A 55,491-nucleotide genomic window follows, 5' to 3' on the forward strand; every position below is an offset into this window, starting at 1 on the left:
GAATAACCGCCACACGTGTCACTTGAGTACCACCAGTAACTCCGTAGGTTCGCCTTCAGACGTTCAAGCAACTGATTGGGAGAACCATGATCTTCACCTGGAAAGCACTTTCCACCAGCATGATCGCGGCCGCCGGCGCGGTCCCGGTCGCGTTGGCCCTCAGTGCCGCAGCGAACGCCGAGCCGGTGGCCCCGGCCCCGGCGATCCCCGGCGCGCCGAACCTGCCGATCGTCAACCAGCTCGCCGGCGTGCCGGCCGCCGCGCCGCAACTGCTGCAAGGCGTGAGCTCCGCGTTGACCGGCGCCCCCGCCGCCGCGCCCGCACCCGCCCCTGGTGCCACCGCATCGGTGACCCTGCCCCAGATGCCGACATCGGCCACACCGGCTGCCGCCAATGCACCCCTGGGATCGCTGGTGCCGGGCCTGCCCGCCGCGCCGGCTGCCGCCCCGGCCGCAACGGCTCCGGCGGCTCCGGTCACCGGCCCCGCATCCCTGATCCCCTCAGCCGAGCTGACGATCCCGCAGGTGCCCGGGATGCCGATCCCGCTGCCCCAGAAGGTGAACATCCCGGGCGACCTGGCCTCACTGGCCCCGGTCGCGGCTCAAACGGCACTGCCCGCCACCGCCGCCGCGGCCCCGTTGGCCCCGGCAGCGGCAGCGGCTCCGGCCCTGGCAGCTCCCGCGGCTGCGGCTCCCGGCATCAGCAACCCGGGTGTCGCAGCACTGGCACCGCTGCTGACCGCCGGCCTGCCCTGATCCCCGAACTGGTCTGACCGCCCGAAACGATTGGGAAAGCCATGTCACCCCGCAAGTCACCGAAAATGTTGTTCGCCAGCGCCATCGCAGTCGGTACGTCGGCTGCGTTGCTGTTCGGCTCCGGAGTAGCCAACGCCGACCCGGCGCCGGCAGCACCATTGCCGATCGACAACGTGCAGGCTCCCGGCCTGTCGGCGGTGGAAGGGCTCAGCCCGATCATCCAGCAGGCTGCGGCCGATCCGGGAGGCGCGGTGCAGTTGCTGATGGCAGCCGCGCAGGCTTTCGCCGCCAACAAATCGGAATCGGCTGAATCCCGCAACGTCGCGACGGCGGTCAACCACTTCGCGGCCCAGCCCGTCGCCGCACCCGAGCATGTTCCTGCTCTGGGTGCCGGCGGCGACGCTCACCTGCCGATGGGTGTCGACCCGGCCCATGCGGCCGGGCCGGCCCCCGAGGCACTGCCCGCTCCGGCGCCTGCCCCGGCACCGGCCCCCGAAGCCGCACCGGCTCCTGCCCCCGGGGCTGTTCCGGCAGCGGCCACGATCCCGGCGCCGGCTCCTGCGCCGGAAGCTGTACCGGCTCCGGCTCCGGCCCCGGCACCTGAAGCCGCACCGGCGGGCGCCGCAGCCCCTGGCTTCGGCCCCAACACGCCGACCAAGCAGGACTTCATGTACCCGTCGATCAGCAACGGGTGCCTCAAGGACGGCGGAAACGTTCTGGCGACGGCAATCTCAGTGGCCGGGCCCGCTACGATCCCGCTGCCCGGCCCGCAGCCAGGCCAGACCGCCTACGTGTTCACCGCGATCGGTACCCCCGGCCCGGCCGCCGAGCAGAAGCTTCCGCTCAACGCCACGTGGGTGAACCTGACGACGGGCAAGTCCGGCAGTGTGACACTGCAGCCGCGCTCGGACCTCAACCCCGAGGGCCCGACCACGCTGACCGCGATCGCCGACACCGGATCGGGCAGCATCATGACGACGATCTTCGGACAGGTCACGACGACCGAGATGCAGTGCCAGTTCATGCCCACCATCGGATCCACGGTGGTGCCCTGACCACACCATATGAATGGGGAAACGAAATTCCCGGTCGCTTGCCTCATGGCTGGCGACCGGGAATTTTGTCAGGGGCTGTAAGTCTGGGGGCCTGGTAGGCCGTGAATCAGTAAGCCATGAAGAGGATCATTTCCCGGTCGTACTCACGCCCGGGGTGCTGCTGAGCCAGATGCGTCTGGGCCTTCTCGACCAGGTCGTCCTCGTCGGTCCCGCTGATCGCTTCGCCGCACGGGCAATTCAGGTGTGTCTTCGCCATATATTCACCTTTGCATAGGTCGTCTTCCTACAAAAGGATCTAGTCATGGACTTGTACGACGTCATGCGCACGACCGGGGCCACCCGCGAGTTCACCGACGAACCCCTGCCCGACGACGTGCTGGAACGGATCCTCGACAACGCCCGGTTCGCGCCCACCGGCGGTAACCGCCAGGGCACGCGCGTCGTGGTGATTCGCGATCGCCAGACCCGCGAGTCCCTTGCCGACCTCAGTGTCACCGGCGCGCGCCGCTACATCGCCCAACAGCGAAACGGTGAGAGCCCATGGAACCCGGTGCATCCCATGGGTGTATCGGCCGACGAAGTGGCCGCCGTACAGGTTCCGCGGGCCGCCATGCTCCTCGATGCCGCCGTGGTTCTCGTGGTCTGCGTCGACCTCGGTGTCGTCGCGGCGATCGACCAGGATCTCGACCGCATCGGCGTGGTTTCCGGCGCCTCGGTGTATCCGTTCGTGTGGAACATCCTGCTGGCAGCGCGCAACGAAGGGTACGGCGGCGTGCTGACCACCATGGCCGTTGCGGAGGAGCCCAAGGTCAAGGCATTGCTCGGGATACCGGAGCCGTTCGCCATCGCCGCGGTCGTGCCGCTCGGCAAGCCCGTACGCCAGTTCACGAAACTCAAGCGCATGCCGGTTGCCGACATCGCCAGTCGCGAACGCTTCGACGGGCCGCCGTTCTAGGTCGACCCGCAGCGTCGCCCCGTCGAGTCTGCGCACAGATCGCGATTTCGCGCCGAAACACGATCTCACCGCAGAGTCGGCGATCTGCGAGCAAGCTCGAGGCCAGTCAGGCCTTGGCGGCCTTGGCTTCTTTGGCGGCGGCCTTCATCTGCTTCTTGTAGGTGCGCACCTTCTGCAACGACCCGGGGTCAACCACGTCGGCCACCGACATGAAGCTGCCGGCCGTGCCGTAATCCCCCGCGGCCTCACGCCAACCCGCGGGTGTCACACCGTACTGCTTGCCCAACAGCGCCAAGAAGATTCGCGCCTTCTGATCGCCGAATCCGGGCAGTCGCTTGAGCCGGCGGAGTACCTCTTTGCCGTCGGGGTCACCGTCAGTCCACAGGGCCGTGACGTCACCGTCGTACTCGTCGACGATGGCCCGCGCCAGATCCTGCACCCGCTTGCCCATCGATCCCGGGAACCGGTGGATGGCGGGCGTTTGCGAAACCACTGCGATGAAGTCGTCGGGGTTGTAATCGGCGATCGTGCGGGCGTCGACGTCACCGAGACGGTCGGCGATCTTCTTGGGCCCGGCGAACGCTGTCTCCATCGGGATCTGCTGGTCCAACAGCATCCCCACCAAGAGCGCGAACGGGTTGGACTCCAGCAGAGCGTCGGCCTCCGGGTCTTGGACCAGCTGCAGTTTTCCCACGGCGTCAGTCTAGGACCAGACACATTTTTGACGCCTGTGTCGGCCCAGTGTGCGAATGTGTACGCGATAACCGGTGGATATGCCCATAGGAGATGGACATGAGACGTGTGATTGCGCCTCTTTTCGCAGCGGTGGCTACCGCGCTCGCCTTGGCCGCCACGGCCAACGCGATCCCAGACCAGGGCACGCCGGAATTCGACAACTACATGCAGGGCCTGGACCGCAACGGCTTCCACCTGAATCCCGATACCGCGTGGCGCGTCGCCCACCAGGCTTGCCAGGGCGGCATACCCGGATACATCAGTTGGGAACTGGCTGCGCAGGGCGTTTTCGGCCCCGGTTCGGAGCAGCGGGTGTACGACGTGGCCAGAAAGTACGCCTGCCCCGTTCAATAGCCGGTTTAGAGTTGGCCGCACGATGTCCGGCGAGGTTGCAGTCGCGCTGGCCCTGGCGCTGATCCTGGCGGCGGTCGCCGCTGTCGTGGTGGTGCGCACCCGAAAGGTGGTGGCTACCCCCACCGAGCGTGCCGTGCACGCCGCGCTGCACACCGCGGCCCAGGCGGCCCGCGCCCTGCGCCAAGGCCTGGACACCGAATCCGCGCAGACCGCCGCGCCCTACCTGCGTGAGTTGACCGGCACCGCGGGGCTGGCGCTGTTCGACGACGACGCCGCCCTGCTGGCCCGCGACCAGGAGGACGACGCGATCTGGCAGTCCGACACCGTCGACGTCTGCGCCGACACCGCACGGGAGTCGATCAGCGCCGGGCGCCGCGTACTGCGAACGGCACGCTCGACGGCTGTCGTGGCCCAGCCGCTGCTGACCGAGGGCGGTGAGGTGCTCGGTGCGCTCGTCGTGCTGGCCCCGGCCAGCCCCGGCCCGGGCATGCTGGGGGCGGTCGGCGAAGTGGCGCGCTATGCGGCCAGCCAGATCGAGTTGGCCGAGCTCGACGCGTCGCGCGCCCGGCTGGACCGGGCCGAGGTGCTGGCGCTGCGCGCCCAGATCAGCCCGCACTTCATCTACAACGCGCTCAACACCATTGCGTCGTTCGTCCGCACCGACCCCGACCGGGCCCGTGAACTGATCCTGGAATTCGCCGACTTCACCCGCTATTCGTTCCGCGCGGCCGGGCAGTACACCACGCTGGCCGACGAACTGCGCAACATCGACCGCTATCTCACCCTGGAACGGGCCCGGTTCGGCGCCAACCTTCGGGTGCGGCTGCAGGTGGCCCCCGAGGTACTCAACGTCGTGGTGCCGTTTCTCGCACTACAACCGTTGGTGGAGAACGCGGTGCGGCACGGGCTGGCCGGCAGCGGCGGCGGATCCGTGGAGATCGTCGCGCGCGACGCGGGCGCCGAATGCGTCATCACCGTCGAGGACGACGGCGCGGGCATGGATCCCGAGAGGCTGCGTGCCGGGCCGGGCGACGCACTGGCCGACCGCACCGGCGAATCCGCCCACGTCGGGCTGACCAATGTGGACCATCGGCTGCGCGCGGCATTCGGCAACGACTACGGTCTTGTGGTCGAGACAGCGGTCGGCGCGGGCACGAAAGTGGTGATGCGCGTGCCGAAGTTCCGCTCAGGAGTCCGAGCCGGCGGAGGTGCTTTCAGGTGAGTGCCAACCTGACAGTGCTCGCCGTCGACGACGAGGCACCCGCACTCGACGAGCTGGCCTACCTGCTGGGCCGGCACCCCGACATCGGCGAGGTGCACACCGCGTCCGACGCCACCTCGGCGCTGCGCGAACTCAACCAGCACACCATCGACGCGGTGTTCCTCGACATCAACATGCCCGGACTGTCCGGTATCGAATTGGCCGGTGTCCTCACCAATTACACCAACCGGCCCGCCGTGGTGTTCGTGACTGCCCACGAGGACAAGGCGGTGGCCGCGTTCGACGTCGGCGCCGTCGATTATCTGCTCAAACCCATCCGGCAGGACCGCCTGGACGAGGCCGTGCGCCGGGTCGCGGCGGGCATTCCGAAAGCCTCGACCGAAACGGCCGGGCCCGCCCAGCCCGAGGACCAGGACTGGGACGTGGTCCCCGCCGAATTGGGCGGCATCACCCACCTGGTGCCGCGCGACAGCATCGGCTGGGTCGAGGCCGAGGGTGACTACGCCCGGCTGCACTCCGCCACCGGAGCACACCTGGTGCGAATACCCTTGAGCACCTTGGAGACCCGCTGGCGCGACCACGGATTCCAGCGCATCCACCGCTCCTATCTGGTGTCGCTGCGGCAGGTCACCGGACTCCGCACGGCCGACGGTGCGGTGCTGGTTCGGTTGCGCGCCAACGGGACTTCGCCCGCGGTCGAGCTGCCCGTCAGCCGGCGCCAAGCCCGTGAACTGCGAGACCGGCTGGTCCGGGATCCGATGCGGTCCCTCAAACCCGCGGGCAACGATGAGTGACCGGCCCGCTCCACAACGTGAGCGCGTGGTCCTCGCCCACCGCCGCGGCACCCGCATGGTGCGCACCCGCATCGAGGTGCAGGAACAGACCCAGGTGGGCGACGCGCTGGTGCGCGGCCTGGTGCGGACCCAGCTCGGCCTCGCCCTGCGCCTGGCCCTCGTCGTCGTCACTGTGGTGGTGGCACTGGTTTTGCTCAATTCCGCCGTGCCGGATCTGGCCGCGCTCACCGTGTTCGGCATCCGGCTCAACTGGCTGATCCTGGCCGGGGTGCTCTACCCGCTGCTGTACGGCGTGGGACGGCTGTATGTGCGGCTGGCCGAACAGGGCGAGCGGGACTTCGTCCGGGTCGTCGACAGCGAACCATGACCGGCGCACCGCTGACCGCCGCCGCCCTGCTGGCCTCCGTGGTCGCCACCATCGCGATCGGGGCCTACGGAGTCCGGTTGTCGCGCACCACCTCCGACTTCCTGGTGGCCTCACGCAGCGTCGGACCGCAGTGGAATGCCGCCGCGATCTCGGGTGAATACCTGTCCGCTGCTTCCTTTCTCGGGGTAGCCGGGCTGATCGCGAAGTACGGGGCCGACGCACTGTGGTACCCGGTCGGTTTCACCGCGGGTTATCTGGGCGTGCTGTTGTTCGTGGCAGCACCCCTGCGCCGCTCGGGGGCCTACACCGTTCCCGACTTCGCCGAATTCCGGCTCGGCTCGGCGCGGCTGCGCAAGGTGGCGATGCTCGTCGTCGTGATGATCTGCCTCTTCTATCTGGCCCCGCAGTATCAGGGGGCCGGGCTCGCCCTGAAAACACTTCTGGGCGTTCCGGTCTGGGTCGGGCCGCTGCTGGTCGCCGCGATCGTCATCACCAATGTGGTGGCCGGCGGCATGCGGTCGATCACGTTCGTGCAGGCGTTTCAGTACTGGCTCAAACTCACGGCCGTCGCGGTCCCCGCGCTGGCGCTGCTCGGGTTGTTCGTCGGCGACCGCGGCGAACTGGGCGGCCCGCTGCCGCCGACCGTGCAGCAGCAGACCACCGTGCAGATCGACACCGACGTCATGGTCCAGGTGATCGAACCGGCCGGCATCACCGTGACCGGCGATCTCGACGGCCGCCACGTCGAGTCGGCCAGGATCACCGCGCCCGGGCAACACACCCTCGGCGCGGGCACCACGCTGACGCTGGCCGCAGGCGCTGCCACACCCGTGGTGGCCGGCACCCCGGGCACCGGCAGCGAGTGGATCGCCTCGGGCGGCGGCCTGGGCGGCGGACATCCGCTCTATCAGGTGTTGTCCATCATCGTCGCGACGTTCCTGGGCACCATGGGCCTGCCCCATGTGCTGGTGCGCTTCTACACCAATCCCGACGGGCGGGCGGCCCGGCGCACCGCGCTCGCGGTGGTGGCACTGCTGTCGGTGTTCTACTTCTTCCCGATCCTGCTCGGGGTGTTCTCCCGGTTGTATGTCCCACAGCTGCTGATCACCGGAACTGCGGACGCCGCAGTGCTTTTGGCGCCGGGCGCCGCATTCGGCGGAATCGGCGGCCAACTGCTGGCCGCACTCGTGGCCGCCGGTGCGATCGCGGCATTCCTGGCCACCTCGTCGGGGCTGCTGGTCAGCATCGCCGGCGCCCTGGCCACAGACGTGCTGCGCGGCCGGGTGCGCGATTTCCGGATCGCCGCGGTGGTCGGCGGACTGATCCCGATTCCGTTGTCGCTGATGGTGTCCGGGCTGGAGCTGTCCCGCAGCGTCGGACTGGCCTTCGCCGTCGCGGCGTCCACGCTGTGCCCGCTGCTGGTGCTCGGGATCTGGTGGCGCGGCCTGACGGTCGTCGGCGCCGCGTGCGGGCTCGTGGTGGGCGGGTGCGTGTGCGGCGGCGCGGTGCTCGTGGCGATCACCGGCGGCGTGGACGATGCCGTGCTCGGCGGCTGGCCCGCGGTGATGGTGGGCTACCCGGCGGCGGTCAGTGTGCCGATCGCCTTCCTCACGATGATCATCGTCAGCTTGTTCACGCGGCCCACCCCCGGCGTCGCGCAGATCTTCGCGCGCATGCACGTGCCGGAGCGCCTCGGCCTGGGTGTCGAACGCGTACCCACCGGCTGACCGCCTGCCGCTCAGCCCCGGCGACCGACCGTTCAGCGCAACGATGGCCGAATTCGGCGTATCGACGGTGATACCGCTCCTGTGTGACCCACCTCTCAATTAGGTTCAGTGCCCAACCCCACGCACAGCCAACTGTCAGGAGCGCTCGGTGCCCGAAATCGACCTTCCCGAGAGGGTTGCCCCCACCGGGGAGCAGTTCCTCGCCATGCAGGCAAGTCCCGAATTCCAGGAGCTGCGTTCCAGACTGCGCCGCTTCGTCTTTCCCATGACCGCGTTCTTCCTGCTCTGGTACGCCCTCTACGTCGCCCTCGGCGCGTTCGCCCACGACTTCATGGCCATCCGGGTGTTCGGCAACGTCAACGTCGGCCTGCTGATCGGGTTGGGCCAGTTCCTGACCACGTTCCTGATCACCGGTCTGTACGTGCGCTTCGCCAACCGGGAACTCGACCCGCGAGCCACCGCCATCCGCGAAGAACTGGAACCGGAGGGCACAGTCTGATGTCGACCGCGTATCTCGCCGCCGAGACCGTCGGCAACCCCGTCGCCAACATCGGCATCTTCAGCGTCTTCGTCGTCGTCACGATGATCGTGGTGATCAAGGCCAGTAAGCGCAATGCCACCGCCGACGAGTTCTTCACCGGTGGCCGCGGCTTCTCCGGCCCGCAGAACGGCATCGCCATCGCCGGCGACTACCTGTCGGCGGCCAGCTTCCTCGGCATCGCCGGCGCCATCGCCGTCTACGGCTATGACGGCTTCCTCTACTCCATCGGATTCCTGGTGGCCTGGCTGGTGGCCCTGCTGCTGGTGGCCGAATTGCTGCGCAACACCGGCAAATTCACCATGGCCGACGTGCTGAGCTTCCGGCTCAAGCAGCGGCCGGTGCGACTGGCCGCTGCCATCTCGACGCTGACGGTGTCGCTGTTCTACCTACTGGCGCAGATGGCCGGGGCCGGCGGCCTGGTGGCCCTGCTGCTCGACGTCAACAGCCGGGCCGGGCAGTCGATCGTGATCGCCGTCGTCGGCATCCTGATGATCGTCTACGTTCTGGTCGGCGGCATGAAGGGCACCACGTGGGTGCAGATCATCAAGGCCGTGCTGCTGATCGCCGGCGCCGCACTGATGACCGTGATGGTGCTGAGCAAGTTCGGGCTTAACTTCTCCGAAATCCTGGGCTCGGCGCAATCGGCCATCTCCGAGGCCACCACCAAGGGCGTGTCCGGCCGGGACGTGCTGGCCCCGGGCGCGCAGTACGGCGGATCGCTCACCTCGCAGATCAACTTCATCTCGCTGGCGCTGGCGTTGGTGCTCGGCACCGCGGGCCTGCCGCACGTGCTGATGCGCTTCTACACCGTGCCGACCGCGAAAGAGGCTCGGCGGTCGGTGGTCTGGGCGATCGCGCTGATCGGTGCCTTCTACCTGTTCACCCTGGTGCTCGGATACGGAGCGGCCGCCCTGGTCGGTCCGGACCGGATTCTCGGGGCGGCCGGCGGGGTGAACTCCGCGGCCCCGCTGCTGGCGTTCGAACTCGGCGGGGTGATCCTGCTCGGGGTCATCTCCGCGGTGGCGTTCGCGACGATCCTTGCGGTCGTGGCCGGCCTGACCATCACGGCGTCGGCCTCGTTCGCCCACGACATCTATGCCTCTGTGCTCAAGTCGCACAAGGTGACCGAGGACGAGCAGGTGCGGGTCTCGCGTATCACCGCGGTCGTGCTGGGCGTGTTCGCGATCGGGCTGGGCATCCTCGCCAACGGTCAGAACGTGGCGTTCCTGGTCGCGCTGGCATTCGCCGTGGCGGCCGCGGCCAACCTGCCGACGATCCTGTACTCGCTGTACTGGAAGCGGTTCAACACCCGCGGCGCACTGTGGAGCATGTACGGCGGTCTGATCTCGACCATCGTGCTGATCGTGTTCTCCCCCGCCGTGTCGGGCAGCAAGACCGCGATGATCCCCGGCGCGGACTTCGCCTACTTCCCGCTGGCCAATCCGGGCATCGTTTCCATTCCGCTGGCGTTCGCGCTCGGCATCATCGGCACGCTCACCTCGCGCGACACCGGGGACCCGGAGCTCAACGCCGAGATGGAAGTGCGGTCGCTGACCGGAGTGGGGGCCGAGAAGGCGGTCGCGCACTAAGGCAGGGAAGCTCAAGCGCCCCCGGGACGTTTCAATGGCACATGCCCAACTTCCGGGGGCGCTATGCCTTCGCCCTGCTCGCATACGCGTTTCTGGCCATCATGCTGGGCACCACACTGCCCACCCCGATGTATGCGCTCTACGCCGACCGCATGCACTTCGCGGTGCTGACCACCACGGTCATCTATGCCACCTACGCCGGCGGGGTGCTGTTCGCACTGCTGGTGTTCGGCCGCTGGTCCGATGCGATCGGCCGGCGGCCGGTACTGCTGGCCAGCGTGGTGGCCGCGCTGGCCAGTGCAGGGGTGTTCCTGATCGCCGACTCGGTCCCGGTGCTGCTGATCGGCCGGGTGCTGTCCGGGATATCGGCGGGGTTGTTCACCGGGGCGGGCACCGTTGCGGTGATCGAGGCTGCCCCAGCCACGTGGCGGTCGCGCGCCGCGGCGGTCGCCACCGTCGCCAACATCGGTGGCCTCGGCGCCGGGCCGCTGCTGGCGGGCCTGCTGGTCGAGTACGCACCGCAGCCGCTGCTCCTGCCGTTCGTCGTGCATATCGTGCTGGCCGTCCTGGCCGGCATCGCGCTGCTGATCGTGCCGGAAACCTCCAGCCGGGCCGGGCGTATCGGACTGCAGCGGCTGTCGGTGCCGACCGAGGTCCGCAGGGTCTTCATCATCGCGGCGCTGGCCGCATTCGCCGGATTCACCGTCACCGGCCTGTACACAGCGGTGGCGCCGTCGTTCCTGTCCAACGTCATCGGGATCACCAACCACGCGGTGGCCGGCGCGATGGCATGGTCGATCTTCGCGGCGTCGGCGGTGGCCCAGATCTTCGCGACCCGGATCCCACCTCAGCGGGCGGTGGCGGTGGGTTGCGCGATCCTCGTCGTCGGCATGGTCATTCTGGCTGCGGCACTGTATTTCTCGTCGCTACCCGGTTTGATCGCGGCCGCGGTGGTGTCTGGCGCCGGGCAGGGCATCAGCTTCAGCCGCGGGCTCGCCGCCGTTGCCGAGCAGGCACCCGCCGAACGCCGTGCCGAAGTCAGTTCGGCGTATTTCGTCGTGGCATACGTGGCCCTGTCGATGCCCGTGGTCGGCGTCGGATTCGCCGCCCGGGACTGGGGATTGCGCACCGCCGGGATCACCTTCGCGATCGCGGTCGCGGTACTCGCCGCGGGCTGCCTGGCTGCCATCCTGGTCGAGGAGGCCCGGCAAGACCGGAGCGCGGACGCGAAGTTGAGTGCATCTACCTAAAGCATGTCGAACAACTCGGTTGAGTGTTCGGCACCGCCCTTCTCGGGCGTCCGTTGGTTCAGGCCGCAGGTGCGGTGTGAACGTCGGTTCCCGCGTCATCCGAGCTGGTTTCACCAACACACGTCCGGTGTCGGTCAGCGCTTGGGGGGTCGAAGAAACCCAACGGTTCGATCTGTCACTGCCGACGCACTGACCTCCACTAGGGAACGACCCGTGGCCGACCACGAACGCTTCGTCCACCTCAACCAAATCACCCTGCTAATTCAGCGAAGAATCCCGTATTTCTACCTAGGGACTACGTGGCCGCTGGGCCATAGCGTTTCTGCCATGACCGTTGCTGCTGACACAGCTGCCGAGAAAGCCCCCGCGAAGGGGCTGTTCCCCTCCCCCGCCGAGGTCGAGGCCCAGACCCCCGCTGACCGGGACCGGGCCATCGACGTCATCCGGATCGTCTCGCTGATCGGTGTGGTGTTCGGGCACACCGTCATGGCCACCAGCACGATCCGCGACGACGTGTTCATCTGGAGCAACCTGCTCACGGAATCCACCGTGTTCCAGGCGCTGACCTGGGTGTTCCAGATCATGCCGCTGTTCTTCTTCGCCGGGGTCGCCGCGTCCGCGCAGTCCTGGCGGCCCGGTTCTTCGTGGGGTGGCTGGCTGCTGAAGCGCTGCACCCGGCTGTACCGCCCGGTGTTCTTCTACCTGGCCTTCTGGACCGCGACCCTGGCGGTGTTGCGGTTCGTGCTGCCCGTACACGTCTACGAGCCCATCGCCGGGATCTCCATCCAGCTGTTGTGGTTCCTCGGCGCGTATGTCCTGGTGTTGGCGGCGGTGCCACTGCTGGCCCGCATCACCACGACCGCGCAGGTGGCCGGGGCGGTCGTCGGCACCTATGCCTTCATCGCCGCGATCGACGCCATCCGGATCAACATGGACGGCTACGCCTCGCTGGGTTACCTCAACACCGTGGTGTGGTTGATCCCCGGCGTGTTCGGTGTCGCCTACCGTCGGAACCTGCTGTCCAGCGGCGCCGCGCTCAGGATCGGGATCGGCATGCTCGGGGTCAACCTGGCGCTGCTGTACTTCGGCCCCTACGAGCTGAGCCTGGTCGGCATCGAGACCCAGCACCTGAAGAACATGACGCCGCCGTCACTGTTGCTGGCCGGTCACGCAATCATGATGTGCGCGTTCGCGATTGCCGCGGCCCCTGCCATCAACCGGTGGGCGCAGAGGCCGCGGGTGTGGTGGCTGACCGCGATCGGCAACTCTGGCGCGATGACGCTGTACCTGTGGCACATGCCGCTGCTGCTGGGCCTGCACCTGGTGTTCGACTACCTGGGCCTGGACCGTTATGACCCGTCGGCCCCCGGGTTCGTCGCCCTGTCGGTACTGCAGTTGGCGTTGATGGCCGGGCTCGTCGCGATGGCATTCGTCGCGCTGCGGCCGCTGGAGAACAACCCGCTGCCGCTGTGGGACGGGGGCGCGGTGGCCGGCCCCGGAATCCGCAGCGCCACCGTGGGCTGGCTGCTGTGCGTGGCCGGCGCAGCCACACTGACCTCGGTGGCCTGGGGCCTGAAGGATCAGGGCGTGTACTGCGTGGTTGTCATGCTCGCCGCGCTCGTCGTGGCCCGGGCGCTGGCCCGCGACTGACACATCGAGACTGCGCACAGATCGCGATTCCGCGGGCATTCGCGACCTGTGCGCAGTTTCAGTCTGTGGGTACCGCTTCCACCGTGAACGTATGAATGCGAGGTGGATCCGTCGGGGTCAGCGCCAAGGTCACGTCGAGCCGTCCGCGAGTACCCGTCATCCGGCAGACCGCTTCGGTCGGTGACCGCAGCTCGATCTCGGTCTGGCCGGTACGCTCGCCCATCGTCTCGCGGGCGGCGGTGATCGCGGTGATCCGCTCGGCCAGTGGGAAATCGAGGAGCACATTGTCGGAGAATGCCGGGTCCTGCAGGGTTGACGGCTCCGCGATGACGCCTTCGACCAGTTCGATGGCGGACCGCAGGTGCTCGGTAGCGGACACCCGGTCGGGACCGACCTGGCACTGCAGTAGCAGCGCCTCGAGCGCAGCCCGCGCGGGCACTGCGACAGGAGCATAGGTGCCGTTGGCGAAGGCCACAACACCCAGCCCACTGGATTGGTGCCAGCCCATGTACGAACCGAAACCGGGATAGCCGCCCTGATGTTGGCTGATGGCTCCCACCGGCGAGGCCGGCTCGACGAACAGACCGTAGCCGTAGCCGGAGAGTCCCCAGGGAAAGCCCTTGCTCATCAACCGGTTCCGGCCGTCTGCGTCTTCCACGACATCGAACGGAAGCAGGCGGTGTGACTGCTGCATCTCCCGGCGGGAGGCCCGCGTAAGCACCGCATCGTCACCGTCGTCGCGCGGCGGAAATGCGTCCGCAAACCAGGCGACCCACTTCGCGATGTCCGTCGCAGTGCTGAGCAGCCCCCCGATGGCAGAGAAGCTTCCTGGCGCGGTGAACGTCTGTGGTTCCCACTCTCCGTTCGGTGTCGACCGGTAACCCTGTGCCAGGCGTCCCGCCGGAACAGCGCGGTAGTCGTAGGTGGTCTCCGCCAGGCCCAGCGGCAGCAGCAGCTCACTGGTCAGGTAATCGGTGAACCGCCCGCCGGAGACGGCCTCCACGACACGACCGAGGAGGGCATACCCGAGATTGGAGTAAGCGAACGCGGTGCCGGGTGAATACGCTCCCCACACCGGGCGGCGCAACAAGTCGTCGAAATCGGCCTGCGTCATCTCCTCCTGCCGGTCTGCCCAAGGATCGTCACTTGGCAGTCCGCTGCTCATCGTCAGGCAGTGGCGCACGGTAATTCCCGGCGAGTCGGAAGTCGGTCCGGAAAGACCTGCGGCCCAAGGCAAGTAGTCGGTCACGGGGTCGTCGAGGCCGAGGGCTCCACGATCACGCAACTGCAGGATCGCGGCCGCCGTGAAGCTCTTCGACATCGACGCGATACGGAAGAACCGATCCGCAGCGGGGACGGCACCGGTAGCGCAATCGGTGACTCCGTACCCGGCGAAGTGCGCCACCTTGCCGTCTGCAAGCACCGCGATCTGTAGTCCCGGGGCCCGCCCACGGCCGTGGAACTGCGTGGCGATGTCATCGACAACCGCGAAATCCAACTGCATCAGGCCATCCCTGCTTCCAATTCACGACGATCCTCGTCCGGTGGCGCCAGCATCAAGAAGTGGGTCTCACCGCGCGGACGGAGGTAGAGGACGTAGTAACCCAGGGCAAGCAGAACACACGCGCCTGCCACGACGAGGTCCGCACGAACCTGTTGACTCAGCACGGCGATCGACATGACGATCGCGACGATCGGCCACAGCGGCCACAATGGCATCCGGTACGGGCGGTCCAGCTCAGGGTTACGGAGCCGACTTACCAGCGCCGATGTCGCGACGAGGATGAACTCCACGGCCAGTAGCGCTCCGGTCCATGTGGTCAGCGTGGCCACATCCGAGCACAAGATCATCACCGCCCCGCCGATCCCGACCAGAATCGTTGCCAGCCAAGGTGTTCCGTACTTCGGATGCACCACAGCCAGCGCCCGGCTGATGGCGCCCGGCCATGCCATGTCCCGGCCTGTGCTGTACAGGATCCGCGCGTAATACGGCATGAGGGCGATGACGGCGTTGAGCACGGCCACCGCGATACCGAGGCTGATCACGGTGTTGAAGGTGTCGCCGCCGATCGCGGTAAGGACGTACTGCCACGGATTGTTCGAGTTCGACAGCTCTGAGAGGGAGGGGGCGGCGAGGGTGGCGGCAGCCACCGGGAAAACCTCGCAGGCGACGGCGACGCCAAGAGCGATGAAGACGGCGCGGGCGACGTTGCGGCGGGCGCCGACGGTTTCCTCGGAGAAGATCAGTGCACCTTGAAAGCCGTTGTAGGCGAAGCTTCCGACCGCGATGCCCGCAACCAGTGCGCTCAAGGTGAGCGGGCTGGCGATGCCCTGGGCGTCGAAGACCTCGGGCCGCAGCAGGGTGGTCACCGGACGCTGCACGTTGATGAATCCGAACACTGCTACCAGAACCACCGTCAGGATCTCCACGATGAGCAGGACGGTCACGGCGATCGCGTTGAGCCGGACGCCGAACAGCGCGATTACGGCGCCGCCGATGATGATCACGGCCCCGAGAATGTTCGCGTCCACGTTGACGATGACCCGTAGGTACTCCGCCATCCCCAGCGCGACGACGGCCGGGATGAGGACGGCCTGTACGGGCCCGGTGATGAACATCGAGACGAATCCGGGGGCGCGCCCCAGAATGCGTGCGATGAATGTGTAGTCGCCACCGGCGATCGGATAGGCCGCGCCCAATTCCGCCCAGCAGTAGGCCAGCGACAGGCCGAGGACTGCGGCGATGCTGAACGTCAGCGCTGCGCCGGTGCCGTTCAGCCCGAAGAGCACGGGGGCGATGATGAACGCGCCGGTCGCCGGGGTTGTCGCGGAGATGACCAGCGACGAGTTCTCCCACAGACTGAGGTCGCGTTTGAGTTCTTGCTTGTAGGCCCTGGGACTGCCGGGCTGCGTTTGGCTCATGCGGCGCCTTTCTCATGGCCACCTGGGGGGGCTCACCGACGGTGTCGGCGGTCCGGCTATACGAGCTGGACGGTGTGATCTTGGCGATACTTTCGAGCTGTGTCAACAGCGATGACAACTGCGTTGTCTGCAACGTTGACTCCACTTGCGCAGATCCGGCTGCTCCACGTGCGATGCTGTGGATCGTGGACCGCAGTCGACGAGCCCAGGGATCGCCCACCCGTAGCAACGCTGTTCGGCTGGACCGCGCCGTGATCCTTCGAGCGGCTCAGGAGATCTGCGACCGCGACGGCTTGAGCGCACTCACCTTGCGGCGGCTCGGCAACGAACTGGGTGTCGACGCCACTGCCATGTACCGGCATTTCCGGGACAAGGCCGAGCTGATCTCGGCGCTGATCGACGACCTGTTCCGACTGGAGGTGGACGAGCCGGACCCCCAGGGGCACTGGCGTGACAATCTCCGCAAACTGATGATCCAGTGGTGGCAGATCTACCGCCGGCATGAAGGCCTGGCCGCGGCGATGGCCGGTCAGCCCGACGACGAGCCGCAACTGTTCGACCTCACCGAATGGACCGTCCGTGAGCTGATCCGGGCCGGAGTCGACGAGGGCGAACTCGGCCTGTACCACCAGACCATCTACAACCACACAGTCGGAAACGGTTTGGTCGCAGCTTTGTCGCCCTGGCTGACCGACACCGAGCTACGCGACGAGCAGCGCAGGCACTACGCCGCGCTCGACCCCCGTCGCTTTCCGTCGTCGGCCAGCGCTGCCCCGACGATCTACCCGGACACCACCGAGGTCTTCGAGTTCAGTGTGGAAGTCCTGCTCGACGCCATCGAGAAACGCGGCCAGCTCGTTGCCCGGCAACGTGATTGAGGCGCGTCGAGTCTGCGCAAAAGCCAACGAGTCTGCGCACAGATCGCGATTCTGCCGAATTTCGCGATCTGTACGCAGACTCGGCGTTGATGGGTTGGCAGGCCCGGGACTATCCGCTCTTGCGGCGGAATTCGCGGCGGTTCTCCACCGGGCCGTGTGCCCGCGGTTGGTTGCGGCCGCCGTCCTTGTGCGCCGCGCCTCCCGCCGACTGCGCCTTCTTGCGCTCCAGGGCCTCCCGGAATTTGCGCTTGTTGTCGTCTTCCGGTTTGTCGTCAGCCATACGCGGCAGCGTAGCCCGATTCCGATGCCGTAGTCACGCGCATTAGCGCGCCTCAGGCGGGCCTTTACCGCCGGCCCGGTGGCATCCCGTACACGTGCGTGATCGGAAGTGTCAGCAACACGCGGCGATCATCGACCATGGCGCGCCGGTAATCGTCCCAATCCGGATGTTCACCGGCGATGTTGCGGTACAACGCAATAAGCCCCTCGACTGTGTCGTCGTCGGGCGCGGCGGCCGGCGGGGTCAGGATGGCATCCCCCTCGGCAACCGCATAGGACCAACCGTCGTCGGAGCTCACATGGATGGACGCACGCGGATCCCGCCGCAGATTGCGGGTCTTGGCCCGCGGTTCGGTGATCGACACCTGGATCTGGACCGCACGCGGATCGAAGTAGTAGGAGACATTGGACAGCTGCGGACGACCGTCCTGCTTGATCGTCGCGAGAACTCCCATCGAGTTGCCGGCGATCAAGGCCAGAAGCTTGTCGTCGAAAACCTGGCGCCCCATGAGTTGAGCGTACGTCTTTACCATCGGTTCGATGAGCGTGATTGACGGCAACACCCTCGACGGCGTATCGGCGACCACCTTGTGGACCCTGAGCAATCGCGGCATCGAGGCCAAGCGTTCCGACGGCGTGATCCGCGACCCGTGGGCCGTGGCGCTGCTGGACTCGATCGACTTCGACTACGGCAAGTTCGGCAGGCCGATGCAGGCCCATGCCCTGCGGGCCCGCACATTCGACATCGAGACCCGCGACTACCTCTCGACACATCCGAAGGCCGCCGTGGTGGCACTGGCAGAGGGGTTGCAGACCAGCTTCTGGCGGCTCGATCAAGCCGGGGTTGCCGACGAATTGACCTGGTATTCAGTCGATCTACCGCCGGTCATGGCGATCCGGGACCACCTGCTGCCCGCTGATGACCGCATCGTGGCGCTAGCCCAGTCGGCGCTCGACCGCAGTTGGATGGACCGGGTCGACGCGGGCGACGGCGTGTTCATCACCGCCGAGGGGCTCTTGATGTACCTGGAACCCGACGATGTGCGCAGCCTGATCGCCGACTGTGCGGCGCGGTTCCCCGGCGGCCGGATGATGTTCGACTCGATCCCGCACTGGGCGAGCCGACGCACCATCAAGGGTCTGCACCTGTCCAGCCGCTACATCGCGCCACCGATGCCATTCGCGCTCACGGCCGACGAGGGCCTGGCCATGGCGGGAACCGGCCCGGGCGCAATAGCCGGCGTAAGGTCGGCCCGCGATGTCGCGATGCAGCCGGGACGCGGCCTGTTCAAGCTGGCCGCCGAGCCGTGGCTGGACCGGATCGGGCCGATCCACCGCAGCAGGCCGAGCATCACGGTGCTGGACTTCTGACCGGCCGGGACGATATGGCTCTACTGAACCGCCGCCTGCTGACGGCGCTGGCCACGATGCTGATCATTGCGGTCACGCCGTCCTGCGCGACGCAGACGAGAACCACCCAGATCGCGGTGATGCCCGAAGTACTGACACTGCGCACGGTGACCGTGACCCGGTTCCACTACCTGTCCGACGGGCACGCGGGCGGCCGATACCCCGACCAGAACTGGGCCGATCTGTACCTGCCGTCCGGAGCGCAGGCGTTCAACTCGCTCCCGCTGGTGGTGCTCATCCACGGCGGCGGGTGGAAGAGCACGATGGGTGCCGGCGTGTTCGACGGCTTGGCCCGCGAACTCGCCCGCCACGGCATGGCCGTCTACAACATCGAGTACCGCAGGGTCGGTTCCGGCGGTGGGTGGCCGACCACGTTCGACGATGTGGCTCGCGCCATGGACTACGTCGCCGAGGTGACCCTGCGGTACCCGCAGCTGGCCGTCGACGATGCCCTTGTCGTCGGCCACAGTGCGGGAGCTCAGCTGGCGGTGTGGGCCAGCACCCGGCACGACCTGCCAGATGGCGAGGTCGGATCCCGGCCCCGTTTCCGGCCCACCCGGGTCATCTCGCTGGCCGGTCCGCTCGACATGGTGTACGCCGCCAACCACGGTGACAGGCACATTGCCGCAGTGCTCGGCGGCAGCCCCGCCGAGGTGCCGAAGAGGTACGCCTCGGTGGACCCGATCCAGAACCTCGATCCGAAGGTGCCGGTGATCGCGGTCCACGGAACTCTCGACACCGTTGTGGCACCCGCCAATTCGCAGCGCTACGTCGCAGCGCTCAAGAAGCATGGCGGCCGGGCCAGTGTCGAACTACTGCCCGGCGAAAACCACACGTCGATCATGTCGCCCCGCTCCCCCGCCTTCCGCCGCGTGCTGCACCTCATCACCGCGACATCGGAGGCCAAACTCGACCAACTGCCGGTGAAGTGACCATTAGGCTGGAACGGTGACCCGCTACATCGCGTTCTTGCGAGGCGTGAACGTCGGAGGCGTCAACCTCAAGATGGCCGAGGTGGCGAAGGCCATGGAGGCAGCCGGATTCACCGAGGTTCGAACGATACTGGCCAGCGGAAATGTCTTGCTGGACAGCACTTCCGGTGCCACGAAGGTCCGCAGCACCGCCGAGCGCGCGCTGCGGGACACCTTCGGCTACGAGGCGTGGGTGTTGGTGTACGACCTGGCCACCCTGCAGAAGATCTCCGAGGGATACCCCTTCGAGCGGGAGGTCGCCGACCACCACTCCTACGTCACGTTCGTCAGCGACACCGAGTTGCTCGACGAGCTCGCGGCCCTGTCCCCGGGCGACGGCGAGAAGGTGCAACGCGGTGACGGCGTGCTCTATTGGCAGGTGCCCCGGGCCACCACACTCGACAGTGCGATCGGCAAGACCATGGGCAAGAAGCGCTACAAATCCTCGACGACGACGAGAAACCTGCGCACGCTGGACAAGGTGCTGCGCTGACCGGTCACCCCCGTGCTCGTCGCAGCCACCCCAATCCCTCACTGGTGCCCGCGGCCGGGCGGTACTCACAGCCGATCCAGCCGTCGAAGCCGGTCTCGTCGATGACCGCCAGCAGGTAGTCGATCGCCAGCTCGCCGCTGTCCGGTTCGTGCCGGTCGGGAACTCCGGCGATCTGCAGATGCCCCACCCGGCCGGTCGGAATGTCCGTCCGCAGCCGGACCGTCACATCACCCTCGGTGATCTGGCAGTGGTAGAGGTCCAGCTGCACCTTGAGGTTGGGTGCCCCGATCTGACCCACGATGTGGTGCGCCTCGTCCTGAAGGCTCAGCAGGTAGCCCGGCATGTCGCGCTGGTTGATGGGTTCGATCAGCACGTCGACGCCGGCGCCACCGGCCTGCCCCGCGGCCCAGGCGAGGTTGCCGCGGTACACCGCCAGCCGCTCCTCACGATCGGCGCCGGCCTGGGCCAGGCCCGCCATCACGTGTACCCGCGGGCAGTCCAGGGTCTCTGCATAGTCCAGCGCGCGGCGGAACCCGTCGCGGAACTCGGCCTCGCGGCCGGGAATCGAGGCGACACCGCGTTCGCCGGCGTCGAAATCTCCGGGCGGCGCGTTGAACAGGACCTGACGCAGGCCGTTGGCGTCAAGTCGCCCGCGCAGTTGCTCGGCCGGGTAGGCGTACGGAAACAGGAACTCCACGGCCGTGAACCCGTCGGCCGCCGCGGCGGCGAACCGGTCGAGAAACGCGTGCTCGACGTACATCATGGAGAGGTTGGCCGCAAAGCGTGGCACGGCAAGACTCCTTCCAGCTGAGCTGATCGCGGTTGACGCCATCTTTGCGCGTGGTGTCCACGGCATTGGCACCACCTGGCAGAACGCGGGTACATTCGCGCCAATGACGGGTACCTCAGGCAAGGTGAGCGGCAGCGCCCTCACCGGTGTTTCCGAGACGGCACTGATGACCCTGCAGGTGCGCGCTCACGAAGCGCGCCGCCCCGACAGTCTGATCGACGATCCCATGGCGGTGCAGCTCGTCGACTCGATCGATTTCGACTTCGCCAAGTTCGGCTACACCCGTCGCCAGGACATGGCCCTGCGGTCGCTGCTGTTCGACCGGGTGACCAGCGACTACCTGCGTGATCATCCGAAGGCCACCGTGGTGGCGCTGGCCGAAGGACTGCAGACCAGCTTCTACCGGCTCGACGCCGCCGGCCTCGGACACGAGTTCCGGTGGCTGTCAGTCGATCTGGAACCGATGATCGAGCTTCGCAACAAGCTTCTGCCAAAGCCGGACCGGGTCACCCAGTGCGCGCAGTCGGCACTGGACTTCAGCTGGATGGACCATGTCGACACCACCGACGGAGTCTTCATCACCGCTGAGGGCCTGCTGATGTATCTGCAGCCCGAGGAGGCCATGTCGCTGATTCGCGCTTGCGCGCAACGCTTTCCGGGCGGGCAGATGATGTTCGACCTGCCGCCGGCGTTCTTCGCCTTCCTGACCCGCAAGGGGACGCCGACCTCGATGCGATATCGGGTGCCGCCCATGCCGTTCAGTCTGTCCCCCGCCGAGCTGGCCGATCTGGTGAACACCGTGCCAGGCGTGCGGACGGTGCGCGACCTGCCGATGCCGCCGGGCCGCGGCGCGGTCCTCAACGCGGTGATGAGATGGCAGCATCTGCCGATCTTCGACCGGGTACGCCCGGTGGTGGGGCTGCTGGAGTTCGGCTGACGGCTACTGAGCCCACACGTCCTCGACATAGCGATCTGAACCCACCAGGTCGGTAAGCCACTGCGAGGCGGCGACGTCGTCGGCCCCGGTGTAGCGACGGTAGATGTCGCGGAAGGCCCCACGCACCGCGGGAGCCATCCGGGCTCCGTCGCCACAGATGTACACGTGGGCATCCATCTCCGGGTCGCCCAGCATTGCCCAGACCTCCTCGGCATCGGCGGTGATGCGATCCTGGACATACCGGATCTCGTCTTCGGGCCGTCGCGAGAAGGCCGGGCGCATCCGCACCACGCCCGAGCGTTCGGCTGCCTCGAATTCGTCGCGGAACAGGTAGTCGACATCCGGGTGACGCACCCCGAAGAAGCACAGTGCCGATGTGAAAGGCTCGCCCGCGGCCTGCGCCGCCAGCCGGTCCCCGATGAATCCCCGGAACGGGGCGACCCCGGTCCCGGCGCCGACCAGGATGACGTTCTTCGCCGGCTCGGCGCCGGCACGAAACGCCCGGCGCGCGGTATCGACTCGCATCCGAATCTGTTGTCCCGGTGCCGCATCGGCGAGATAGCTCGATGACACCCCGCGGAAGACGCCGTATCCGGAATGTGCCGGACCCTCGAGCACGCTGACCACCAGTTCGACCTCGCGCGGGACCCGGCGTGCCGAGGAGGCGATGGAGTAATGCCGGGGCGCCATCGGCTCGAACAACTCCAGCAGTTCGGCGCGCGACAGTTCGGTGGCCGGGAACTCGGCCAGGCATTCGGTGACGCTGAGCGCACGGACCTCGGGATCTTCGGCGAGTTCGGTCAGTGCCGCCCGCTCGGGAGGACACGGGTTGGCCGCGGCCAACCGCAGCAGCTGACTTCGACTGGCGGGCTTGCGGAGCTCGATGAAATGGGTGAGCAGTTCACGCACGCTGACCTCGCGGTCGATGGCGATGGCCCGGCGCGTGCTGCGCCGCGGATTGACCGAGATCCGGCGGTCGAGCCGCAGCTCCAACAATTCGGCGACCTCGTCCACGACCTCGGGGCCGTTGTCGGGCAGGACCGTGACGTGATCCCCGGTCTGGTATCCGAGGTCATCGGGAAGCGCTACCCGAATGAGCCGCTTGGCATTTCCCATGTCACGGTTGTCGACAAGCGCCACGTTGTCCAGCACCGTGGCGGGTTGGACCTCGAAACGCGCATCGATCGCCGACGTCACCGGACCGTCGATGGCGCGCAGTTCGTACAGGAGTTCGTCGGTGGTGCCGGCGGGCAGCTGTGCACCGTCGGCCGGGGCAAGGGCGTCCCACAGGGCTGCGGAGAAGTCTTCCACGGTCCCGGCGAAATCCCCCGACGTGTCGGCTTCGCCGCGCGGAATCACCGGTGGCCCAACGAGTTCCGAGAGCCGCTGATCGATGCGTTTAGGGATGGTCTGGTAGGTCTCGGCCCAGTTCCGGTCGCCGACACCGAGTATGGCGTACGGGATGGCCGGTTGCGCTTGGGTGCCCGGATCGTCCAGCCATTCGACGAAGCGCCGCGCATCGTCGGTGGGTTGCCCGTTGTACGACGCGGCGATCACCACCAGCGCCCCTTCTGTGGGCAGTGCGCCCGCAGCCGTGTCGAGGGCCGCCACGGTGGTCTGATAACCCAGGTCGGTGGCCTCGTCGGCCAGCTGCTGTGCCAGCGCCCGGCAGTTACCCAGGTTGGAGCCATGCAGCACAGTCACTTTCGAACCGGGCGCGGCCACCGCGCGCGGCCTTGCCGCCGATGCCGCCTCCGGAGCCGGGGCGGCGGCGTGCCGGCGTTCCTGCGGTGTCCGCCGCACCAGGCCGAGGTGGAATCCGACCGGCTTTCGCAGAAGATCACTGTGGGTGCGGAGCTGGTAGTGCTCGACGTCCAGGAAGCGGTACCGGTGCACCAGGGTGGCCAGCGCCATGGTCGCCTCGTGCAGGGCGAACTGACGGCCGATGCAGGACCGCGCCCCAGTGCCGAACGGTTTGAACAGGTTGACCGGACGTCCGGCGGACCGCTCGGCACCGAACCGGTCCGGGTCGAACAACTCGACGTTGTCACCCCACTCGGGCTGCCGGTGCAGAGCAGAGGTCGTCACCGTGACGACTTCACCCTTGCGCACCGGATACCGGCCGCCGATGACGGTGTCCGCCAATGCCATCCGATCGAATTCCCGGACCGGCGGGGACAGCCGCAACGTCTCGTCGACGATCTGCCGGATGTAGGTGAGCTTGCCGATCTCGTCGAACGCCGGCACGTGGTCATCGTCCGTCCCGAACAGGCCATCCACCTCGAGGCACGCCCGGTGCAGCACCGCGGGGTCCTTGACGATGCTGTACAACGCGGTCGGCATCAGGGTCGAGGTGGTGTCCTGCCCCGCGATCAGGAACGTCAGGATCTGGTTGCGGACGCTGTCGTGATCAAGACGCGGCGCGCCGTCGGCGCCGGGCTCGAGCATCAGGGCGAGCAGATCGTCCAGATCGACCGCACCCGCGCGATGCCCGGCGATCAACTCGTCGATGAAGGCGAACAGCTTGTCGCGCTCAGCGGCGAAGACGTCCCGGTCGCCACCACCCGGGGCGATGATCTGTGTCAGCGCGGCCGCGAAGCTGGCCGGGATGTCGGCCAGCCCGTCCTGGTGATAGGAGTCGAACCGCGCACCGAACCCGGCCAACCCCACGGTGTCCATGGCCAGCTTCGCAAGGTCCCCCGCGACATCAACCAACCGCGGCCCGACCGCTCCGGCGGTTTCATCCCACAACGCGATGAGCTGGCGGTTGATGTCGAGCATGGCCGGGTGGTAACTGCGCAACCCGCTGAAGCTGAACCCTGGCATCAGGACGTCATGGGCCTGCTGCCAACCGTTTTCGCCGGGATACGACGTGAACAGGCCATTGCCGACCAGGGTCCGGAAGCGGTCCAGCCGGACCGTGATGCCTTTGGTGAAGCGTGTCTCGTCGCACAATTCGTCGACCAGCGACAGGGAGCACGCATAGAGTCGCCGGCTGCCGGTGAAGTCGGCGTAGAACAGGGGCCCGTACTGTTCGGCGAGCACGTCGGCGGGGAGAGCGTAGGGACGGCCGGCCACCGGCCCCGGCGGTAGGTCCAGACCCACCGCCGAGGGGACATCGTCGATGTCCGGTGGCAGCGCCGGTGCAAACGTCTCCATGGCGCGAGCTTAGCCACGCACAATGAGGGGTCCCTGAAAATCAGCCTCAGAGAACGAGCTGAGGCGCCGGGTCTGGATCGCCGGCCGTGCGCCGCGATCCGAACCGCAGAGCCGAGTCTTCGACGGGTCCGTTACGCAGCGTCTGCGCGTCGATCGTGTAGTTCATCGTCATCTGCCACGGCCCGTCGACGCCCTGGCGGGGAATCTCGTCGAGCGAACGCTGCACGTACCCGGCCCCGAAGTCCAGGAGCGGGCGGGTCTGGCCACCGGCGAACTCGGGTCGCACGGTGTCGAATCCGTTGTCGTCCATGTGCTTCAGCAGCCGGCAGAAATGCTCGCAGAGCAGTCCGACCTTGAGCGTCCACGACGAGTTGGTGTAGCCGAACGCGAAGGCGAAGTTCGGCACGCCCGAGAGCATGATGCCCTTGTAGGCCACGGTCTCGGCGAGGTCCACCGGCTCACCATCCACGGTGAGCGACATCCCGCCGAACAGCTGGATGTTGAGACCCGTTGCGGTGACGATGATGTCGGCGTCCAGCTCGCGGCCGGACTCCAGCAGGATGCCCTTCTCGGTGAACGTCGCGATGCGGTCGGTGACCACCGAGGCACTGCCCTCGCCGAGCACGGTGAACAGATCACCGTCCGGCACCGCGCACAGCCGCTGATCCCACGGGTTGTAGCGGGGGCTGAAGTGCTCGTCCACCGGATACCCGTCGGGCAGCTTGGCGGCGTTGATCCACCGGATCACGGCCCGGGCAGCCTTGGGGTACTTCTGGCAGAACGTGTAGACCGCGCGCTGCTTGAGAATGTTCTTGCGCCGGGTAAGCGCGTAACCACGCTCGTCGCCGAGCAGTCGCTTGGCGGTGTTGGCGAAGGAGTCCTTGGCCGGCACCGGCATCACATACGTCGGGGAGCGCTGCAGCATGGTGACGTGGGCAGCCGTGCCCGCCATCGCCGGGATCAGCGTGACCGCGGTGGCACCGCTGCCGATCACGACGACCTTCTTGCCGGCGTAGTCGAGGTCCTCGGGCCAGTGCTGGGGGTGCACGATGCGCCCGGTGAACCGGTCGGTGCCGTCGAACTGCGGGGTGTAGCCCTGGTCGTAGCGGTAGTACCCGCCGCCGCAGAACAGCCAGCTCGCCGAGATCTGCACGAGTTCTGGATCGGCATCGGCACCGTCGGTCCGCTCGATGTCCACGGTCCAGGAAGCCCGCGCCGAATCCCAGGCCGCGCCGAGCACCTTGTGGTGGAACCGGATGTGGCGGTCGATGCCGTTCTCCGAGACCGTCTCGCGCAGGTAGGCGAGGATCTTGTCGGCGGTGGCAATCGCATGCTCGTCGCGCCACGGCTTGAACTCGTAGCCGAAGGTATGCAGGTCCGAGTCCGACCGGATTCCGGGATAACGGAACAGGTCCCAGGTGCCGCCGGTCGCGCCGCGGGCCTCCAGGATCGCGTAGCTGCGCCCGGGGTGTTCGCGCTGCAGGTAGTAGGCGGCACCGATGCCGGAGATACCGGCGCCGATGATGAGTACGTCGACGTGTTCGGTGTGGGTCATGTCTCAATGGTCGCGGCCGGCCGACCGTCCCCCAAGGTCAGAATGGCCAAACATGGCCCATCCGGTGGTGCACTTTGCACCACCGCTCTACGCTGAGGTGATGGTGTGGCAGCCACCGTCACCGCGAGTGCAGGACCTGATCCGGCAGTGCGCCCAGATCGTGCTCAACCCCCGCCCGGACTGGCTCGACGAATTCGACTCCGCAGTCCTGGCGGCCAGTCCGACTGTCGCCTCCGACCCCGAGCTCGCGGCGGCGGTCGTCCGAAGCAACCACGCCAACCTGTTCTTCTGGGGCTCGGCGAATGTACGCGATCCGGGCGCCCCGGTGCCGCCGAACACCGGACCGGAGCCGCTGAGCATCGCGCGGGAACTGGTGCGCCGCGGCGTCAACGAGTTTCCCCTCGACGCCTACCGGGTCGGTGAGGGCGTGGCGTGGCGCCGCCTCATGGAGATCGCCTTCGAGCTCACGTCCGACCCTGCCGAGCTGCACGAGATGCTGGACGTGTGCTCGCAGTCCATCAGCGCGTTCGTCGACGCCACGCTGGCCGGGATCGCCGCCCAGATCGACCTGGAACGCGACGACCTGACCCGCGGCACCCACGCCGAGCGCCGCGAGACCGTCGCCCTCCTGCTCGAGGGCGCCCCGATCCCCAGGCAGCGCGCCGAGGCGCGGTTGGGCCATGTGCTCACCGGAACCCACACCGCGGCGGTGATCTGGAGCGAAGACTCCGCGGGTGACCTGTCGGGACTGGACCGGGCCGCCGAGGCCTTCGGCCAGGCCTGCGGCGATCCGAGGCCGTTGAGCGTACTGGCCAGCACTGCCACCCGCTGGGTGTGGGCGACGGGTGGCGCCGACATCCAACCCGGCCTGCAGGCGCTCACCCGTGAACTGGACGGCGTCCGGATCGCCGTCGGGCCGACCGCCGACGGCCTGGACGGCTTCCGGCGCAGTCATTTCGATGCGATCACCACACAGCAGATGATGGCCCGGCTCCACTCCACGCAACAGATCGCGCAGTTCGCCGACGTCGAACTGGTCGCACTGATCACCGCCGAGCCCGACCGTGCCGCCGAATTCGTCAGCCACAACCTGGGCGCGTTGGAGACGGCCGACAACGAATTACGGGAAACCGTACGGATATTCGTCAACGAGCAGTGCAACGCGTCACGCGCCGCGGCCCGGCTGTACCTGCATCGCAATACGTTGCTGCGCCGGCTGGCCCGCGCCGACGAACTCCTGCCCCGCCCGCTCGCCGAGAACAGCGTCGCCGTTGCCGTCGCACTGGATGTGCTGCGCTGGCACGGCAACCGGACCGGGTGATCGGCTGAGCCGATCAGTCGAATGCGGTATCCAGATAGCGCAGGGCGTCGGTCTTGCCGATCCCCAGCGCACGGGCGGCCTCGGCGAACGAGTGCGCGGCAGCGGCCATCGCGGCATCGGCCGGATCCGCACGTGCGACGAATGTGCCGTACCGCCCGCGGGTCTCCAATACCCCCGCCGTCTCCAACTCGCGATAAGCCCTGGCCACGGTGTTCACCGCGAGCCCGACCTTCCCAGCCAGCTCACGCACAGTAGGCAACCGGGTCCCCGGCGCCAGCCGCCCCTGCCTTATTCCATCGATGATCTGGATCCGGAGTTGATCGAACAACGGTTTCTCCGCGCTCGCGTCAACCAGAACCCAATCCCCCAACTCGGCCACGTGCCCAGTATCACCCAAACCGACTACGTTGGTGATGTGCAAGTGACTGTCCTGTCCGGTGCCGGGATCTCAGCGGAAAGCGGTGTGCCGACGTTCCGCGACGTCGAGACGGGTCTTTGGGCGCAGGTGGACCCATACGAGATCTCCAGCATCGAAGGCTGGCAGCGGCATCCCGAAAAGGTCTGGGCCTGGTACCTGTGGCGCCACTACATGATGGCCCACGTGCAACCCAACGACGGACATCGCGCGGTGGCCGCCTGGCAGGACTTCGCCGATGTCCACGTCGTCACCCAGAACGTCGACAACCTGCATGAGCGCGCCGGCAGCACGAACGTCTACCACCTGCACGGCAATTTGTTCGAGTTCCGTTGCGATGCTTGCGGTTCGAGGTTCGAGGGCGACCTGCCCGACATGCCGGTACCCGTCGAGACGATCGAACCCCCGGTGTGCCCGTGCGGTGGCCTGATCCGGCCGAGTGTCGTGTGGTTCGGCGAGCCGTTGCCCGACGACGCCTGGCAACGGTCGGTACAGGCGGTGAGCAACGCCGATGTGGTGATCGTCGTGGGCACCAGCTCGATCGTCTATCCAGCGGCGGGCCTGCCTGAAGCCGCCGTGGCCGCGGGCACCGTGGTGATCGAGGTCAATCCGGAGCGCACACCGCTGTCCGACAGCGCGACCATCTCGTTGCGCGAGACGGCGGCCGACTCCCTGCCCAACTTGCTGCAGCGGTTGCCTACCCTGCTGGGCTCTAGGCAGGCCTGACCGCACGCCCGATCGCGAACTCGGTCACCGGCAGCGGCACCCATGCCGGCATCGCCAGTTCCCGGTGAGCATCGGCCACCTGGAATCCGCTGTCGGCGATGGCCTGTTCGGTGTGCCGGTGGGTGTGGCAGTTGCCGAACAACCGCGGCCACACCGTGGCATCGGCTACGCGCTGCATCCCGGCCCGCCAGCCGCTGCCTGCGACATGCTCCAGATAACGCAGCTCCCCGCCCGGGCGGAGCAACGAATGCAGCTGCCGCAGAACAGTATCCGGCTGATCGATGGAGCACAGCACCAACGAGCAGACCACGGCGTCGAACGGTTCGGCGCTGCCGAACTCCTCGGCGGTATCGCTGGTGACGGTCACCGGTACCGGAGCCGTCGCCGCCGCGCTGCGGGCCACCTCGGCCAGGTGGCGCTCGGGCTCGATGGCGACCACCTCGGTCACCGTCGAGGGGTAGAAGGCGAAATTCGTCCCGGTGCCCGCACCGATCTCCAGAACCCGGCCGCTGAGACCGGCGAGGTTCTCACTGCGCAGCCGACGCAGCGCCTTCGGTTCCGAACTCGACAACGTCTTCCAGATCCGGGCGAAGAACGGGTTGTCCACGGTCTTGTCAGTCACGGTTTTCCTCCGTCGGCGAATTCATCGGCCAATCCCTTCAGCCGGGCGATCGTCTCCATGGGCTCGAGGTCGGTTCCGATGATTCCCGAGACGATCTGACCGGTACACACCGCACGCAGCACGCGATCGGTGAACTCCTCGACATCCCCCCACGGCAGGTACGGCTTGGAGATCAGGATGGCGGCCACCCCGTGCGCGGCGGTCCACAGTTCGAGGGCCAGCATCGTGGCGTCCCCCGGCGGGTAGACCCCCTCGGCGATCAGCGCCTCCATCGCGGCGCGCATGTGCTGGAACGCCGAACTGTTGAGCGCGGTGTCGACGTCACTGCCGGGCCTGCCCTCACCCATGGTCGCCAGCCGGTACAGCTCCGGAGTGCGCCTGGCGAAATTCACATAGGCATGCCCCTGGGCGCGCAGCACCTCGATGGTGGACGGCTGGTCGGCGGCGACGCGCTGCATCTCCTCGTCGAGCTTCTCGAAATACCGTGAGCACACCGCGTCCAGGAGTGCGTCCTTGTCGGCGAAGTGCAGGTAGATCGACGGCGGCGTGACCCCGACCCGCTGGGCCACCGATCGGATCGACACCGCCTTGGCATGACCGGTTTCCAACAGCAATTCGGTTGTGGCATCGAGGATCTGATCACGCAGAAGATCGCCGGAACCACGCGGGGCGCGGCGCCGCTTACGCGGTTGGATCACCACGCTAGCCGGCGTCCGTCAGACCGGCGCCGGCCCGTTCGCGATTTCCGCCATCACCGGGAACGTCGCCGGGCCCCGTAGGGTCCGGCTCGGCCGGACCTGACTCACTGATCCCGAATCGCTTGTGCAGACGCGCCAACGGTGCGGGCGCCCACCAGTTCCACTGCCCCATGAGATGCATGAACGCCGGCACCAACAACATTCGCACCAACGTGGCGTCGACCAGGACCGCAATGGTCAGGCCCAGGCCGAACATCCGCATGAAGGCCACCTGCGCGGCGATCAGCGCCGCGAACGAGATCGACATCAGTAGCGCCGCGGCCGTCACCACCCGGCCGGTGCGGGCCAGGCCGAGCGCGACGCTCTCGTCGTTCCGTTCGCGCGGGGTCATCTCGGTGCCGTCGGGTTTGGTCTGCCCGGACGCCAGCCAGAACTCACGGATCCGCGAGACCAGGAACACCTCGTAGTCCATGGACAGTCCGAATGCGATGCAGAACAACAGCACCGGCAGGTTGGCCACCAACGTGCCCGTCGACGTGGTGCCGAGCGCGCCCAGATGGCCGTCCTGGAAGATCCACACCAGCGCACCGAACGCCGCCGAGAGCGACAACACGTTGAGCACCAACGCTTTCAGCGGGAGCACCACACTGCCGGTGAGCAGGAACAGCAGCACGAAGGTGATCGCGGCGATGATGCCGAGCACCATCGGCAGGCGCGAGGTGATGGCATGTGAGCTGTCACGGTTGACCTGCGCGATGCCGGTGAACTTCACCTCGGCCGGGGCGGGCACCGCGTGCAGTGCGTCGAGCTGGGCCTCGGAGGCGTCGCTGAACAGCGGTTCGTGGCTTCCGATCGTCAGATAGGCACTACCGTCGGCTATTCCGGTTCCCGACGTCGGCGGACCGACCCGGCGACCGTCGACGAAGGTGCCCGCGGGTGCGGACACCGAGACCCCGCCCGCGGCCCGCGACAGATCACCCGCGTAGCGGTCGATTTCGGCGGGACGCAGGCCGGCGACGTCGGGTAGCACCACGATGACAGCCGTCGAGGAGTCGACGGCGAAATCATTGCGCAGTTCGTCGCCGAGCTGGCGGGCCGACGCCGACGACGGCAGCACGCGGTCGTCGGGGAAGCCCCACTTGATGCCGAGGAAGGGGGCACCCAGCAGGAGCAGCAGTGCGATCACCGCGAGTCCGATCGGGACCGAGCGACGCATGACGCGCTTGGTCGTGCGGTACCAGAAGGTCTGCTCGACCGGCTTGGCGACGGGCTCGGGCCGGCCCAGGATCCGGCGGATGAACCGGCGCACGTCGTAGGCGTCCAGCCGGTCACCGAGTAGCGCAATGGCGGCCGGGGCCACCACGATGGCCGCGAAGGCCGCCAGCCCCACCACCGCGATGCCCGCGTAGGCGAACGACTTGAGGAAGTACATCGGGAACAGCACCATCGCCACCATCGACAGCGCCACCGTCAACGCCGAGAACAGCACCGTGCGTCCGGCCGTGACCATGGTGCGCACCAGCGCGCGCTCCGGGTCGACGCCGTCGGCGAGTTCGTCGCGGTAGCGGCTGACGATCAACAGGGTGTAGTCGATGGCCAGTGCGAGCCCCATGGCGACGGTGAGATTGAGCGCGAAGATCGAGACGTCGGTGACCATCGTGAACCCGCGCAGCACCGCCAAGGATCCGAGGATCGCGAATCCTCCGACCGCCAGCGGCAACGCGGCGGCGAGCAATCCGCCGAACACCCACACCAGCACCACGAAGCTCAGCGGAATCGCGATGGATTCCATCATCAACAGATCTTTTTCGCTCTGCCCGTTGATCTGGACGTAGATCATCGCCTCGCCGCCGGCCCGCACCGTGACGCCGTCACGGTCGTGCACCAGGCGGTCGGTGAGCTCCTTGGCGTGCTTCTGCGCGCCGCTCTCCCCGCCGGTGATTCCGGCCAGGATGAGCCCCGTCTTGCCGTCCTTACTGACGAGCGTCGCCGCCGCCTGTGCGGGCACGGTCCAGGTCGAACTGACCTCGGTCACATACGGCGAAGCTTTGAGCTGGGCGGCGATGTCCGTGCCCACAGCTCGGGCCGCGGGACTGTTGGCCCCGGCGGCCGAGTCGTCGGTGACGCTGATGATCAACTGCATGTCACCGCGGGCGAACTTGTCCGACAGCAGCTGCGTGGCCTGCGCCGATTCCGAGGTCGGGTCCTGGAATCCGCCGGCCGACAGGCTCTTGGCCACCGGAATGCCGAAGATGCCCGCGGCCACCATGGCCAGCGCGGCCACCACGAGCACACGTCGCGGCGCGGCGATGGCGAGATGGGCGATGCGGTGCAGCACGTGGTGTCCTTCCCCCGATGAGTATCGCCGTTAAGTTAACAGCGGTAAGTTTCCAACGTCAACGTGGGTCTCGCTCTACACACGGACGCCGGCACCGAAGGGTTCACCGCCGGGCACGGTGCGATGAATTCGGGCGGTTCAATGCGTCTAATCGAGCATGGCCAACACCACCGTCGCCGAAACCGCGACCACTCGTATGACCGATACCGGATTGCTCATCCTGCGCATCGCCACCGGCGCGACGATGCTGCAAGCGGGCCTGATCAAGGCATTCGACTTCGGAACCGCCGTGGGGTTCATGGAGTCCAGCGGCTGGCGGCTACCCGGGTTCGGCGCATTCATGGTCACCGCGGCCGAAACCCTGGGCGGCATCGGCCTGCTGCTGGGGGTCCTCACGCCACTGGCCGCGTGCGCGGTGATCGGCGCGATGGCCGACGCCTGGGCCGTGAACGTATCGACGGACGCGTTCTGGTCCCAGCCGTTCAACGTTCCGTTCCTGGCCGCATTCGCCGCCGCGGCGCTGCTGTTCACCGGCGCCGGCGCATTCTCGGTCGATGATCGCGTGGTCGGCCGCCCCCGCCTGTCGGCCAGGGCCGCGGTGGGACTTGTGGCGCTCGGAGTCGTCGTCGCCGTCGTGACCTGGGTCGCGTTGAACGGGACCAACCCCATCCACGTCACAAAGCCAACCGTCTGAGACCCCAGCGTGGGCCTTGTGCACGGAACTTCCGCCGAGGCTGTGTATGAGGCCCACGTTCGTGGCCACGGGCGATCTGGGCTACTCGCCAGAAACCTACCCAAAAGTAGGATTGCCACCATTTTCCGAACCGTGACTCAAAGATTCCTTAATAGTGACCCATACGCTCAGTGTCATGTGGATCGACGACACCAGTGCAGATGTCATCAAGGTCGACTTCGAGGCCCTCTACCACGGCGATTTCCTCGTCGAGGGCGACACCTCGGAGCAGTTTGACGACTACCAAGAACTGCCTACCGCGGTATGAGAAAACGCGCGCCTCGCGGCGCGCGTTTCCCATCTTCAGTTTGCCGTAATTTACCCCTTCAAGGGCCACAGTCCTCGCTCAGGCGAGGACTGCTTCTTTCTCAGGCTCGGGTTCGCCCGCGCCGACCATGTTCGCCAGCCGCCCGCTGATCAGCTCCTCGGCCTCCGACACCATTCGCGAGACGAGTTCGCCGCACGTGGGGATGTCGTTGATCAGGCCCATCGAGGTTCCGACCGACCAGATGCCTGCGTCGAGATCGCCGATCTCATAGACCTTCACGCCGCGTTTGCCGGCCACCAGATCCTTGACGTCCTCGAACTGGCCGCCGTCTTTGAGGATCTGCACCACCTCACGTGAGACCGCGTTGCTCGCGACGCGGGCGGTGTTGCCCAGGCTGCGGAAGATCAGCTCGGTGTCGAGCTCGGTGCCCGCCACGATCGCTTCCTTGACCTTCTGGTGGATCGCCGATTCCGCGGTGCACATGAACCGCGAGCCCATGTTGACGCCGTCGGCGCCCAGCGCCAGAGCGGCCACCAGACCACGCGCGTCGGCGAAACCGCCCGAGGCGATCATCGGGATGTCGATCTTGGCCGACGCTGCCGGTATCAGCACCAGGCCCGGGATGTCGTCCTCACCGGGGTGACCGGCGCACTCGAACCCGTCGATGCTGATGCCGTCCACACCCAGGCTCTGCGCCTTGACCGCATGGCGCACCGAGGTGCACTTGTGCAGCACCTTGATCCCGTTGGCGTGGAACATCGGCAGGTGCGGCGCCGGGTTGGAGCCCGCGGTCTCCACGATCTTGATGCCGGAGTCGACGATCACCTGGCGGTACTCGTCATATGGCGGCGGGTTGATCGTCGGCAGGATCGTCAGGTTCACACCGAACGGCTTGTCGGTGAGCTCACGGCACCGCTCGATCTCGCGGGCCAGATCTGCCGGGGTCGGCTGGGTCAGTGCGGTGATGAAACCCAACGCACCGGCATTCGCCACGGCCGCCACGAGTTCGGCGCGGCCGACCCACTGCATGCCACCCTGCACGATGGGATGCTCGATCCCGAACGTCTCGGTGAACTTCGTCTTCAATGCCATATGTTCGCCTTCCTGGTTAGCTGAGCTGTCGGCTCTTCGCGCAAGCGCTCATCGCGGAGCCATGCGGATAGCACCGTCGAGGCGGATGACCTCGCCGTTGAGCATCGGGTTTTCGATGATGTGCACGGCCAGGGCGCCGTACTCATCGGGATCGCCCAGTCGGGCCGGGTGCGGCACCTGCTGGCCCAGCGACTTCTGCGCCTCCTCGGGCAGCGAACCCAACAGCGGGGTCTTGAACAGACCCGGGGCGATGGTGCACACCCGGATCAGCTCACGCGACAGATCCCGCGCGATCGGCAGGGTCATACCGACCACGCCGCCCTTGGACGCCGAGTAGGCGGCCTGCCCGATCTGACCGTCGAACGCCGCGACCGAGGCGGTGTTGACGATGACGCCGCGCTCCTCGTTCTTGAGAGGCTCGGTCTTGGCGATGCGCTCGGCGGCCAGCCGGATCACGTTGAACGTGCCGATCAGATTGACCTCGACCACCTTGCGGAAGCCATCCAGCGGGAACGCCCCGTTCTTGGACAGGGTCTTGATGGCATTGCCGATGCCGGCACAGTTGACGTTGATGCGCACCGGGCCCAGCGATTCGGCGACATCGAGCGCCTCGGACACACCGGCCTCGTCGGTCACATCGGTGCCCACGAACCTGGCCCGATCACCCAGCTCGGCCACCACCTCTTCACCCTTGAGGTCGATCACCACCACCGAAGCACCCGCGTCCAGCAGCCGCTTGGTGGTCGCCAATCCCAGGCCCGAAGCACCGCCGGTGACGACGGCTACCGCGTCTTTGATCTCCACTTACCGCATTCCTTTCCGGCCGGCATGGCGCCGGCCTCCTGATGTGGTTGAACTAAACCCAGTCCCGCAGAACGGCTTCGGTGTCGGCGCCGCGCGGGCTCGGCGGAGTCGGCACCGCCGTGGCGCTGCGCGAGAACCGTGGTGCCGGCATCGGCTGCAGGTTGCCCTCGTCGTCGAAGAACGTGTCGCGCTCGGCGATGTGCGGCTCGGTGAGCACCTCGGCGAACGACAGCACCGGCGTCGCACACGCATCGGTGCCGGCGAACACCTCGGCCCAGTGATCGCGGTCGTGCGCGGCGAAGGCCGTGGTGAAGGCCTCACGCAACTCGGGCCAGCGGGCCATGTCGTTCTGAGCCGGCAGGTCGGCGCCATCCAGGCCCAGACCCTTGAGCAGCTCGGCGTAGAACTGCGGCTCGATCGCACCGATGGCCATGTATTTGCCGTCGGCGGTCTCATAGGTGTCGTAGTAGGGCGCGCCGGTGTCGAGCATGTTGGTGCCGCGCTCGTCCGACCACAGGCCGTTGGCACGGAAGCCCCACATCATCTGCATCAGCACGGACGATCCGTCGACCATGGCCGCGTCGATCACCTGCCCCTTGCCCGAGGTCTGGCGCTCGAACAGGGCCGAGAGGATGCCGACGAGCAGGAACATCGACCCGCCGCCGAAATCACCGGCCAGGTTCAGCGGCGGCACCGGCCGCTCACCCTTGCGGCCGATCGCGTGCAGCAGGCCGTTGAGCGAGATGTAGTTGATGTCGTGGCCCGCCTGCAGGGCCCGCGGACCTTCCTGGCCCCACCCCGTCATCCGGGCGTAGATCAGGCGGTCGTTGATCTTGGCGCAATCCTCCGGACCCAGCCCCAGGCGTTCGGTGACACCGGGCCGGTAACCCTCGATCAGCACGTCAGCCTTGGAGATCAGGTTGAGCACGAGCTCGCGGCCCTCGTCGCTCTTGAGATCTGCCGCCACCGAACGGCGGTTGCGAAGCATCGAATCCCGATCACCGGCCGGCACTCCCCCGCTGCGACCCGGCCGCTCGATCCGCACGACGTCGGCACCCAGATCGCCGAGAATCATCGCCGCGTGGGGGCCCGGGCCGATACCGGCCAACTCCACAACGCGCAAACCCTGCAGTGGTCCTGCCATGCTCTTCCGCCCTTCGCGTGTTAGGCCTTGGTTGACCGGTGACATAGCTTACTTGTATAACCTTCTCGACCGGCATGGCCATAGCCGGCCCCGCCCGGACCGGGCCTCTGGCCCGTCAGACCTAAGGTGCATAGATGACCGTGACCCGCGAGTACCCCGACGTAAAAGACGTGACCGTGTCGCTCGAGGGCGGTGTGCTGTCGGTGACGCTGAACCGGCCCGACAGCCTCAATTCGCTGACCCAGGACATGCTCGTGGCGATCGCCGATGCCATGGAACTGGCCGCCACCGACGCGGGAGTGCGCGTGGTTCGCCTCGGCGGCGCGGGCCGCGGATTCAGCTCCGGCGCCGGAATCAGTGAGGAAGACCAGAACGCCAAGAGCCACGACGCCGAAGGCGTGCTCGACGCCGCCAACCGCGCCGTCGCATCCATCGTGGCGCTGCCCAAGCCGGTCGTGGCCGTCGTGCAGGGACCCGCCGCCGGCGTCGGGGTGTCACTGGCACTGGCGTGCGACGTCGTGCTGGCCTCGGAGGCGGCCTTCTTCCTGCTGGCCTTCACCAAGATCGGGTTGATGCCCGACGGCGGTGCGTCGGCTCTCGTCGCCGCGAACATCGGCCGGATCCGGGCGATGCGACTGGCGCTGCTGGCCGACCGCCTCACCGCCGCCGACGCCTACGACTGGGGTCTGATCAGCGCCGTGTACCCCGCCGACGAGTTCGACGCCGCGGTGGACAAAGTCATCGCCAAGCTGCGATCGGGTCCGGCGGTGGCCCTGCGCGAGACCAAGCAGGCCGTCAACGCGGCCACGCTGACCGAGCTCGAGGGTGCCTTCGCCCGCGAGCGCAAGGGCCAGCTGCAGCTGCTGGTGTCCGACGATTTCCGCGAGGGCACCAAGGCCTTCCAGCAGAACCGGCGCCCGGAGTTCACCCAGCAGTAGGCGCCCGCCGGGGCTCACGCCGGCGAAAATCGTTGGACTCAACCCACTCCGAGTGGGCACCATCGAATGTTGTGAGCATGCAAGACGACATCCAGACGCCGGTCGGTCAGACCGGCGGCTGGCGTGTGCTCGCGCCCTTCCGCATCCGTGAATACCGGTTGCTGATCGCCGCGGTCACGTTGTCGATCTTCGCCGAGGGCATGTGGTCGGTGGTGATGGCTTTGCAGGTCATCGCGATCGACAACGATCCGGCCTCGCTGTCGCTGGTGGCCACCTGCCTCGGCGTGGGCCTGGTGGCGTTCGTTCTCGTCGGCGGGATCGCCGCCGACCGGGTCAACCAGCGCACGATCATCATCGCGGTGGAGACGGTCAATCTGGTGACGGTCACGACCGTCGCGGTGCTGGGGCTGCTCGACCTGCTCAAGATCTGGCATCTGGCCGTCGCGGCGGGCATTCTCGGCATCGCCGCGGCGTTCTTCTTTCCGGCCTACAGCGCTCTGCTGCCCCGCATCCTGCCGCCGGAACAATTGTTGGCGGCCAACGGCGTCGAGGGCGTGGTGCGCCCGGTCTTCCAGCGCTCGGTCGGGCCTGCGGTGGCGGGCATGGTGATCGCCGCGACCTTCCCCTCACTGGGTGCGGTCGTCGTGGCCGTGCTGTTCGGCGCTGGCCTGGTCCTGCTGGTCGCCACCCGCCCCACCGTGGATTCGGTTGCGGCACAGGGCGATGTCGACCGCCCGCACGTATTGCGCGATCTGCGTGAAGGTTTCGCGTTCATGGTGCGCACCCCGTGGCTGCTGTGGACGCTGTTGTTCGCCAGCATGTTCGTGCTCGTCGTCCTCGGGCCGATCGAGGTGCTGCTGCCGTTCATCGCCCAGGACCGGTTCGCCGACGGCGCCAGGGCGTACGGATTCATCCTGGCCTTCTTCGGATTCGGCAGCGCGTTGGGGGCCCTGACGGTGTCCTCACGCCGGATGCCGCGGCGCTACCTGAGCACGATGATGCTGATGTGGGGGCTGGGCTCGGTGCCGTTGGTGGTCGTCGGCGTCACTTCGTCGTTCCCGTTGATGGCGCTGGCCACGTTCTGCGTCGGCGTCACAGACGGTGCGGGGATGGTGATCTGGGGAACGCTGCTGCAGCGCCGGGTGCCGACGGAGATGTTGGGCCGGGTCTCAAGCCTGGACTTCTTCGTTTCGCTGGCGTTCATGCCGCTGTCGTTCGCGATCGTCGGCCCACTGTCGAAGGTGGTCTCGATGGAGTCCATCTTCCTGGTGGCCGGGCTGCTGCCCGCCGTCCTGGCCGCGGTGGCCGTGACCGCGGCCCGCATGCCGCGCGACGAACTGGCGCACCCGCTGCGTTAGGTGAACACCCCCGCCTCGGCAGCCGCGATCGCGGCGTCGACCGCACGATCGGCGTCGGCGACCGTGAGAGTCCGCGTACTGGTGAGGAATTGGTAGTAGAGCGGGGCGGAGACCTGCCGGATGACCGCGGCGGCATCGGTCCCGGCAGGCGCCTCGCCCCGCTCCACCGCGTCGGTCACACACCCGGCCCACTCGGCGATCCGCCGGTCGTAGAACACCTGCAGCGCCGCCGCGGTGTGCTGGTCGCAGGTCGCCGCGGCGATGGCGGCCTTGAACAACCGGCCTTGGCGGGCATCGTTGAGGGTGCGACGTACCAGTGTCGCGTTGGCCCGGAGATCGCCGCGCAGTGAACCGGTGTCGGTCCGTGACACCGACTGTTCGGCCTTGTCGGCCAAGAGGTCTGCCACCAACGCCGGCACCGAACCCCAACGCCGGTACACCGTCGACTTGCCGACGCCGGCCCGCTCGGCGACCGCCGTCAGTTCCAGACCCTCCAGCCCGGCCTCGATGAGTAGGTCCGCCGTCGCGCGCAGCACCGCAGCGCGGACGGCCGCGGTGCGCCCGCCCGGGCGTTCGGCTGCCATTCGGGTGATCTTATTAGGAATATTGTGCCGTTAGTAGTGTTGTTCCTTATCGGGAAGACAATCTCGTTAAGGAGTGGGAATGGAATATCGCAAGGTTGGCGACTCTGAGCTCGTGGTGTCCGAACTGAGCTTCGGCGCAGCGACTTTCGGTGGAACCGGCGAGTTCTTCGGCGCCTGGGGCGACACCGGGGCCGACCAGGCACGGGCGATGGTCGACCTGAGCCTGGAGGCCGGCATCAATTTGTTCGACACCGCGGACGTGTACTCGGACGGCGCCTCCGAAGAGGTACTCGGCGCAGCGCTGCGCGGGCGCCGCGACAGCGTACTGATCTCCACGAAGGCCGCGCTGCCGACCGCCCCCGACGACTGGGGAACGTCACGGGCACGGCTGTTGCGGGCCGTCGATTCCGCGCTGACGCGTCTGCAGACCGACCGCATCGACCTGTTCCAGTTGCACGCGTACGACGCATTCACCCCGATCGACGAGGTACTGCAGGCCCTCGACACACTCGTCGATCAGGGCAAGGTGCGCTACACCGGAGTGTCGAACTTCTCCGGCTGGCAGCTGATGAAGTCCCTGAGCCTCGCCGAAAAGCACCATCGCCCAAGGTATATCGCACACCAGGTGTACTACTCACTGATCGGGCGCGACTACGAATGGGAGCTCATGCCGTTGGCCATGGCCGAAGGGGTCGGCGCGCTGGTGTGGAGCCCGTTTGGCTGGGGCCGGCTGACCGGGAAGGTCCGGCGCGGCCGGCCACTGCCCGAACGCAGCCGACTGCACGCAACCGCGGACGCGGGGCCGCCGGTCGACGACGAACTTCTCTACGGTGTCGTCGACGAACTCGACGCGATCGCCGAAGAGACCGGCAGAACCGTGCCACAGGTAGCGCTCAACTGGCTGCTGCGCAGACCCACGGTGTCGTCGGTCATCATCGGGGCACGTGACGAGCGCCAGCTACGCGACAACCTCGGCGCGGTCGGGTGGGCGTTGGATGCCGGCCAGATTGCGCGACTGGACGCCGCAAGCACCCGCGACGCGCCGTATCCCTACTTCCCGTACTTCCGCCAGGACGGGTTCGCGCAGCTCAATCCGCCTCTCGGTGCAACCCGGTGAGATGCGTGTAGGCCGCCGCGTTCAGCTGGTTGTGGCCGACCTCGTCCTCGCTGAGTTCTCGGCGCACCTTGGCAGGCACACCGGCCACCAGCGAGCGCGGCGGCACCACCATGCCCTGGGGCACCACCGCACCGGCGGCAACCAGTGAGCCGGCGCCGATCACCGCGCCGTTGAGCACCACCGCACCCATCCCGACCAGGCTGTCCTGCTCGACGGTGCAGCCGTGCAGCACCACGTTGTGACCCACCGTCACCCCGGTGGCGATCCGGCACGGGAAACCCGGGTCGACGTGGACGGTCACCCCGTCCTGGATGTTGCTGCCCTCACCGACCTCGATGGGTTCGGCCTCGGCGCGCAGCGTGGCGCCGTACCAGACGCTGGTACCGGCGGCCAGCGAAACCTGGCCGATCACACTGGCATTGGGCGCAACCCAGGCGTCCGGGTCGATCTGCGGGGTATGACCGGCGACGGAGACGATCAGCGGCTCTGGCATGCCGGTCATGGTAGACAGCCGACCGGCCGGCTCACGCGCCCTGGTACACCTTGCGGTAGCTCGACGGGGACATCCCGAGCCCGCGCCGCAGATGATGACGCAGGTTGCCCGCGGTGCCCAGCCCCGAACGCCTGGCCACCTCGTCTACTGACAGGTCCCCTGATTCCAGCAGCTCGCGGGCGAGGTCCAGCCTGCGGCTACGGATCCAGGCACCCGGCGCCTGTCCGGTCTCCTCACGGAAACGACGGTTGAACGTGCGGGCACTCATGTGGGCATGGGCGGCCAGCCGCGTCACGGTGAGTTCCTCGTCAAGATGCTGCAGCGCCCAGTCGCGTGTGGCAGCGGTCGAGGCGTGATCGGTGACAGTGAACCCGTGGTCGATGAACTGCGCCTGTCCGCCCTCCCGCCACGGTGGCACCACGCAGTAGCGGGCCACCGAGTTGGCCACCTGGGCACCGTGATCGGTACGAATGATGTGCAGGCACAAGTCGATTCCGGCGGCCAGGCCCGCTGAGGTCAGAATGTCGCCGTCGTCGACGAACAGGATGTCCTCGTCGAGGAGTACATCGGGGTGCAGTCGGCGCATATCCGCCGCGAAGCGCCAATGAGTGGTGGCCGGCCGACCGTCCAGCAGGCCCGCGGCAGCCAGTACGAAAGCCCCGGTGCAGATCGACACCAGCCGGGTACCGGGGCGGATCCGCGACAGGGCCTGCGTCACCTCGTCGCCCAGCACACCCTCGGCCCGCGCTGGTGCGTACCTGGTGCCCGGGATCACCACGGTGTCTGCCGATTCCAGCGCCTCAGCTCCCGCGGTGGGCACCATCGCAAACCCGGTCGTCGACGGCACCGGGTCGGTGGTGAGCCCGCACGTCACGACGTCGTAGAGGGCTTCATCCTCGCGGCCGTCGCCGCCACGGGCGCTGGAGAACAGCAGCGGCGCGATGGTGGCGTCGAAGCCGACCACCGGGGCCAGCAGCAGGACGGCAACGCGGTGCACGACCGCCAGTGTGGCACGTTTTTGATGATTGCTGTCGTTTATGCCACTGGTACCGACGGCCGTCCTCGGCGAAAGTGGTCGGGTGACTCGAAACCTCGACCGGGCTGCGGTGCCTCCGCGCGTCCGCATCCACTGGGCCTGGGTGGTCGCCGCGGTGAGCTTCGTGGCGATCCTGGGCGCGGCCGGGTTCCGGTCCATTCCGGGCGTGATGATGAATCCGCTGCACCATGAGTTCGGCTGGTCGCACGGCACGGTCGGGCTGGCGATGTCGGTCAACATGATGCTGTACGGACTCACCGCACCGTTCGCCGCGGCGCTGATGGACCGCTTCGGAGTCCGGCCGGTGCTGACCGTGTCGCTGCTGCTGATCACGACAGGGTCGGCCTGCAGCATTGCCATGACGGCCAGTTGGCAGTTGGTGCTGCTGTGGGGCGTGTTGGTCGGCGTCGGTACCGGGTCGATCTCGATGGGATTCGTGGCGACCATCGCCACCCGCTGGTTCGAACAGCGCCGTGGACTCGTCACCGGCGTGCTCACCGCGGCCAGCGCCACCGGTCAACTGCTGTTCCTGCCGGTCGTCGCGGCCGTCACCACGCAACACGGCTGGCGCTGGGCATCGTTGATCGTCGCTGCCGCCTCGCTGGCCGTCGTGCCCCTCGTCGCGCTGTTCATGCGCAACCGCCCCGCCGACCTGGGTTTGGCTCCCTACGGGGCAACGGAACTCGTCCCGCCCACCCCGGCCCCGGCGGGCGGCTTCAAGACGGCCTTCGACGGCTTGCGCATCGGCGCACGGACCCGCGTGTTCTGGCTGCTGGCGGGGAGCTTCGCGATCTGTGGGATGACCACCAACGGCCTGATCGGCACGCATTTCATCCCGGCCGCCAACGACCACGGCATGCCCACGACGGTCGCCGCGGGTCTGCTTGCCACCATCGGCATTCTCGACGTTGCGGGCACGGTGTTCTCCGGCTGGCTCACCGACCGCGTCGACCCTCGGCTGCTGCTGCTCGTCTACTACGCGGGCCGCGGCCTGTCACTGATGCTGTTGCCGTCACTGCTCTCCCCGCACGCCGAACCGAGCACCTGGGTCTTCGTCATCTTCTACGGCCTGGACTGGGTGGCGACCGTGCCGCCGACCATCGTGCTGTGCCGCGACTACTTCGGGGATCGTTCGCCGGTGGTGTTCGGCTGGGTGTTCGCCTCCCACCAGGTCGGCGCGGCCATCGCCGCCGCGGGCGCCGGGTGGCTGCGGGATCTCAACGGCAATTACGACCTGGCCTTCCGGCTGGCCGCCGGGCTGTGTTTCGTCGCCGCAGCGCTATGCGTCAGTATCCGAAAAGCCCAGGTCACAAGCGCCGAGCCGGACCGAGTGGACACTTCGGCTTTGCCGTAACCGCTTCGTTACGCATACCATCCGATGCGGCGCCGCGGGGAACGCTGAGGTTGTTGTGTACGCGGTTGCTCGCCATCGTCGCGCCGAGAGCCGTGTAACGCGTCACCGGCAGCCGACGACTACAGGCTAGGCATGAGCGGGAGGAAAGACCCACCGATGAAGACTCGCACCAAGACTCTGGGCGTTGCTGCGGCAGTCGCCGCGATCACGGCGTCGCTGCCGTTGGCGGTCACCGCCTACGCCGACCCGGCGCCGACGACGACCACAGCCCCGGTCGTGGAGATCCCCGACCCGCAGGGCTCCGGCTGCGACAACTTCAAGAAGGCCATGCCGGACTGGAAGAGCCTCGCGGATCTGCCCACCGGCAAGGTGCTGGCCAGCATCCCGGATATCAGCACCTTCAATGCCGCACTGTCGGGCGGGCTGAACCCGAGCGTCAACATCGTGCCGGTGCTCGACAACGGCCCCTACGTGATCTTCGCGCCGACCAATGACGCGTTCGCGGCGCTGGAGCCGGGCAAGCTCGACGCGCTCAAGGCCGATCCGGCCGCGCTCACCAGCCTGGACTACTACCACGCGTTCCTCGGCCTGCTCGGCCCCGATGACGTCAAAGGCCAGCGGCCCACCCAGCAGGGCGCCGAGGTCAAAGTGACCGGCAAGGGCGGCGACATCAAGGTCAACGACACCGCCAAGCTGGTCTGCGGTCCCATCCAGGCGCAGAACGCCCGGATCTACCTGATCGACACCGTGCTCGATCCCAACAGCCCGCCGGAGGCCCTGGTGCCGACGGTGTCGGGCACCAGCACCACGACCACCACCAAGCCGGCGGAGTCGGCGACCCCGGCTGCCGACGCGCCGATCGGCTGATCTTCTTCTCTGCGCGCGGACTCTCCGCGAGCAGACACAAAACTGCCACCTTTTCGTTCGAAGAGGGGCAGTTTTGCGTCTGCTCGCCGGACATCAGGCGGCAGGTTCAAGGTGGCTCCTGATTCGGGAGCACAGTTCAGCGGGATACCGTCGGACATCATCGACCACGGCCGGCACGCTGATCCAGCCGATCTCCTGCAACCGGGCAGATTTCATCCGGTCATGCTTGACCGCAACAGGATTCGCGTGCCAATCCATGCTGTCGTATTCGGCTGCCACCCGGCACTCAGGCCAGGCGAAATCCACGCGCCACAGTTGTCCGTGTCGGTCGACGATCTCGTACTGCAGTTCTGGGGTGGGTAAGCCCCAATCGATGAAGACCAACCTCATCTCCGATTCCATCGGAGATTCGGCCCTGCCGTCAGCGTGAGGCAACAGTTCACGCACCTTCACCACGCCGCGGCGGCCGCGCTGTTCCTTGAGCGCGTGCTCGAGTTCGACTGCCGCGCAGGTACCGCTGCGCAGCGCGGCGTCAAGCGTGGCCAACGCGCGTGGACGCCGCAACGTTCGCGCCAACTCGATGGCAGTCCAAGCCGGCGCGGTTAGCAACCGACCATCGACTTTCTTGAGCGGAGCGCCAATCCGTTGATGCACCATGATGTCTGGCGATGGCCTCATGCGTACCCCCGGGTCGAGAACGTGGGTCCGAACCGTGTTCTCGGTGTCAAAGCCGTAGAACTGAGCGGCCGTACCCAGACAGCCCACAATCGGCGTCTCCGACAGCAGGTCAAGTCCACAAAGCCGACGAAATGTATCTGGTGGGCCCAACGAGTAGACACCGTGCCACAACCGGACGATCTCACCGTCGCGGACCCGACGCGCGAGTGTCCGGTACGTCATTACGGCCAACAGTTGGTTCGTGGTCGCGACGCCGTTGTTGAGAGCGAACACTTCGTCGAGCGTCATGCCGGTGATTGTTTGCGGACAATTCCGCAGCCGCCACGATCTGCGCTCCGGCTCTGTGGATAACTTCGCGAGCAGACGCAAAACTGCCCCTTTTCGCGCGAAAAGGGGCAGTTTTGTGTCTGCTCGCCGGAAGGCTTGTCGTGAAGCTAGACGCCGAGCTCGCGTCCGATGATCTCCTTCATGATCTCGGTGGTGCCACCGAAGATCGTCTGGATCCGTCCGTCCACGTAGGCGCGGGCAACCCGGTACTCCATCATGTAGCCGTAGCCGCCGTGCAGCTGCACACACTGGTCGACGACCTTCTTGGCGACCTCGGTGGCCCACCACTTGGCCTTGGCCGCCTCGACTGCGGTCAGCTCACCGTCGACCACACCCTGCAGGCAGCGGTCGAGGTAGTTCTCGGTGACCTCCAGCTCGGTTTCCATCTCGGCGAGCAGGAACCGGTTGTGCTGGAAGCTGCCGATCGGCTGACCGAAGGCCTTGCGGTCCTTGGCGTATTGCAGCGTCTCCTGGAAGACCGCACGGGCACCGTAGATCGCCGAGATGGCGATGCCGAGCCGCTCCGAGGGCAGGTTGGTCATCAGGTGATAGAAACCGCGACCTTCCTTGCCCAGCAGGTTGGCGTTCGGTACCCGGACGTTCTCGAAGTGCAGCTCGGAGGTGTCCTGGCTGTGCAGGCCCATCTTGTCGAGCTTGCGGCCGCGGGTGAAGCCCTCCATGCCCCGCTCCACCACGAACAGCGTGAAGCCCTTGTGACCGGCCTCGGGATCGGTGCGGGCGACCACGACACACAGGTCGCAGTTGATGCCCGACGAGATGAACGTCTTGGAGCCGTTGATGATCCAGTCATCCCCGTCGCGCACCGCCGAGGTCCGGATGCCCGCCAGGTCGCTGCCTGCGCCCGGCTCGGTCATCGCGATCGCGATGATCAGCTCGCCGGTGGTGATGCCGGGCATCCAGCGCTGCTTCTGCTCGTCGTTGGCCAGCTCCTTGAAGTACGGGCCGACGACGTCGTTGTGCAGGCTCAGCGCCGGGCCGTGCACGCCGGCCTTGGCGATCTCCTCGTCGATGATGGCGTTGAACCGGAAGTCATCCGAGCCGCCGCCGCCGAACTCCTCGGGCATGTTGAACCCGATGAGGCCGTACTTGCCTGCGGCGGTGTAGGCCGACCGGTCGACGATGCGCTCGGTCTCCCACTTTTCGGCGTTCGGCACGAGCTCGCGCTCGATGTACTCCTTGACCGTCTCGCGGAACGCCTCGTGTTCTGCGGTATAGATCTGTCGCTTCATGGCTTACTTTGCCTTCCAAACAGGTTCGCGCTTCTGGGCGAAGGCCAGTGGCCCTTCCTTGGCATCCTCGGTCCGCAGCAGGGTGCTGAACTCGCGGTTGGTGCGCTTCCAGCCGTCCTTGTCGCCGGTGATGACGCCCTCGTCGACCCCGTAGGCGACGCGCTTGCTCGCCTGCACGGCTAGCGGCGCGTTGCCCGTGATCCGTTCGGCCAGCTTGAGTGCCGCATCGACGACGGTGCCGTCGGGCACCACCTGATTGATCAGGCCCCAGCGCAGCGCGTCGGCGGACGACATCGGCTCACCGGTGAACAGCAACTCGTTCGCCACCTTGCGGGGCAGCTGCTCGGCGATGCGGAACACGCCGCCGGCGCCGGCGATCAGACCCCGCTTCACCTCGGGCAGACCGAATTTGGCGTTTTCCTCGGCGACGATCAGGTCACTGGCCAGGGCCAGTTCGGTGCCGCCGCCCAGGGCGGTTCCGTTGACCGCGGCGATCGTCGGCTTGTCGATGAAATGGCTGACATAGCCGGCGAATCCGTATTCCGGATGATCGGGGTGAAAGAGGTTCTCGCCCCGCGAGATCGCCTTGAGGTCGGCGCCTGCGCAGAACGACTTGTCGCCCGATCCGGTGATCACGACAGCGCGGATCTCCGGATCGTTCTGGGCCTGCTCCAGCGCATCGCCGACGGCGACGCTGACCGAGCCGTTGATCGCGTTGCGCGCCTCGGGCCGGTTGATCGTGATGAGCAGTACGTTGCCGCGCTTTTCAACAATCGCGCCGAGCGCGCCTTCGTCGGTCACAGGAGCTCCAGGATGGTCGCGTTGGCCTGGCCGCCACCTTCACACATGGTCTGCAGGCCGTACTGAATGTTGTTGTCCCGCATGTGGTACAGCAGGGTGGTCAGGATACGGGCACCGGAGCCGCCGAGCGGGTGGCCCAGAGCGATCGCACCGCCGTTGGGGTTGAGGCGGCTCTCGTCGGCGCCGATGTCCTTGAGCCAGGCCATCGGAACCGGGGCGAACGCCTCGTTGACCTCGAACGCGCCGATCTGGTCGACACTCAGGCCGGACTTGGCCAGCGCCTTCTGGGTGGCCGGGATCGGCGCGGTCAGCATGATGACCGGGTCGGCACCGGCCAGTACCGCGGTGTGCACCTTGGCAAGCGGCCTGAGCCCCAGGTCTTTTGCCTTCTCCGCAGACATGACCAGCAGCGCGGCCGATCCGTCGGAGATCTGGCTGGAGTTACCGGCATGGATCACGCCGTCCTCCTTGAAGGCCGGCTTGATGGCGGCCATCGACTCGACGGTGCCGCCGCGGCGGATGCCACCGTCCTCCAGTACGACGTTGCCGTCCTGGTCCTTGATGCCCACGATCTGGTCCTTGAACGCACCGGCATCCTGTGCGGCAGCGGCCTTCTCGTGCGACCGCAGGGAGAACTCGTCGAGCTGGGTGCGCGACAGGCCCCACTGCTCGGCGATCATCTCGGCGCCGACACCCTGGTTGGGGGTCTTGTTGTCGTAGCGCTCCCGGAAGGCCTCCGGGTAGGGGTGCCCGCCGCTGGCCAGCGAGGATCCCATCGGGGTACGCGACATCGACTCGACGCCACCGGCGACGACGACATCGTAGTGACCGGCGACCACGCCGGCGACGGCGAAGTGCAGGGACTGCTGGCTGGAACCGCACTGGCGGTCGACGGTGACACCGGGAACGGTCTCGGGCCATCCGGCGGTCAGCAGTGCGGTGCGGGCGATGTCGAGCGCCTGCTCGCCGGCCTGCATGACGCAGCCCCAGATGACGTCGTCGACGAGGGCGGGATCGATCCCGGCGCGCTGCACGAGGCCGTTGAGCACCTGGGCCGACAGCTCCGACGGGTGCACACCCGAGAGGGCACCGTTGCGCTTCCCGACGGGCGACCGGACGGCCTCGACGATGACGGCTTCAGCCATGACTTCTCCTTTGAAGGGTGGGTGTCGCGACCCCAGTGGAGCCGAACGGGGCGCTCGAGGTGAAAATAGACCAGTAGGTTTACTAGGTCAACCTACTGGTTGGTAGATCCAGATGTTCCGTTCCTGCGGTGAACAGATGGTTTACTGAGTTGTACAGCTGACCGTCCGGCCAGCGCAGTAGTTGTCCTACCCGGGAGTGTCTGGTGGCTCGAACCACACCGCTGGCGCCGATGATCGGCCCTGACGCGATAGCACCGCAGGCACCGGTCCGCTCTCCGAAGACCGCCGAGCTCGTCGCTGGCACATTACGGCGCATGGTCGTCGACGGCCAGCTCAAAGAGGGCGACTTCCTGCCCAACGAAGCCGAGCTCATGGAGCATTTCGGGGTCAGCAGGCCGACGCTGCGCGAGGCCGTGCGGGTGTTGGAGTCCGAGCGTCTGGTCGAGGTGCGCCGCGGCTCCCGCACCGGCGCCCGAGTCAGAGTTCCCGGCCCCGAGATCGTCGCCCGCCCGGCCGGGCTGCTGCTCGAACTCTCCGGAGCCGATATCGCCGACCTCCTGGTGGGGCGCGCGGCGATCGAGCCGATGGCCGCACGCCTGCTCGCCGAGAAGGGTGATGAGGCGGCGTTCGCAGAGCTGGAACGGATGCTCGACGAGCACATCCCGAAGGATCACCAGTCGGACCAACTGGCCGCGACCACCGGTGACTTTCACCGCCGTGTGGTGGAGCTGTCGGGCAACGCCACGCTCGGCATCATCGCCGGCATGCTGCACGAGATCACCGTGCGGCACCACGCCTTCCTGTTCAAGGAGCGCCGGCCGGTATCGAAGTCCGACTACGACAAGCTGATGCGCTCCTACCGCAAGCTGATCCAGCTCATCCGCTCCGGTGACGGCGACGCCGCCGAAGCGCACTGGCGCAAGCATCTGGACACCGCACGGATCCTGATGCTGCAGGACATCGAGAGCGTCAAGGTCCGCGACGTCATGCGCTGAGCCTGCGCGCTGATCACCGAGCCTGCACCCAGCTCACGTTTCGCGGCAAAGTGACGATCTGTGCGCAGTTTCGAGGATCGGTGCGCAGTCTCGAGGACCACAGCTAGTCCGGCCACACCGCCAGCCGCGCATCGGTATCCCGCCAACCATCTGCGGTCTTCCATCGCATCGGCAGCAGCCGGTAGCGCCAGCTGCCTGCCGGACCGTCCGGGCCGACGTGGTCGACCGTGATCGAGATCAGGTCCGCATCAAGCCTTTTGGCGTGCGTCTCCAGGTAGATGCCGGCCTCGTCGTCGAGCTCGGACATCAATTCTCCGAACAGCAACCGCGGACCCGGTGCCCGATGCAGCAGCACGCACTGCGCCCGCTCCGGACAGTGGCGGGCCCGGACTGTGGCGTGACACTGCGTGTCGACACTGCCCAGGTCGCTCGTCAACCGCCCGGACTCATCAACCCATACCGCGACCGGCTCAGGTGGTGACGTCATCTCGCTGGACATGGACCGGTAGCTCGTCGTCCCAGGGCTGGCGCGTCACCATGTCGGCGACCTTGACGTAGCCCCGCTCGAATTCCCCGGTGGCCGCGTCGACGAGCCGGTACTGCTGGGTCTGGCGCTGGATCGGCTGGGCGTCGAGCATGACGATCCGCACCTCCCCCGGCTCGAAATGGCACCGCTTCTGCAGGGCGGCCACGAGCTGTTCATTGCTCATGTGCCCGTCACCGAAGTTCCAGCCGATGGCCGTGGAGACGATCCGCTCGCCATCGGTCAGCACGTAATCGTCCTCGTTGTGGCCGGCCATCGCCCGGTGCGCCAGGGTGAACAGCGCCCGGCCGTGAGAGTTGAAGCCGCGGAACGCATATCCCATGTAGAGGTACATCTGCGCGACCTCGGGGCTGCCGTAGTACCGCTCCATCTGGGCGGCCGGCATGCTGGCGATCGCGACGATGTTCTTCTCGATCTTCTCCGCGGCCGAGGGTTTGACGCACCACAGCGAGGTGTCCCAGTTGCCGGCGTAGTAGCGCATGCCGGGCAGGAACGAGATCTTGCGCGGGAACAGGTTTCCCAGCACCACGGTGCCGGCGACCACCGCGAACAACACGATCGGCCACGGGCTGCCCAGGTCGCCCAGTCCGATGCCGGCGTGCCCGACGAACAGCGCCAGCACGGAGAACATCATGAAGACGTTCCACTCCAGCGGCACGCCCATCGGGATGGAACTCAGGATGCCGAAGTGGAACACCAGCATGACGAATGCCGCGATCGCCGTCGGCCAGCCCCCGTGGGAGAAGAACAGCACCAGCGGCACCAAACCCTCGATGGCGGTGGAGAAATGAGCCACGAAGCGTGACGGCCGGCCCGGGCGAAGGTCGTCCGGGAAGTGCTCGAAGAACTTGCGCTTGATGAACCGCGGCCGGAACACCGGGTTGTTGCTCATCATCGTCGAGATGACGAACGGGAAGTGCTTGGTGAACTTGGAGGTGGCCGCGCCGATCCAGATGGTCAGGCAGATGAGTTTGGCCGCGATGATGATGTCGGGGCCGGCGAAGAGGAAGCAGACCGCCAGCGAGCCGTAGACCTCGCCGCGGGCGGCCAGGAAGATCACCTTGTCCCGCAGACCGGCCACCGCCAGCAGACCGACGATCGTGGCGGTCTGCCACACCGGCAGCACGCCGATCTCGCTGCCGAGTTCCGGGATGGGGCCGGTGCCCTGAGAGAACAGGGCGACGACCAACGCCACCAACAACGCCCCGTACAGCACGACGTCGACGACGGTGCGGCTGTCCCCCTTGGTCAGAGGCACCCGGTTCGGCCATGGTGGCAGCCGAATCGTCTTGGGCCGCAACCAGTACAGGATCGATCCCATGGGCGGAAAGAACCGGTTGTTCAGCGGACCGAAGCCGCAGCCGAGGCCGATGACCTCGAACAGCATCGTGTAGAACACGACCTTCTGGTAGACGATCGGCTCGGCGTACCAGGAGGTCACAGCGGAGAACCCGCCCGCCCCTTCCAACCCGGTGGTGTTAACCGCGATCAGCCAGGCGCCGAGGATGTAGGCCAGGATCTTCACGACGTAGAACAGGTGCAGCGCAATCGGGGTTCCGAAGCCGACCTCGGCCCAGTGCCGTGCCATCGGCTGGATCTTCTCCGCGCGAGTGCCCTTGCTCCACTGCTCGAAGTCGATCTCGGGAGATTCCTGTTTGAGAAAGCCCATGCCCGACAGATTAGAACGTGTTCTAGTGCCGGGGTAGTCGTTCTGGCCAGTCAGCGGTCATCTGCCCGCCGGACGAACTAGGACGTCTTCGCCGGCGGCCGGAAGAAGATCACCAGCTGGCCGATGCCACCCGCCAGACCGAGCACCACCGCGATCGCCAACCCGCACCAGCCGTGCAGCAGGTGGTAGAAGCTGCAGTTGGAGAACAGCAGGTGATCAAGGCTGTAGCGACCGGCCCCGGTGCCTGCGATGGCCACTGCGGCCACCGCCAGGACCAGGTTGTACTCCCAGCCCTCCTTGACGATGAAGAACCCGTTGTGCCGGTGCACGGTCCAGGCCGCCACCAGCATCAGCGCCACGAACCCGGCCGCGGGCACCGGGGTCAGCAGGCCGAGGGCCAGGCCGAGACCGGCGGCGATCTCGGTGCCGGCCGCGACCCGGGCATGGAACAGACCCGGCTTCATGCCGATGCTGTCGAACCATCCCGCGGTGCCCGGGATCCGCCCGCCACCGAAGAACTTGTTGTAGCCGTGTGCGGCCATGGTCAGGCCGAGCACCACGCGCAGGAGCAGGATCGCAGTGTCGTAAGCGGAGGAAGCCATGTAACAGAATGTAGGACATCTGTTAAGCGGCCGCCCAGCCCCCATCCACACTGAGGATCACGCCGTGGATGTTTCCGGCGTCATCACCGGCCAGGAATGTCACCGCCGCGGCCACCTCCGCGGGGGTGCTCATGCGGCGCGAGGGGATGCGGGCCAGTACTGGCGCGACATGATCGGCGGCCTCCAACGCTCGCTCCGTGGCGATCGGCCCGGGTGCCACCGCGTTCACCCGCACCCCGCTCGGGCCGTACTCGACCGCCCACGACTTGGTCAGCGAGTGCACCGCCGCCTTGGTCGACGAGTACAGCGCCGAGCGGTCTCCGCCGATCAGCCCGGTGATCGAGCCGACGTTGACCACCGCTCCGTGGCCGCGCTGGGCCATGCCGGGCGCCAGCGCCCCCGTCAGCAGGAAGGGCGCGACGACGTTGGTCTGATACGACTCCAGCAGTGCCTGCTCGGAGACCTCGCCTGTAGGTTCCGGCATTCCCCAGATGCCTGCGTTGTTGACCAGGATGTCAATCTGCCCGCCGGCGGCCGCGGTGGCCTGCTGCGCGAGGCGCTGCACCTCGTCGCCTCCGGCCCCGAGGTCTGCCGCGACGAACTCGGCCTGCCCTCCGGCGCTGCGGATCTCGGCGACGACGGCATCGCCGCGTTCCTTGTTGCGACCGCTGACGACGACGAAGGCGCCCTGGTCGGCCAGGGCCTTGGCGATGGCGACCCCGAGGCCGCCAGTGGATCCCGTGACAAGTGCTGTGCGGCCTTGCAGGCGCGTAATGTTTGGACTCATGAGTCCAGGTATAGGCCGCTGAAAATGGACCTGCAAGTCCAGAAACTGACGGCCAAGGGCGAGGCCACCCGGCGTCGGATCATCGAGGGAGCCGCCGCGGTGATCCGCGGCCGCGGTGTGGCCGCCACCACGCTCGACGATATCCGCGCCCACACCCAGACCTCCAAGAGCCAGCTGTTCCACTACTTCCCCGACGGCAAGGACCAGCTATTGCTCGCGGTGGCCGAACGCGAGGCGCAGATGGTGCTGGAGGATCAGCAGCCCTACCTCGGCGAGTTGACCTCATGGGCCGCCTGGCAGCGCTGGCGCGACGCCGTGGTCGAGCGCTACCGCCGCCAGGGCCAGAGCTGCCCGCTGAGCCTGCTGATGTCAGAGATCGGCCGCACCACTCCCGGCGCCCAGGCGGTCACCAAAGCCCTGCTGCGGCAATGGCATGACGAGATCTCAGCAGGGATCCGGCACATGCAGTCGCAGGGAAAGATCGCCGCCGATCTGGACGCCGACCGGGTGGGCGCCGCGCTCCTTGCCGGGATCCAGGGCGGGGTCAGCGTGATGTTGGCGTCGGGCGATCTGAGCTACCTGGAGTCCGCGCTGGACGTCGGCATCGCGATGCTGCGCCGCTAGCCCCGCGGGACCATCACAACGCCGCCTCAAGCCGGTCGAGGTACGCGTCGACATCCCCGACCGCCGACTCCGCGGCGAACACGCTGACCGAAATGGTGTCCCCCACGCCCGTCACGCAGTGGGTGAGCCCCACCATCGGCGACAAGCCCGGAAACGCTGCTGCCAGCCGCACCGGCATACCGCCGAGACCGAAATCCGCGGCACCGCAATTCACGCTGGAAACCACGGTGTTCCCGGTGACCGTCGCCGAACGCGTGTCGGGATTGAATTGGCCGATCCCCCACCGCAGCAGTGGGGCCGGCGTGGCGGCGAACGCACGTTCCGAGGCCCGCATCGCAGGGTGTGCGGCGCGTTCCCGGCGCGCCGCCAGTTCGGCGGCGATCGCGTCGCGGCGCTGCGCCACCGGCAGCGAGGGGTACAGGCCCACGCCGACCGTGCCGAAATGGTTGTACGCCTGGCGCGGACCGGATTTCGCCATGGTCACCTCGGCGCCCAGGGTGGCCGGATCCGTCCCGAGCTCACGGAGTTGACCAGCGAGGGCTTCGGATATCCCGGCCAGTGCAGACACCGTCACCGTGGCGCCCGACAGCTGCGCTCGATCCCGGACGACCGTCCGCATGCTGCGTACACCCGAGGGGCGGTCGTTGGTCCGGAGCGGCGGGCGTGGTGTCGCGGCCGGCGGCACCCGCCCGGCCTCGGTGTCGGCCACCAATTGCCTATGGGCCCTTGCCGCTTCGATGCTTCGCCAGGGCAACATCGCCGGGTGGCCGTACACCGGCACCACCGGCGCGACCGTTGCCTGTCGGCCGAACATCACCGCGGCCGGGCCGCAGGTGCGCCCACCGCCGCCGAGGGCATGGGTGATCTGCAGGACCGCCGCGGTGCCTGCGCCGGCGACACCGGGCATCCCCTCGACTCCGGGGAAGACGTGCAGCCGCCACGGCAGCACCTGAGCGTCGAGTTGATCGTCCACGAGCCTACTCACGGCCGCCAGGCAACCCAGCCACGTCGAATCGTCGAGATCGTGTACCACGAATCGGGATTCGTCGACACGGGACGGAACCCATGCCGGGTAGTGCAGCCGGGCGGTGTCGTCGATGCGTTGCGACAGATCCGGTCCGGTACGGGCGTTCGCCGCCAACTCACCCAGTGCCCCCGCCAGATCGGCAGGTACACCGTCGAATCCGTAGAGCAGGAAGGTGTCGTTGGGCATCCTGGACGACATCCAGAACATCTGCGCATCGACCGCAGTGAGTCGGTTAGTCGGCACGTCCGACGAAATCCAGGATGCGGGCGGCCGTGACATCCGGCTGATCGAGTTGCAGGAAGTGACCGCCGGACTCGACGACGTGGGCGTCGCTGCCCGCCGGCAGCACCTCGCGCACCCACCGGATGTAATCCGGTGCGGCACAGCCATCGTCGGTGCCGTGCAGGTACAGCGACGGCAGCACCGGCGCCAGCAGCCAGTGCTTGTGCAGCTCGGCGTACTGCGCCGGCGGTTTGCTCATGCGGATCGTGGCCCGGTAGTAGCCCAGGGCAGCGCGCCACCGATCCGGCGCACCGATGGCGGCGTCGACATGGCGCAGGTCCTCGGCCGCGTCGTATCCGGGCGACCACGTCTTCCACAGCCGGGGCACCACCCAGGACGCGGAACGCTCAGGAAGCCACGGCAATTGGAAGTACACCATGTACCAACTGCGCAACGCCTGACGCGGCAACTGGGCCAACAGCTTGCCGGCTTCGGGCACCCGGCCCAACGGCTGAAACGATGCC

At 67.3% G+C, this 55,491-nt stretch carries 57 protein-coding genes (1 of these 57 cut by a window edge); 28 read left to right on the forward strand and 29 right to left on the reverse strand.

The features are described from left to right. The first annotated feature begins 86 nt into the window (after positions 1 to 86). Positions 87 to 755, forward strand: a complete 669-nt coding sequence (locus tag EH231_RS13410) for a hypothetical protein (protein WP_124712553.1) — start codon at positions 87 to 89, stop codon at positions 753 to 755. Positions 756 to 796: 41 nt separating this feature from the next. After that, positions 797 to 1,810: an Rv1157c family protein gene (locus tag EH231_RS13415; RefSeq protein ID WP_090428117.1), complete on the forward strand. Its 1,014-nt coding sequence runs from the start codon at positions 797 to 799 to the stop codon at positions 1,808 to 1,810. A 106-nt stretch (positions 1,811 to 1,916) separates the two neighbouring features. On the opposite strand, the gene EH231_RS13420 is transcribed toward EH231_RS13415, so the two are convergent. Further along, complete coding sequence (locus tag EH231_RS13420) at positions 1,917 to 2,066, reverse strand: DUF1059 domain-containing protein (protein ID WP_084622040.1); 150 nt, start codon at positions 2,064 to 2,066, stop codon at positions 1,917 to 1,919. A 45-nt stretch (positions 2,067 to 2,111) separates the two neighbouring features. Here EH231_RS13420 and EH231_RS13425 point away from each other — a divergent pair, with 45 nt between their 5' ends. Next, a complete protein-coding gene (locus EH231_RS13425) occupies positions 2,112 to 2,765 on the forward strand; it encodes a nitroreductase family protein (RefSeq protein ID WP_124712554.1) in 654 nt (217 codons plus the stop codon). A 106-nt stretch (positions 2,766 to 2,871) separates the two neighbouring features. On the opposite strand, the gene EH231_RS13430 is transcribed toward EH231_RS13425, so the two are convergent. Further along, entirely contained in the window at positions 2,872 to 3,459 is a 588-nt protein-coding gene (locus tag EH231_RS13430) for an HhH-GPD-type base excision DNA repair protein (protein ID WP_090428112.1), read from the reverse strand. A 92-nt stretch (positions 3,460 to 3,551) separates the two neighbouring features. Here EH231_RS13430 and EH231_RS13435 point away from each other — a divergent pair, with 92 nt between their 5' ends. The 9 genes from EH231_RS13435 to EH231_RS13475 all read left to right on the forward strand — a co-directional run bounded on the left by EH231_RS13435 (position 3,552) and on the right by EH231_RS13475 (position 12,994). Beyond that, positions 3,552 to 3,854, forward strand: coding sequence for a DUF732 domain-containing protein (locus tag EH231_RS13435; RefSeq protein WP_164480878.1), 303 nt, complete (start codon positions 3,552 to 3,554; stop codon positions 3,852 to 3,854). A 22-nt stretch (positions 3,855 to 3,876) separates the two neighbouring features. Then, positions 3,877 to 5,076, forward strand: coding sequence for a sensor histidine kinase (locus EH231_RS13440; protein WP_124712555.1), 1,200 nt, complete (start codon positions 3,877 to 3,879; stop codon positions 5,074 to 5,076). Continuing rightward, the gene (locus EH231_RS13445) at positions 5,073 to 5,870 is read left to right on the forward strand and encodes a LytR/AlgR family response regulator transcription factor (RefSeq protein WP_090428107.1); all 798 of its coding nucleotides are present in this window, start codon (positions 5,073 to 5,075) and stop codon (positions 5,868 to 5,870) included. Before EH231_RS13440 ends, EH231_RS13445 begins: the two co-directional genes overlap by 4 nt. A 55-nt stretch (positions 5,871 to 5,925) precedes the next feature. Further along, complete coding sequence (locus EH231_RS13450; protein WP_090428964.1) at positions 5,926 to 6,237, forward strand: hypothetical protein; 312 nt, start codon at positions 5,926 to 5,928, stop codon at positions 6,235 to 6,237. After that, a complete protein-coding gene (locus EH231_RS13455) occupies positions 6,234 to 7,964 on the forward strand; it encodes a sodium/solute symporter (RefSeq protein ID WP_124712556.1) in 1,731 nt (576 codons plus the stop codon). Before EH231_RS13450 ends, EH231_RS13455 begins: the two co-directional genes overlap by 4 nt. Before the next feature lie 148 nt (positions 7,965 to 8,112). Further along, positions 8,113 to 8,463, forward strand: coding sequence for a DUF485 domain-containing protein (locus EH231_RS13460; RefSeq protein WP_170856302.1), 351 nt, complete (start codon positions 8,113 to 8,115; stop codon positions 8,461 to 8,463). After that, positions 8,463 to 10,094: a monocarboxylic acid transporter gene (locus EH231_RS13465; RefSeq protein ID WP_090428101.1), complete on the forward strand. Its 1,632-nt coding sequence runs from the start codon at positions 8,463 to 8,465 to the stop codon at positions 10,092 to 10,094. Before EH231_RS13460 ends, EH231_RS13465 begins: the two co-directional genes overlap by 1 nt. 41 nt (positions 10,095 to 10,135) lie before the next feature. After that, positions 10,136 to 11,344 (forward strand): MFS transporter, encoded by a 1,209-nt coding sequence (locus EH231_RS13470; RefSeq protein WP_090428098.1) that lies wholly within the window; start codon positions 10,136 to 10,138, stop codon positions 11,342 to 11,344. A 327-nt stretch (positions 11,345 to 11,671) separates the two neighbouring features. Beyond that, on the forward strand, positions 11,672 to 12,994 hold the full coding sequence (locus EH231_RS13475; RefSeq protein WP_090428096.1) for an acyltransferase family protein: 1,323 nt from the start codon (positions 11,672 to 11,674) through the stop codon (positions 12,992 to 12,994). Positions 12,995 to 13,052: 58 nt separating this feature from the next. On the opposite strand, the gene EH231_RS13480 is transcribed toward EH231_RS13475, so the two are convergent. Beyond that, entirely contained in the window at positions 13,053 to 14,498 is a 1,446-nt protein-coding gene (locus tag EH231_RS13480; protein ID WP_124712557.1) for a serine hydrolase domain-containing protein, read from the reverse strand. Then, the gene (locus EH231_RS13485) at positions 14,498 to 15,916 is read right to left on the reverse strand and encodes an APC family permease (protein ID WP_090428091.1); all 1,419 of its coding nucleotides are present in this window, start codon (positions 15,914 to 15,916) and stop codon (positions 14,498 to 14,500) included. The genes EH231_RS13480 and EH231_RS13485 overlap by 1 nt, the downstream gene beginning before the upstream one ends. Positions 15,917 to 16,101: 185 nt before the next feature. Between EH231_RS13485 and EH231_RS13490 the strand changes: the two genes are divergently transcribed. Continuing rightward, complete coding sequence (locus EH231_RS13490; RefSeq protein ID WP_164480880.1) at positions 16,102 to 16,794, forward strand: TetR/AcrR family transcriptional regulator; 693 nt, start codon at positions 16,102 to 16,104, stop codon at positions 16,792 to 16,794. A gap of 109 nt (positions 16,795 to 16,903) precedes the next feature. Here the strand turns inward: EH231_RS13490 and EH231_RS13495 are convergent, their stop codons facing one another. Together EH231_RS13495 and EH231_RS13500 are read right to left on the reverse strand one after the other, a co-directional pair. Next, positions 16,904 to 17,074 (reverse strand): DUF5302 domain-containing protein, encoded by a 171-nt coding sequence (locus tag EH231_RS13495; RefSeq protein ID WP_090428085.1) that lies wholly within the window; start codon positions 17,072 to 17,074, stop codon positions 16,904 to 16,906. A gap of 64 nt (positions 17,075 to 17,138) precedes the next feature. After that, a complete protein-coding gene (locus EH231_RS13500) occupies positions 17,139 to 17,582 on the reverse strand; it encodes a PPOX class F420-dependent oxidoreductase (RefSeq protein ID WP_044519868.1) in 444 nt (147 codons plus the stop codon). A gap of 31 nt (positions 17,583 to 17,613) precedes the next feature. Here EH231_RS13500 and EH231_RS13505 point away from each other — a divergent pair, with 31 nt between their 5' ends. The 3 genes from EH231_RS13505 to EH231_RS13515 are packed head-to-tail and all read left to right on the forward strand — an operon-like array spanning position 17,614 to position 19,947. Beyond that, entirely contained in the window at positions 17,614 to 18,444 is an 831-nt protein-coding gene (locus tag EH231_RS13505; protein WP_090428083.1) for a class I SAM-dependent methyltransferase, read from the forward strand. 14 nt (positions 18,445 to 18,458) lie between these two features. Continuing rightward, positions 18,459 to 19,415, forward strand: a complete 957-nt coding sequence (locus tag EH231_RS13510; RefSeq protein WP_124714269.1) for an alpha/beta hydrolase family protein — start codon at positions 18,459 to 18,461, stop codon at positions 19,413 to 19,415. 16 nt (positions 19,416 to 19,431) lie between these two features. Continuing rightward, positions 19,432 to 19,947 (forward strand): DUF1697 domain-containing protein, encoded by a 516-nt coding sequence (locus EH231_RS13515; protein ID WP_090428078.1) that lies wholly within the window; start codon positions 19,432 to 19,434, stop codon positions 19,945 to 19,947. 4 nt (positions 19,948 to 19,951) lie between these two features. On the opposite strand, the gene otnI is transcribed toward EH231_RS13515, so the two are convergent. Beyond that, on the reverse strand, positions 19,952 to 20,737 hold the full coding sequence (otnI, locus tag EH231_RS13520) for a 2-oxo-tetronate isomerase (protein ID WP_090428075.1): 786 nt from the start codon (positions 20,735 to 20,737) through the stop codon (positions 19,952 to 19,954). Between the two features lie 103 nt (positions 20,738 to 20,840). Here otnI and EH231_RS13525 point away from each other — a divergent pair, with 103 nt between their 5' ends. After that, the gene (locus tag EH231_RS13525; RefSeq protein WP_124712559.1) at positions 20,841 to 21,674 is read left to right on the forward strand and encodes a class I SAM-dependent methyltransferase; all 834 of its coding nucleotides are present in this window, start codon (positions 20,841 to 20,843) and stop codon (positions 21,672 to 21,674) included. A gap of 3 nt (positions 21,675 to 21,677) precedes the next feature. Here EH231_RS13525 and EH231_RS13530 read toward each other — a convergent pair whose 3' ends face one another. Then, complete coding sequence (locus tag EH231_RS13530; RefSeq protein WP_090428069.1) at positions 21,678 to 24,833, reverse strand: bifunctional cytochrome P450/NADPH--P450 reductase; 3,156 nt, start codon at positions 24,831 to 24,833, stop codon at positions 21,678 to 21,680. Positions 24,834 to 24,879: 46 nt separating this feature from the next. Further along, the gene (locus EH231_RS13535) at positions 24,880 to 26,388 is read right to left on the reverse strand and encodes a flavin-containing monooxygenase (RefSeq protein WP_090428065.1); all 1,509 of its coding nucleotides are present in this window, start codon (positions 26,386 to 26,388) and stop codon (positions 24,880 to 24,882) included. Between the two features lie 100 nt (positions 26,389 to 26,488). Here EH231_RS13535 and EH231_RS13540 point away from each other — a divergent pair, with 100 nt between their 5' ends. Continuing rightward, positions 26,489 to 27,709, forward strand: a complete 1,221-nt coding sequence (locus EH231_RS13540; protein ID WP_090428958.1) for an Rv1453 family transcriptional regulator — start codon at positions 26,489 to 26,491, stop codon at positions 27,707 to 27,709. Between the two features lie 13 nt (positions 27,710 to 27,722). On the opposite strand, the gene EH231_RS13545 is transcribed toward EH231_RS13540, so the two are convergent. After that, the gene (locus tag EH231_RS13545) at positions 27,723 to 28,088 is read right to left on the reverse strand and encodes an Rv1152 family transcriptional regulator (protein WP_044519875.1); all 366 of its coding nucleotides are present in this window, start codon (positions 28,086 to 28,088) and stop codon (positions 27,723 to 27,725) included. A 36-nt stretch (positions 28,089 to 28,124) separates the two neighbouring features. Between EH231_RS13545 and EH231_RS13550 the strand changes: the two genes are divergently transcribed. Next, positions 28,125 to 28,850, forward strand: a complete 726-nt coding sequence (locus tag EH231_RS13550; protein ID WP_090428952.1) for an NAD-dependent deacylase — start codon at positions 28,125 to 28,127, stop codon at positions 28,848 to 28,850. Here the strand turns inward: EH231_RS13550 and EH231_RS13555 are convergent. Genes EH231_RS13555 through EH231_RS13565 form a run of 3 tightly spaced genes read right to left on the reverse strand, consistent with a single transcriptional unit; the run spans position 28,837 to position 32,508 of the window. Continuing rightward, positions 28,837 to 29,472: a class I SAM-dependent methyltransferase gene (locus EH231_RS13555; protein ID WP_090428062.1), complete on the reverse strand. Its 636-nt coding sequence runs from the start codon at positions 29,470 to 29,472 to the stop codon at positions 28,837 to 28,839. The two genes, EH231_RS13550 and EH231_RS13555, sit on opposite strands and share 14 nt — an antisense overlap. Next, entirely contained in the window at positions 29,469 to 30,173 is a 705-nt protein-coding gene (locus EH231_RS13560; protein WP_090428059.1) for a TetR/AcrR family transcriptional regulator, read from the reverse strand. The genes EH231_RS13555 and EH231_RS13560 overlap by 4 nt, the downstream gene beginning before the upstream one ends. A gap of 1 nt (position 30,174) precedes the next feature. Continuing rightward, the gene (locus EH231_RS13565) at positions 30,175 to 32,508 is read right to left on the reverse strand and encodes an MMPL family transporter (RefSeq protein WP_090428056.1); all 2,334 of its coding nucleotides are present in this window, start codon (positions 32,506 to 32,508) and stop codon (positions 30,175 to 30,177) included. A gap of 157 nt (positions 32,509 to 32,665) precedes the next feature. On the opposite strand from EH231_RS13565, the gene EH231_RS13570 reads away from it, so the two are divergent. Both EH231_RS13570 and EH231_RS34585 read left to right on the forward strand, forming a co-directional pair. Beyond that, complete coding sequence (locus tag EH231_RS13570) at positions 32,666 to 33,202, forward strand: DoxX family protein (RefSeq protein WP_090428053.1); 537 nt, start codon at positions 32,666 to 32,668, stop codon at positions 33,200 to 33,202. Positions 33,203 to 33,377: 175 nt separating this feature from the next. Further along, positions 33,378 to 33,509, forward strand: a complete 132-nt coding sequence (locus EH231_RS34585) for a hypothetical protein (RefSeq protein WP_088305117.1) — start codon at positions 33,378 to 33,380, stop codon at positions 33,507 to 33,509. A gap of 78 nt (positions 33,510 to 33,587) precedes the next feature. Here EH231_RS34585 and EH231_RS13580 read toward each other — a convergent pair whose 3' ends face one another. The 3 genes from EH231_RS13580 to EH231_RS13590 are packed head-to-tail and all read right to left on the reverse strand — an operon-like array spanning position 33,588 to position 36,549. Then, entirely contained in the window at positions 33,588 to 34,601 is a 1,014-nt protein-coding gene (locus tag EH231_RS13580; RefSeq protein WP_090428050.1) for an NAD(P)H-dependent flavin oxidoreductase, read from the reverse strand. 48 nt (positions 34,602 to 34,649) lie between these two features. Beyond that, positions 34,650 to 35,405: a 3-hydroxyacyl-CoA dehydrogenase gene (locus EH231_RS13585; RefSeq protein ID WP_090428047.1), complete on the reverse strand. Its 756-nt coding sequence runs from the start codon at positions 35,403 to 35,405 to the stop codon at positions 34,650 to 34,652. Positions 35,406 to 35,457: 52 nt separating this feature from the next. Then, positions 35,458 to 36,549, reverse strand: coding sequence for a CaiB/BaiF CoA transferase family protein (locus EH231_RS13590; RefSeq protein ID WP_124712560.1), 1,092 nt, complete (start codon positions 36,547 to 36,549; stop codon positions 35,458 to 35,460). 134 nt (positions 36,550 to 36,683) lie between these two features. Between EH231_RS13590 and EH231_RS13595 the strand changes: the two genes are divergently transcribed. Together EH231_RS13595 and tet(V) are read left to right on the forward strand one after the other, a co-directional pair. Next, positions 36,684 to 37,487, forward strand: coding sequence for an enoyl-CoA hydratase (locus EH231_RS13595; protein ID WP_090428041.1), 804 nt, complete (start codon positions 36,684 to 36,686; stop codon positions 37,485 to 37,487). A 77-nt stretch (positions 37,488 to 37,564) separates the two neighbouring features. Next, a complete protein-coding gene (gene tet(V), locus EH231_RS13600; protein WP_090428038.1) occupies positions 37,565 to 38,845 on the forward strand; it encodes a tetracycline efflux MFS transporter Tet(V) in 1,281 nt (426 codons plus the stop codon). Here tet(V) and EH231_RS13605 read toward each other — a convergent pair. Next, the gene (locus EH231_RS13605; protein ID WP_090428035.1) at positions 38,842 to 39,429 is read right to left on the reverse strand and encodes a TetR/AcrR family transcriptional regulator; all 588 of its coding nucleotides are present in this window, start codon (positions 39,427 to 39,429) and stop codon (positions 38,842 to 38,844) included. The genes tet(V) and EH231_RS13605 overlap by 4 nt on opposite strands. A 79-nt stretch (positions 39,430 to 39,508) precedes the next feature. Between EH231_RS13605 and EH231_RS13610 the strand changes: the two genes are divergently transcribed. Then, a complete protein-coding gene (locus EH231_RS13610) occupies positions 39,509 to 40,546 on the forward strand; it encodes an aldo/keto reductase (protein ID WP_124712561.1) in 1,038 nt (345 codons plus the stop codon). Here the strand turns inward: EH231_RS13610 and EH231_RS13615 are convergent. Together EH231_RS13615 and EH231_RS13620 are read right to left on the reverse strand one after the other, a co-directional pair. Continuing rightward, the gene (locus EH231_RS13615) at positions 40,518 to 41,039 is read right to left on the reverse strand and encodes a gamma carbonic anhydrase family protein (RefSeq protein ID WP_090428949.1); all 522 of its coding nucleotides are present in this window, start codon (positions 41,037 to 41,039) and stop codon (positions 40,518 to 40,520) included. The two genes, EH231_RS13610 and EH231_RS13615, sit on opposite strands and share 29 nt — an antisense overlap. Before the next feature lie 31 nt (positions 41,040 to 41,070). Continuing rightward, positions 41,071 to 42,036 (reverse strand): GlxA family transcriptional regulator, encoded by a 966-nt coding sequence (locus EH231_RS13620; protein ID WP_090428030.1) that lies wholly within the window; start codon positions 42,034 to 42,036, stop codon positions 41,071 to 41,073. 40 nt (positions 42,037 to 42,076) lie between these two features. Here EH231_RS13620 and EH231_RS13625 point away from each other — a divergent pair, with 40 nt between their 5' ends. Both EH231_RS13625 and EH231_RS13630 read left to right on the forward strand, forming a co-directional pair. Next, entirely contained in the window at positions 42,077 to 43,429 is a 1,353-nt protein-coding gene (locus EH231_RS13625) for an MFS transporter (protein WP_170856301.1), read from the forward strand. A 156-nt stretch (positions 43,430 to 43,585) separates the two neighbouring features. Next, the gene (locus tag EH231_RS13630; RefSeq protein ID WP_090428027.1) at positions 43,586 to 44,296 is read left to right on the forward strand and encodes a fasciclin domain-containing protein; all 711 of its coding nucleotides are present in this window, start codon (positions 43,586 to 43,588) and stop codon (positions 44,294 to 44,296) included. Between the two features lie 93 nt (positions 44,297 to 44,389). Here EH231_RS13630 and EH231_RS13635 read toward each other — a convergent pair whose 3' ends face one another. From EH231_RS13635 to EH231_RS13650, 4 genes are all read right to left on the reverse strand, one after another. Further along, entirely contained in the window at positions 44,390 to 45,262 is an 873-nt protein-coding gene (locus EH231_RS13635) for a type IV toxin-antitoxin system AbiEi family antitoxin domain-containing protein (RefSeq protein ID WP_124712562.1), read from the reverse strand. A gap of 146 nt (positions 45,263 to 45,408) precedes the next feature. Next, positions 45,409 to 46,551, reverse strand: a complete 1,143-nt coding sequence (locus EH231_RS13640) for an acyl-CoA dehydrogenase family protein (protein WP_124712563.1) — start codon at positions 46,549 to 46,551, stop codon at positions 45,409 to 45,411. Positions 46,552 to 46,554: 3 nt separating this feature from the next. Continuing rightward, positions 46,555 to 47,352, reverse strand: a complete 798-nt coding sequence (locus EH231_RS13645) for a crotonase/enoyl-CoA hydratase family protein (protein ID WP_124712564.1) — start codon at positions 47,350 to 47,352, stop codon at positions 46,555 to 46,557. Next, positions 47,349 to 48,497: a thiolase family protein gene (locus EH231_RS13650; protein ID WP_124712565.1), complete on the reverse strand. Its 1,149-nt coding sequence runs from the start codon at positions 48,495 to 48,497 to the stop codon at positions 47,349 to 47,351. The genes EH231_RS13645 and EH231_RS13650 overlap by 4 nt, the downstream gene beginning before the upstream one ends. Before the next feature lie 203 nt (positions 48,498 to 48,700). On the opposite strand from EH231_RS13650, the gene EH231_RS13655 reads away from it, so the two are divergent. Continuing rightward, positions 48,701 to 49,492, forward strand: a complete 792-nt coding sequence (locus tag EH231_RS13655; RefSeq protein WP_090428011.1) for a FadR/GntR family transcriptional regulator — start codon at positions 48,701 to 48,703, stop codon at positions 49,490 to 49,492. 103 nt (positions 49,493 to 49,595) lie between these two features. On the opposite strand, the gene EH231_RS13660 is transcribed toward EH231_RS13655, so the two are convergent. The 4 genes from EH231_RS13660 to EH231_RS13675 form a co-directional block, all read right to left on the reverse strand. Continuing rightward, complete coding sequence (locus tag EH231_RS13660) at positions 49,596 to 49,991, reverse strand: hypothetical protein (RefSeq protein WP_090428943.1); 396 nt, start codon at positions 49,989 to 49,991, stop codon at positions 49,596 to 49,598. After that, the gene (locus tag EH231_RS13665; protein WP_090428008.1) at positions 49,963 to 51,705 is read right to left on the reverse strand and encodes a DUF3556 domain-containing protein; all 1,743 of its coding nucleotides are present in this window, start codon (positions 51,703 to 51,705) and stop codon (positions 49,963 to 49,965) included. Before EH231_RS13665 ends, EH231_RS13660 begins: the two co-directional genes overlap by 29 nt. A gap of 77 nt (positions 51,706 to 51,782) precedes the next feature. Further along, positions 51,783 to 52,307: a DoxX family protein gene (locus EH231_RS13670; RefSeq protein WP_044519897.1), complete on the reverse strand. Its 525-nt coding sequence runs from the start codon at positions 52,305 to 52,307 to the stop codon at positions 51,783 to 51,785. A gap of 22 nt (positions 52,308 to 52,329) precedes the next feature. Further along, on the reverse strand, positions 52,330 to 53,094 hold the full coding sequence (locus EH231_RS13675; protein ID WP_090428004.1) for an SDR family NAD(P)-dependent oxidoreductase: 765 nt from the start codon (positions 53,092 to 53,094) through the stop codon (positions 52,330 to 52,332). A 24-nt stretch (positions 53,095 to 53,118) separates the two neighbouring features. Here EH231_RS13675 and EH231_RS13680 point away from each other — a divergent pair, with 24 nt between their 5' ends. Beyond that, positions 53,119 to 53,718, forward strand: a complete 600-nt coding sequence (locus EH231_RS13680; RefSeq protein WP_090428002.1) for a TetR/AcrR family transcriptional regulator — start codon at positions 53,119 to 53,121, stop codon at positions 53,716 to 53,718. 13 nt (positions 53,719 to 53,731) lie between these two features. Here the strand turns inward: EH231_RS13680 and EH231_RS13685 are convergent, their stop codons facing one another. Both EH231_RS13685 and EH231_RS13690 read right to left on the reverse strand, forming a co-directional pair. Further along, complete coding sequence (locus tag EH231_RS13685; protein ID WP_124712566.1) at positions 53,732 to 54,988, reverse strand: WS/DGAT domain-containing protein; 1,257 nt, start codon at positions 54,986 to 54,988, stop codon at positions 53,732 to 53,734. Next, on the reverse strand, positions 54,978 to 55,491 hold the 3' portion of the coding sequence (locus tag EH231_RS13690) for an alpha/beta fold hydrolase (protein WP_124712567.1). It continues 392 nt past the right edge of the window; only the last 514 of its 906 coding nucleotides appear in the window; its start codon lies beyond the right edge, outside the window — the gene reads right to left on this strand; its stop codon occupies positions 54,978 to 54,980. Before EH231_RS13690 ends, EH231_RS13685 begins: the two co-directional genes overlap by 11 nt.

Source organism: Mycolicibacterium nivoides, assembly GCF_003855255.1.
GTDB lineage: Bacteria > Actinomycetota > Actinomycetes > Mycobacteriales > Mycobacteriaceae > Mycobacterium > Mycobacterium nivoides.

What these genes read in the sequence shown, in the direction of transcription:
- EH231_RS13410 (WP_124712553.1), top strand. Translation starts at nt 87, where the DNA reads ATGATCTTCACCTGGAAAGCACTTTCCACCAGCATGATCGCGGCCGCC.
- EH231_RS13415 (WP_090428117.1), top strand. Translation starts at nt 797, where the DNA reads ATGTCACCCCGCAAGTCACCGAAAATGTTGTTCGCCAGCGCCATCGCA.
- EH231_RS13420 (WP_084622040.1), bottom strand. Translation starts at nt 2,066, where the DNA reads ATGGCGAAGACACACCTGAATTGCCCGTGCGGCGAAGCGATCAGCGGG.
- EH231_RS13425 (WP_124712554.1), top strand. Translation starts at nt 2,112, where the DNA reads ATGGACTTGTACGACGTCATGCGCACGACCGGGGCCACCCGCGAGTTC.
- EH231_RS13435 (WP_164480878.1), top strand. Translation starts at nt 3,552, where the DNA reads ATGGACATGAGACGTGTGATTGCGCCTCTTTTCGCAGCGGTGGCTACC.
- EH231_RS13440 (WP_124712555.1), top strand. Translation starts at nt 3,877, where the DNA reads ATGTCCGGCGAGGTTGCAGTCGCGCTGGCCCTGGCGCTGATCCTGGCG.
- EH231_RS13450 (WP_090428964.1), top strand. Translation starts at nt 5,926, where the DNA reads ATGGTGCGCACCCGCATCGAGGTGCAGGAACAGACCCAGGTGGGCGAC.
- EH231_RS13455 (WP_124712556.1), top strand. Translation starts at nt 6,234, where the DNA reads ATGACCGGCGCACCGCTGACCGCCGCCGCCCTGCTGGCCTCCGTGGTC.
- EH231_RS13465 (WP_090428101.1), top strand. Translation starts at nt 8,463, where the DNA reads ATGTCGACCGCGTATCTCGCCGCCGAGACCGTCGGCAACCCCGTCGCC.
- EH231_RS13470 (WP_090428098.1), top strand. Translation starts at nt 10,136, where the DNA reads ATGCCCAACTTCCGGGGGCGCTATGCCTTCGCCCTGCTCGCATACGCG.
- EH231_RS13475 (WP_090428096.1), top strand. Translation starts at nt 11,672, where the DNA reads ATGACCGTTGCTGCTGACACAGCTGCCGAGAAAGCCCCCGCGAAGGGG.
- EH231_RS13480 (WP_124712557.1), bottom strand. Translation starts at nt 14,498, where the DNA reads ATGCAGTTGGATTTCGCGGTTGTCGATGACATCGCCACGCAGTTCCAC.
- EH231_RS13485 (WP_090428091.1), bottom strand. Translation starts at nt 15,916, where the DNA reads ATGAGCCAAACGCAGCCCGGCAGTCCCAGGGCCTACAAGCAAGAACTC.
- EH231_RS13495 (WP_090428085.1), bottom strand. Translation starts at nt 17,074, where the DNA reads ATGGCTGACGACAAACCGGAAGACGACAACAAGCGCAAATTCCGGGAG.
- EH231_RS13500 (WP_044519868.1), bottom strand. Translation starts at nt 17,582, where the DNA reads ATGGGGCGCCAGGTTTTCGACGACAAGCTTCTGGCCTTGATCGCCGGC.
- EH231_RS13505 (WP_090428083.1), top strand. Translation starts at nt 17,614, where the DNA reads ATGAGCGTGATTGACGGCAACACCCTCGACGGCGTATCGGCGACCACC.
- EH231_RS13510 (WP_124714269.1), top strand. Translation starts at nt 18,459, where the DNA reads ATGGCTCTACTGAACCGCCGCCTGCTGACGGCGCTGGCCACGATGCTG.
- EH231_RS13525 (WP_124712559.1), top strand. Translation starts at nt 20,841, where the DNA reads ATGACGGGTACCTCAGGCAAGGTGAGCGGCAGCGCCCTCACCGGTGTT.
- EH231_RS13530 (WP_090428069.1), bottom strand. Translation starts at nt 24,833, where the DNA reads ATGGAGACGTTTGCACCGGCGCTGCCACCGGACATCGACGATGTCCCC.
- EH231_RS13535 (WP_090428065.1), bottom strand. Translation starts at nt 26,388, where the DNA reads ATGACCCACACCGAACACGTCGACGTACTCATCATCGGCGCCGGTATC.
- EH231_RS13540 (WP_090428958.1), top strand. Translation starts at nt 26,489, where the DNA reads ATGGTGTGGCAGCCACCGTCACCGCGAGTGCAGGACCTGATCCGGCAG.
- EH231_RS13570 (WP_090428053.1), top strand. Translation starts at nt 32,666, where the DNA reads ATGGCCAACACCACCGTCGCCGAAACCGCGACCACTCGTATGACCGAT.
- EH231_RS34585 (WP_088305117.1), top strand. Translation starts at nt 33,378, where the DNA reads ATGTGGATCGACGACACCAGTGCAGATGTCATCAAGGTCGACTTCGAG.
- EH231_RS13580 (WP_090428050.1), bottom strand. Translation starts at nt 34,601, where the DNA reads ATGGCATTGAAGACGAAGTTCACCGAGACGTTCGGGATCGAGCATCCC.
- EH231_RS13590 (WP_124712560.1), bottom strand. Translation starts at nt 36,549, where the DNA reads ATGGCAGGACCACTGCAGGGTTTGCGCGTTGTGGAGTTGGCCGGTATC.
- EH231_RS13595 (WP_090428041.1), top strand. Translation starts at nt 36,684, where the DNA reads ATGACCGTGACCCGCGAGTACCCCGACGTAAAAGACGTGACCGTGTCG.
- EH231_RS13605 (WP_090428035.1), bottom strand. Translation starts at nt 39,429, where the DNA reads ATGGCAGCCGAACGCCCGGGCGGGCGCACCGCGGCCGTCCGCGCTGCG.
- EH231_RS13610 (WP_124712561.1), top strand. Translation starts at nt 39,509, where the DNA reads ATGGAATATCGCAAGGTTGGCGACTCTGAGCTCGTGGTGTCCGAACTG.
- EH231_RS13615 (WP_090428949.1), bottom strand. Translation starts at nt 41,039, where the DNA reads ATGCCAGAGCCGCTGATCGTCTCCGTCGCCGGTCATACCCCGCAGATC.
- EH231_RS13625 (WP_170856301.1), top strand. Translation starts at nt 42,077, where the DNA reads ATGCCACTGGTACCGACGGCCGTCCTCGGCGAAAGTGGTCGGGTGACT.
- EH231_RS13630 (WP_090428027.1), top strand. Translation starts at nt 43,586, where the DNA reads ATGAAGACTCGCACCAAGACTCTGGGCGTTGCTGCGGCAGTCGCCGCG.
- EH231_RS13635 (WP_124712562.1), bottom strand. Translation starts at nt 45,262, where the DNA reads ATGACGCTCGACGAAGTGTTCGCTCTCAACAACGGCGTCGCGACCACG.
- EH231_RS13640 (WP_124712563.1), bottom strand. Translation starts at nt 46,551, where the DNA reads ATGAAGCGACAGATCTATACCGCAGAACACGAGGCGTTCCGCGAGACG.
- EH231_RS13650 (WP_124712565.1), bottom strand. Translation starts at nt 48,497, where the DNA reads ATGGCTGAAGCCGTCATCGTCGAGGCCGTCCGGTCGCCCGTCGGGAAG.
- EH231_RS13660 (WP_090428943.1), bottom strand. Translation starts at nt 49,991, where the DNA reads ATGTCCAGCGAGATGACGTCACCACCTGAGCCGGTCGCGGTATGGGTT.
- EH231_RS13665 (WP_090428008.1), bottom strand. Translation starts at nt 51,705, where the DNA reads ATGGGCTTTCTCAAACAGGAATCTCCCGAGATCGACTTCGAGCAGTGG.
- EH231_RS13670 (WP_044519897.1), bottom strand. Translation starts at nt 52,307, where the DNA reads ATGGCTTCCTCCGCTTACGACACTGCGATCCTGCTCCTGCGCGTGGTG.
- EH231_RS13675 (WP_090428004.1), bottom strand. Translation starts at nt 53,094, where the DNA reads ATGAGTCCAAACATTACGCGCCTGCAAGGCCGCACAGCACTTGTCACG.
- EH231_RS13680 (WP_090428002.1), top strand. Translation starts at nt 53,119, where the DNA reads ATGGACCTGCAAGTCCAGAAACTGACGGCCAAGGGCGAGGCCACCCGG.